Annotated in this window: 55 protein-coding genes (1 of these 55 running past the window's edge); 43 read left to right on the forward strand and 12 right to left on the reverse strand. The window is 71.9% G+C overall.

All coding sequences use genetic code 11. The annotated features are described in order from the left end of the window. Positions 1-29: 29 nt before the first annotated feature. The 16 genes from O9K63_RS01310 (at position 30) to O9K63_RS01385 (ending at position 18,472) form a co-directional block, all read left to right on the forward strand. Positions 30-332 carry an acylphosphatase gene (locus O9K63_RS01310; RefSeq protein ID WP_277239994.1) on the forward strand — a complete coding sequence of 101 codons (303 nt, stop codon included), beginning with the start codon at positions 30-32 and terminating at the stop codon, positions 330-332. 52 nt (positions 333-384) lie between these two features. Beyond that, positions 385-690: a chorismate mutase gene (locus tag O9K63_RS01315; RefSeq protein WP_277239995.1), complete on the forward strand. Its 306-nt coding sequence runs from the start codon at positions 385-387 to the stop codon at positions 688-690. Continuing rightward, a complete protein-coding gene (gene map, locus O9K63_RS01320; RefSeq protein WP_277239996.1) occupies positions 687-1,451 on the forward strand; it encodes a type I methionyl aminopeptidase in 765 nt (254 codons plus the stop codon). The genes O9K63_RS01315 and map overlap by 4 nt, the downstream gene beginning before the upstream one ends. Before the next feature lie 110 nt (positions 1,452-1,561). Further along, on the forward strand, positions 1,562-5,155 hold the full coding sequence (gene smc / locus O9K63_RS01325) for a chromosome segregation protein SMC (protein WP_277239997.1): 3,594 nt from the start codon (positions 1,562-1,564) through the stop codon (positions 5,153-5,155). 66 nt (positions 5,156-5,221) lie between these two features. Beyond that, positions 5,222-5,458: a hypothetical protein gene (locus O9K63_RS01330; RefSeq protein ID WP_277239998.1), complete on the forward strand. Its 237-nt coding sequence runs from the start codon at positions 5,222-5,224 to the stop codon at positions 5,456-5,458. After that, positions 5,455-7,440, forward strand: coding sequence for a M13 family metallopeptidase (locus O9K63_RS01335; protein WP_277239999.1), 1,986 nt, complete (start codon positions 5,455-5,457; stop codon positions 7,438-7,440). The genes O9K63_RS01330 and O9K63_RS01335 overlap by 4 nt, the downstream gene beginning before the upstream one ends. Positions 7,441-7,444: 4 nt before the next feature. Next, positions 7,445-7,903, forward strand: coding sequence for a DUF309 domain-containing protein (locus O9K63_RS01340; RefSeq protein ID WP_277240000.1), 459 nt, complete (start codon positions 7,445-7,447; stop codon positions 7,901-7,903). 38 nt (positions 7,904-7,941) lie between these two features. Beyond that, on the forward strand, positions 7,942-9,387 hold the full coding sequence (gene ftsY / locus O9K63_RS01345) for a signal recognition particle-docking protein FtsY (RefSeq protein ID WP_277240001.1): 1,446 nt from the start codon (positions 7,942-7,944) through the stop codon (positions 9,385-9,387). Between the two features lie 206 nt (positions 9,388-9,593). Continuing rightward, on the forward strand, positions 9,594-10,937 hold the full coding sequence (locus O9K63_RS01350; protein ID WP_277240002.1) for an ammonium transporter: 1,344 nt from the start codon (positions 9,594-9,596) through the stop codon (positions 10,935-10,937). Then, positions 10,934-11,272 (forward strand): P-II family nitrogen regulator, encoded by a 339-nt coding sequence (locus O9K63_RS01355; protein ID WP_277240003.1) that lies wholly within the window; start codon positions 10,934-10,936, stop codon positions 11,270-11,272. The genes O9K63_RS01350 and O9K63_RS01355 overlap by 4 nt, the downstream gene beginning before the upstream one ends. Before the next feature lie 28 nt (positions 11,273-11,300). Beyond that, on the forward strand, positions 11,301-13,643 hold the full coding sequence (locus O9K63_RS01360; protein WP_277240004.1) for a [protein-PII] uridylyltransferase: 2,343 nt from the start codon (positions 11,301-11,303) through the stop codon (positions 13,641-13,643). Positions 13,644-13,682: 39 nt separating this feature from the next. Next, a complete protein-coding gene (ffh, locus tag O9K63_RS01365) occupies positions 13,683-15,308 on the forward strand; it encodes a signal recognition particle protein (RefSeq protein WP_277240005.1) in 1,626 nt (541 codons plus the stop codon). After that, positions 15,308-16,111, forward strand: a complete 804-nt coding sequence (locus O9K63_RS01370) for an alpha/beta fold hydrolase (RefSeq protein ID WP_277240006.1) — start codon at positions 15,308-15,310, stop codon at positions 16,109-16,111. Before ffh ends, O9K63_RS01370 begins: the two co-directional genes overlap by 1 nt. A 64-nt stretch (positions 16,112-16,175) precedes the next feature. Then, entirely contained in the window at positions 16,176-16,823 is a 648-nt protein-coding gene (locus O9K63_RS01375; protein ID WP_277240007.1) for an SDR family oxidoreductase, read from the forward strand. A 31-nt stretch (positions 16,824-16,854) separates the two neighbouring features. After that, positions 16,855-17,943 carry an amidohydrolase family protein gene (locus tag O9K63_RS01380; protein WP_277240008.1) on the forward strand — a complete coding sequence of 363 codons (1,089 nt, stop codon included), beginning with the start codon at positions 16,855-16,857 and terminating at the stop codon, positions 17,941-17,943. 70 nt (positions 17,944-18,013) lie between these two features. After that, positions 18,014-18,472, forward strand: a complete 459-nt coding sequence (locus O9K63_RS01385) for an RrF2 family transcriptional regulator (RefSeq protein WP_277240009.1) — start codon at positions 18,014-18,016, stop codon at positions 18,470-18,472. A gap of 55 nt (positions 18,473-18,527) precedes the next feature. On the opposite strand, the gene O9K63_RS01390 is transcribed toward O9K63_RS01385, so the two are convergent. Next, a complete protein-coding gene (locus O9K63_RS01390) occupies positions 18,528-19,889 on the reverse strand; it encodes a PhoX family protein (RefSeq protein WP_277240010.1) in 1,362 nt (453 codons plus the stop codon). A 289-nt stretch (positions 19,890-20,178) separates the two neighbouring features. Here O9K63_RS01390 and rpsP point away from each other — a divergent pair, with 289 nt between their 5' ends. From rpsP to O9K63_RS01455, 13 genes are all read left to right on the forward strand, one after another. Beyond that, the gene (rpsP, locus tag O9K63_RS01395; RefSeq protein ID WP_277240011.1) at positions 20,179-20,667 is read left to right on the forward strand and encodes a 30S ribosomal protein S16; all 489 of its coding nucleotides are present in this window, start codon (positions 20,179-20,181) and stop codon (positions 20,665-20,667) included. Position 20,668: 1 nt separating this feature from the next. Then, on the forward strand, positions 20,669-20,911 hold the full coding sequence (locus O9K63_RS01400) for an RNA-binding protein (RefSeq protein ID WP_277240012.1): 243 nt from the start codon (positions 20,669-20,671) through the stop codon (positions 20,909-20,911). 94 nt (positions 20,912-21,005) lie between these two features. After that, positions 21,006-21,554 (forward strand): ribosome maturation factor RimM, encoded by a 549-nt coding sequence (rimM, locus tag O9K63_RS01405; RefSeq protein ID WP_277240013.1) that lies wholly within the window; start codon positions 21,006-21,008, stop codon positions 21,552-21,554. A gap of 3 nt (positions 21,555-21,557) precedes the next feature. Further along, positions 21,558-22,757, forward strand: coding sequence for a tRNA (guanosine(37)-N1)-methyltransferase TrmD (gene trmD / locus O9K63_RS01410; protein ID WP_277240014.1), 1,200 nt, complete (start codon positions 21,558-21,560; stop codon positions 22,755-22,757). Between the two features lie 222 nt (positions 22,758-22,979). Continuing rightward, positions 22,980-23,336: a 50S ribosomal protein L19 gene (gene rplS, locus O9K63_RS01415; RefSeq protein ID WP_277240015.1), complete on the forward strand. Its 357-nt coding sequence runs from the start codon at positions 22,980-22,982 to the stop codon at positions 23,334-23,336. A gap of 39 nt (positions 23,337-23,375) precedes the next feature. Next, positions 23,376-24,182, forward strand: coding sequence for a signal peptidase I (gene lepB, locus O9K63_RS01420; RefSeq protein ID WP_277240016.1), 807 nt, complete (start codon positions 23,376-23,378; stop codon positions 24,180-24,182). Continuing rightward, positions 24,166-24,987 carry a signal peptidase I gene (gene lepB, locus O9K63_RS01425; protein ID WP_277240017.1) on the forward strand — a complete coding sequence of 274 codons (822 nt, stop codon included), beginning with the start codon at positions 24,166-24,168 and terminating at the stop codon, positions 24,985-24,987. The genes lepB (O9K63_RS01420) and lepB (O9K63_RS01425) overlap by 17 nt, the downstream gene beginning before the upstream one ends. Next, a complete protein-coding gene (locus tag O9K63_RS01430; RefSeq protein WP_277240018.1) occupies positions 24,984-25,751 on the forward strand; it encodes a ribonuclease HII in 768 nt (255 codons plus the stop codon). Before lepB (O9K63_RS01425) ends, O9K63_RS01430 begins: the two co-directional genes overlap by 4 nt. After that, positions 25,748-26,077, forward strand: a complete 330-nt coding sequence (locus tag O9K63_RS01435) for a DUF2469 domain-containing protein (protein ID WP_277240019.1) — start codon at positions 25,748-25,750, stop codon at positions 26,075-26,077. Before O9K63_RS01430 ends, O9K63_RS01435 begins: the two co-directional genes overlap by 4 nt. Before the next feature lie 104 nt (positions 26,078-26,181). Beyond that, entirely contained in the window at positions 26,182-26,553 is a 372-nt protein-coding gene (locus O9K63_RS01440) for a YraN family protein (protein ID WP_277240020.1), read from the forward strand. After that, entirely contained in the window at positions 26,550-28,088 is a 1,539-nt protein-coding gene (locus O9K63_RS01445) for a YifB family Mg chelatase-like AAA ATPase (RefSeq protein ID WP_277240021.1), read from the forward strand. The genes O9K63_RS01440 and O9K63_RS01445 overlap by 4 nt, the downstream gene beginning before the upstream one ends. Next, positions 28,085-29,275 carry a DNA-processing protein DprA gene (dprA, locus tag O9K63_RS01450; protein ID WP_277240022.1) on the forward strand — a complete coding sequence of 397 codons (1,191 nt, stop codon included), beginning with the start codon at positions 28,085-28,087 and terminating at the stop codon, positions 29,273-29,275. Before O9K63_RS01445 ends, dprA begins: the two co-directional genes overlap by 4 nt. A 41-nt stretch (positions 29,276-29,316) precedes the next feature. Further along, the gene (locus tag O9K63_RS01455) at positions 29,317-30,261 is read left to right on the forward strand and encodes a tyrosine recombinase XerC (protein ID WP_277240023.1); all 945 of its coding nucleotides are present in this window, start codon (positions 29,317-29,319) and stop codon (positions 30,259-30,261) included. A gap of 10 nt (positions 30,262-30,271) precedes the next feature. Here O9K63_RS01455 and O9K63_RS01460 read toward each other — a convergent pair whose 3' ends face one another. The 3 genes from O9K63_RS01460 to O9K63_RS01470 form a co-directional block, all read right to left on the reverse strand. Next, on the reverse strand, positions 30,272-30,763 hold the full coding sequence (locus O9K63_RS01460) for a M23 family metallopeptidase (protein WP_277240024.1): 492 nt from the start codon (positions 30,761-30,763) through the stop codon (positions 30,272-30,274). A 119-nt stretch (positions 30,764-30,882) separates the two neighbouring features. Further along, positions 30,883-32,043, reverse strand: a complete 1,161-nt coding sequence (locus tag O9K63_RS01465) for a pyridoxal phosphate-dependent aminotransferase (RefSeq protein ID WP_277240025.1) — start codon at positions 32,041-32,043, stop codon at positions 30,883-30,885. A 21-nt stretch (positions 32,044-32,064) separates the two neighbouring features. Further along, positions 32,065-33,321 (reverse strand): PucR family transcriptional regulator, encoded by a 1,257-nt coding sequence (locus O9K63_RS01470; RefSeq protein ID WP_277240026.1) that lies wholly within the window; start codon positions 33,319-33,321, stop codon positions 32,065-32,067. A gap of 155 nt (positions 33,322-33,476) precedes the next feature. Between O9K63_RS01470 and O9K63_RS01475 the strand changes: the two genes are divergently transcribed. The 8 genes from O9K63_RS01475 (at position 33,477) to O9K63_RS01510 (ending at position 41,948) form a co-directional block, all read left to right on the forward strand. Beyond that, positions 33,477-34,331 carry an ABC transporter ATP-binding protein gene (locus O9K63_RS01475; protein WP_277240027.1) on the forward strand — a complete coding sequence of 285 codons (855 nt, stop codon included), beginning with the start codon at positions 33,477-33,479 and terminating at the stop codon, positions 34,329-34,331. Next, on the forward strand, positions 34,324-35,028 hold the full coding sequence (locus O9K63_RS01480; RefSeq protein ID WP_277240028.1) for an ABC transporter ATP-binding protein: 705 nt from the start codon (positions 34,324-34,326) through the stop codon (positions 35,026-35,028). Before O9K63_RS01475 ends, O9K63_RS01480 begins: the two co-directional genes overlap by 8 nt. 12 nt (positions 35,029-35,040) lie before the next feature. Continuing rightward, positions 35,041-35,916, forward strand: a complete 876-nt coding sequence (locus tag O9K63_RS01485) for a branched-chain amino acid ABC transporter permease (protein WP_277240029.1) — start codon at positions 35,041-35,043, stop codon at positions 35,914-35,916. Next, on the forward strand, positions 35,916-36,947 hold the full coding sequence (locus O9K63_RS01490) for a branched-chain amino acid ABC transporter permease (RefSeq protein WP_277240030.1): 1,032 nt from the start codon (positions 35,916-35,918) through the stop codon (positions 36,945-36,947). Before O9K63_RS01485 ends, O9K63_RS01490 begins: the two co-directional genes overlap by 1 nt. Positions 36,948-36,974: 27 nt before the next feature. After that, on the forward strand, positions 36,975-38,306 hold the full coding sequence (locus tag O9K63_RS01495; protein WP_277240031.1) for an ABC transporter substrate-binding protein: 1,332 nt from the start codon (positions 36,975-36,977) through the stop codon (positions 38,304-38,306). A 293-nt stretch (positions 38,307-38,599) separates the two neighbouring features. Further along, the gene (rpsB, locus tag O9K63_RS01500) at positions 38,600-39,556 is read left to right on the forward strand and encodes a 30S ribosomal protein S2 (RefSeq protein ID WP_277240032.1); all 957 of its coding nucleotides are present in this window, start codon (positions 38,600-38,602) and stop codon (positions 39,554-39,556) included. Between the two features lie 49 nt (positions 39,557-39,605). Then, positions 39,606-40,433: a translation elongation factor Ts gene (tsf, locus tag O9K63_RS01505; RefSeq protein WP_277240033.1), complete on the forward strand. Its 828-nt coding sequence runs from the start codon at positions 39,606-39,608 to the stop codon at positions 40,431-40,433. A 357-nt stretch (positions 40,434-40,790) separates the two neighbouring features. Next, complete coding sequence (locus tag O9K63_RS01510) at positions 40,791-41,948, forward strand: IS30 family transposase (protein WP_431190398.1); 1,158 nt, start codon at positions 40,791-40,793, stop codon at positions 41,946-41,948. Positions 41,949-42,039: 91 nt separating this feature from the next. Here the strand turns inward: O9K63_RS01510 and O9K63_RS01515 are convergent, their stop codons facing one another. Next, positions 42,040-42,615: a TetR family transcriptional regulator gene (locus O9K63_RS01515; RefSeq protein WP_277240035.1), complete on the reverse strand. Its 576-nt coding sequence runs from the start codon at positions 42,613-42,615 to the stop codon at positions 42,040-42,042. Next, positions 42,612-44,093, reverse strand: a complete 1,482-nt coding sequence (locus O9K63_RS01520) for a fatty acid desaturase (RefSeq protein WP_277240036.1) — start codon at positions 44,091-44,093, stop codon at positions 42,612-42,614. Before O9K63_RS01520 ends, O9K63_RS01515 begins: the two co-directional genes overlap by 4 nt. Positions 44,094-44,258: 165 nt before the next feature. Here O9K63_RS01520 and pyrH point away from each other — a divergent pair, with 165 nt between their 5' ends. The 5 genes from pyrH to purU all read left to right on the forward strand — a co-directional run bounded on the left by pyrH (position 44,259) and on the right by purU (position 48,674). Next, the gene (gene pyrH, locus O9K63_RS01525; protein WP_277240037.1) at positions 44,259-44,987 is read left to right on the forward strand and encodes a UMP kinase; all 729 of its coding nucleotides are present in this window, start codon (positions 44,259-44,261) and stop codon (positions 44,985-44,987) included. Positions 44,988-45,061: 74 nt separating this feature from the next. Next, complete coding sequence (gene frr, locus O9K63_RS01530) at positions 45,062-45,619, forward strand: ribosome recycling factor (RefSeq protein ID WP_277240038.1); 558 nt, start codon at positions 45,062-45,064, stop codon at positions 45,617-45,619. Between the two features lies 1 nt (position 45,620). Next, on the forward strand, positions 45,621-46,499 hold the full coding sequence (locus O9K63_RS01535; protein WP_277240039.1) for a phosphatidate cytidylyltransferase: 879 nt from the start codon (positions 45,621-45,623) through the stop codon (positions 46,497-46,499). Between the two features lie 82 nt (positions 46,500-46,581). Then, positions 46,582-47,802 (forward strand): 23S rRNA (adenine(2503)-C(2))-methyltransferase RlmN, encoded by a 1,221-nt coding sequence (rlmN, locus tag O9K63_RS01540; RefSeq protein ID WP_431190342.1) that lies wholly within the window; start codon positions 46,582-46,584, stop codon positions 47,800-47,802. Continuing rightward, positions 47,799-48,674 carry a formyltetrahydrofolate deformylase gene (gene purU, locus O9K63_RS01545; protein ID WP_277240041.1) on the forward strand — a complete coding sequence of 292 codons (876 nt, stop codon included), beginning with the start codon at positions 47,799-47,801 and terminating at the stop codon, positions 48,672-48,674. The genes rlmN and purU overlap by 4 nt, the downstream gene beginning before the upstream one ends. A 17-nt stretch (positions 48,675-48,691) precedes the next feature. On the opposite strand, the gene O9K63_RS01550 is transcribed toward purU, so the two are convergent. From O9K63_RS01550 to O9K63_RS01560, 3 genes are read right to left on the reverse strand one after another with little or no spacing between them, the layout of a single operon-like run. Beyond that, positions 48,692-49,888, reverse strand: a complete 1,197-nt coding sequence (locus O9K63_RS01550; RefSeq protein ID WP_277240042.1) for an LOG family protein — start codon at positions 49,886-49,888, stop codon at positions 48,692-48,694. Positions 49,889-49,947: 59 nt separating this feature from the next. Beyond that, positions 49,948-51,339, reverse strand: coding sequence for an aspartate aminotransferase family protein (locus O9K63_RS01555; RefSeq protein WP_277240043.1), 1,392 nt, complete (start codon positions 51,337-51,339; stop codon positions 49,948-49,950). Further along, complete coding sequence (locus tag O9K63_RS01560; RefSeq protein WP_277240044.1) at positions 51,336-51,794, reverse strand: Lrp/AsnC family transcriptional regulator; 459 nt, start codon at positions 51,792-51,794, stop codon at positions 51,336-51,338. The genes O9K63_RS01555 and O9K63_RS01560 overlap by 4 nt, the downstream gene beginning before the upstream one ends. Positions 51,795-51,991: 197 nt before the next feature. Here O9K63_RS01560 and O9K63_RS01565 point away from each other — a divergent pair, with 197 nt between their 5' ends. After that, positions 51,992-53,449, forward strand: a complete 1,458-nt coding sequence (locus O9K63_RS01565) for a gamma-aminobutyraldehyde dehydrogenase (protein ID WP_277240045.1) — start codon at positions 51,992-51,994, stop codon at positions 53,447-53,449. Positions 53,450-53,502: 53 nt separating this feature from the next. On the opposite strand, the gene O9K63_RS01570 is transcribed toward O9K63_RS01565, so the two are convergent. The 3 genes from O9K63_RS01570 to O9K63_RS01580 all read right to left on the reverse strand — a co-directional run. Then, positions 53,503-54,411 carry a phosphatase PAP2 family protein gene (locus O9K63_RS01570; protein WP_277240046.1) on the reverse strand — a complete coding sequence of 303 codons (909 nt, stop codon included), beginning with the start codon at positions 54,409-54,411 and terminating at the stop codon, positions 53,503-53,505. Positions 54,412-54,491: 80 nt separating this feature from the next. Next, on the reverse strand, positions 54,492-55,598 hold the full coding sequence (locus tag O9K63_RS01575; protein ID WP_277240047.1) for a threonine aldolase family protein: 1,107 nt from the start codon (positions 55,596-55,598) through the stop codon (positions 54,492-54,494). Further along, a protein-coding gene (locus O9K63_RS01580) for a DUF6421 family protein (protein WP_277240048.1) crosses the window boundary here: on the reverse strand, positions 55,595-57,298 show its 3' portion. 453 nt of this gene lie beyond the right edge of the window; only the last 1,704 of its 2,157 coding nucleotides appear in the window; the start codon falls outside the window, past its right edge; its stop codon occupies positions 55,595-55,597. Before O9K63_RS01580 ends, O9K63_RS01575 begins: the two co-directional genes overlap by 4 nt.

Genomic DNA, 57,298 nt, shown 5'->3' on the forward strand with positions numbered 1-57,298 from the left:
CGCACCGGTCAGAGCGGTAGTTTCGCCCCATGAGTTCCGAGCAGACAGGGACCGTTCGCTCCACGTGGTTCGTCCGCGGTCGCGTGCAAGGAGTCGGCTTCCGGTGGTGGACCCGGGCGCGTGCGCTCGAGATCGGGCTCGTCGGCCATGCCCGCAACATGGACGACGGCCGCGTCGAGGTCGTCGCCGAGGGGACGCCCGAGGAGCTCGACCGGCTCGACGCGCTGCTGCGCGAGGAGCCCTCCGGGACGGCGCGGCCGGGGCGGGTCACCGCCGTCGGCCGGGTCGACCAGGATGCTCGGGGCGACATCCTCGGCTTCGTGGAGAAGTGAGGGCCCCCGGCCGGGCGAGTTCTCTGCGTGAGCGTGGCTTAGCCTTGGCCGGGTGAGTGAGACGCATCCCGATCTGCTGCAGCTGCGGCAGTCCATCGACAACATCGACGCCGCGCTGATCCACCTGCTCGCCGAGCGGTTCAAGGCTACCCAGAGCGTCGGTGAGCTCAAGGCCCGCATTCGGATGCCTCCGGCGGACCCGGCACGTGAGGAGCGCCAGATCACCCGGCTGAGGGACCTCGCCGACGAGTCCGGCCTCGACCCGGTCTTCGCGGAGAAGTTCCTCAACTTCGTCATCGCCGAGGTCATCCACCACCACGAGCGGATCGCCGGCGAGACCACGGGGACCGAGTCATGATCGAGCTGAAGACCCCCGAGGAGATCGAGGCGATGCGGCCCGCGGGTCGGCTCGTGCGCTCCGTGCTCGACGCGCTCGTCGAGGCCGCGGAGGTGGGGACGAACCTCCTCGAGCTCGATGCGCTCGCCCACGACATGATCCGTCGCGCCGGTGGGGTGTCCTGCTACATCGACTACCACCCCTCCTTCGGGGCGATGCCCTTCGGCAAGGTGCTGTGCACCTCGGTCAACGACGCGGTGCTGCACGGCCTGCCGCACGACTACCGCCTGCGCGACGGGGACCTGCTGTCCGTCGACTTCGCCGTCGAGGTCGACGGCTGGGTCGGCGACGCCGCGCGCTCCTTCGTCATCGGCACGCCCGACCCGCAGGACCTGCGTCTCATCGACACCACGGAGCGCGCCCTGGCGGCGGCCATCGACATCGCCCGCCCCGGCAGGAAGCTCGGGGACCTGGGCGCGGCGATCTCCGAGGTCGCCCGCGGCGAGGGCTACACCGTCAACACCCAGTTCGGCGGGCACGGCGTCGGCCGCACGATGCACGGCGACCCGCACGTGCCCAACGCCGGCCGTCCGGGTCGCGGGATGCCCCTCCGACCGGGCCTCGTCATCGCGATCGAGCCGTGGTTCATGGCCGGCACCGACGAGATCCGGACCGACCCCGACGGCTGGACCCTGCGCAGCAAGGACGGCTCGCGCGGCGCCCACAGCGAGCACACGATCGCCATCACCGACGGCGACCCCGTCATCCTCACCGCCGGCTGACCCGGGCCCGTTCCGCGACCGGGGGCGGGCTGACGCAAGGGCTCGAGTCGACGCTCGGGAAGTAGAGTGACCGGGATCGTCGTCCCCCGTCTGCCCGAGGAGTCCCGCTCGTGTACGTCAAGAGCCTCACCCTCAAGGGCTTCAAGTCGTTCGCCTCGTCGACGCACCTGCGCCTCGAGCCGGGCATCACGTGCATCGTCGGCCCCAACGGCTCGGGCAAGTCCAACGTCGTCGACGCGCTCGCGTGGGTGATGGGGGAGCAGGGGGCGAAGTCCCTGCGCGGCGGCAAGATGGAGGACGTCATCTTCGCCGGCACCACCGGTCGCGCGGCACTCGGCCGCGCCGAGGTGACGATGACGATCGACAACACCGACGGGGCGCTGCCGATCGACTACTCCGAGGTGACGATCAGCCGCACGATGTTCCGCAACGGCGGGTCGGAGTACGCCATCAACGGCACCTCCTGCCGACTGCTCGACATCCAGGAGCTGCTCTCCGACTCCGGCATCGGGCGGGAGATGCACGTCATCGTCGGGCAGGGCCAGCTCGACGCCGTCCTGCGGGCGACGGCCGAGGACCGCCGCGGCTTCATCGAGGAGGCCGCAGGCGTCCTCAAGCACCGCAAGCGCAAGGAGAAGGCGCTGCGCAAGCTCGACGGGATGGAGGCCAACCTCTCCCGGGTCGCCGACCTCACCTCCGAGATCCGCCGCCAGCTCGGCCCCCTCGGCCGCCAGGCGGAGACCGCGCGCAAGGCCGCCGTCATCCAGGCCGACGCCCGCGACGCGCGCCACCGTCTCCTGGCCGACGACCTCGTGCGGATGACCTCCGCCCTCGAGCAGGAGGTCGCCGACGAGGAGGCCATGCTCGCCCGTCGCAAGACCCTCGAGGAGGCCGTCGCCGCGGTCCGCGACCGGATCACCGCCCACGAGGAGGCCGGGGCCGCCGCCACCGCGCAGCTCGCCGCCGCCCGGGACCGGGCCGTGCGCCTGGCCTCCCTCACCGACAAGCTCACCGCGACCGCGGAGCTGGCTGCCGAGCGGGTCCGCCTGCTCGGGCAGGACGAGGAGGTCGAGACCACGAGTGGCCGCGACCCCGAGGCGCTCCGGGCGCAGGCCGCCCGGGCCCGCGAGGACGAGGACGCCCTGCGCGCCGAGATCGCGGAGGCCACCGACCAGCTCGCCGAGACCGTCGCCGCCCGGGAGGCCGCGGAGAAGGCCTTCGCCGAGGAGCAGCGGCGCATCACCGCCCTCGCGCAGCGCGCCGCGGACCGGCGGGAGGGCCTGGCCCGCCTCGCGGGGCAGGTGGGCGCCCGTCGCTCCCGGATCGAGGCAGCCGAGGCCGAGGTCGGCCGGCTCCGGGAGAGCGTGTCCACCGCACTGGCCCGAGCCGACGAGGCCGAGCGCGAGTTCACCCGGCTCGAGAGCACGATCGCCGACGAGGAGGGCAGCGAGGAGGGACTCGACGACGCCTACGAGAAGGCCGCCGGAGCCCTCGACGAGGCCGCCGCGCAGGTCGAGAAGATCACCGAGGCGGGACGCACCGCCGAGCGCGACCGCCAGTCGGCCCAGGCCCGGCTGGAGGCCCTCGAGCTCAGCCTGCGCCGCAAGGACGGCGTCGAGGCGCTGAAGGAGGCCTCCGCCGACGAGCACGAGATCCTCGGCTCCGTCGCCGAGCTCGTCGCGGTCAGCGGTGGCCACGAGGCCGCCGTCGCCGCGGCCCTCGACCAGGCCGGCAACGCCCTGGCCGTCGGCAGCGTCGACGCCGCCGCCCGCGCCGTCGAGCGGCTGCGCTCCGAGGACTCCGGCCGCGCGCACCTCGTCGTCGGCGCCACCGCCCGCCCGCGCGGTCGCGACGGGTGGCCGTCCCTCCCTTCGCACGCGGTCTGGGCGCTCGACGTGGTCACCGCGCCCACCGAGGTGCGACCCGCCGTCGAGCAGGTCCTCGAGCGGGTGGCCATCGTCCCGGACACCCCGGACGCCCTCGCGCTGCTCTCGGAGACCGGCGACCTCACGGTCGTCACCGGGGACGGCGACGTCTACGGCCCCGGCTTCGTCCGCGGCGGGTCCAGCGCCGCCCCGAGCCTGCTCGAGCTGCAGGCCGCCGTCGACGAGACCCGCGCCGTGCTCGAGGACGCCACCCGCCGCAGCGAGGAGTCGACCTTCGCCCTGACACGGGCCAGGGAGACCCTCGCCGAGCGCGCCGAGGCGCGCGATGCCGCGATGGAGGCGCTCCACGAGTCGGACGCGCGGATGGCCGCCGTCGCCGAGCAGCTCGGGGCGCTGGGGACGACCGCCCGCACCGCCCGGGCCGAGGCGGAGCGCACCCAGTCCTCCATCGCGCAGGCGACGGACGCGCTCGAGTCCGACCGGGCCGAGCTGGCCGAGCTCGAGCAGCGCCTCGAGGACGCCTCCGCGGAGCCCGCCGAGGACGAGGGCGACGACGCCACGGACGACCGCGACCGCCTCGAGCTCGAGGCGGCCTCGGCCCGCACCGCCGAGACCGAGGTGCGGCTCGCCCTGCGCACCAAGGAGGAGCGGGCCCGCTCGCTGCACGGCCGCGCCGAGTCGCTCGAGGGGGCGGCGCGCAACGAGATCGCCGCCCGGGAGCGACTTCGGGAGCGAAGGGAGCGGCGCCGCCGGGAGGCCGAGGTCGCCGCTGCCGTCGAGACCGCCGCGCGCTGGTCCGCCGGACGCATCGCCGCCGCGGCCGAGACGGCCGGCCGAGAGCGCGACGCGGGCGAGTCGGCGCGTGCCGAGCGCGACGAGGCCCTGCGGGGTCTGCGCACGGAGCTGACCGAGCAGCAGGACGCGCTGCGCGAGCTGACCGACGAGGTGCACCGTGACGAGGTCGCCCGGGCACAGCAGGTCGCCAGGATCGAGCAGCTGCAGACGCGGGCCGTCGAGGAGCTGGGTGTCGACCCGGACGTCCTCATGGAGGAGTTCGGCCCGCACCAGCTCGTGCCGCACGTGCCGGGACCCGACGAGGACCCCGAGTCCGCGGATTTCCCGCCACCGCAGCCCTACGAGCGCGCCGTCCAGGAGAAGCGCCTGCGCGCGGCCGAGCGGGGACTGAAGTCGCTGGGCAAGGTCAACCCGCTCGCGCTGGAGGAGTTCGCGGCGCTCGAGGAGCGGCACACCTTCCTCACCACGCAGCTGGAGGACCTGCGCCGCTCCAAGCAGGACCTGCTCGACATCGTCTCCGAGATCGACGAGCGGGTGGAGCAGGTCTTCGCCGAGGCCTTCGCCGACACGGCCGAGCAGTTCCGGGGCGTCTTCTCCCGGCTCTTCCCGGGGGGAGAGGGCAAGCTCGTCCTCACCGACCCCGGCAACATGCTCACCACGGGCATCGAGGTCGAGGCCCGCCCGCCCGGCAAGAAGGTCAAGCGGTTGTCGCTGCTCTCCGGCGGCGAGCGCTCGCTCGTCGCCGTCGCGCTGCTCGTGGCCATCTTCAAGGCCCGGCCCTCGCCCTTCTACATCATGGACGAGGTCGAGGCCGCCCTCGACGACACCAACCTCGGCCGACTGATCATGCTCTTCGAGGAGCTGCGCGACTCCAGTCAGCTGATCGTCATCACCCACCAGAAGAAGACGATGGAGGTGGCCGACGCGCTCTACGGCGTCTCGATGCGCGGCGACGGCATCACCACCGTCGTCAGCCAGCGGCTGCGGGACGTCGCGCCCGAGGGCGAGCAGCAACCCGCCTGAGGTCACGGCCGCGTCCCAGCGGCCTGTCGAGTTGAGTGGCGGCGGCCGGGAGGAGACTATTGCCCTATGACCGCCGTAATCGTGGGGCTGCTGATCTGCCTCGTCCTCTCCGCCGTGGTGATGGCCCTCGTCGCGATCCCCGCCCGTCGCGACGGGCGCGAGATCCTGACCGCCCGCGGGGAGCGCGTGGTGGTCAAGGTCCGCGAGCGGACGGACAACGCCTCCACCCGCGCCTCCGAGGCCGTCGCCCAGGCCACCCCGACGCGACGGTCGACCCCGCCGAGCAACCGAAAGGCCTCATGACCGACACCCACGCCGCCACCGCACCCGTGGGTTTCCGCGGCCCCGTGGACCCGGGGGTGCGTCCGCAGGACGACCTCTTCGGCCACGTCAACAACCACTGGCTGAAGACCGTCGAGATCCCCGCGGACCGTGGACGCTACGGCGTCTTCGACGTCCTGCGCGAGCGCGCCGAGGACGATGTGCGAGCCCTCATCGAGGAGGTCGGTGCCGACCCCGACAGCCCGAGCGACTCGATCGCGGGCAAGGTCGGGGCCCTCTACCGGTCCTTCCTCGACGAGGAGCGCGCCGACGAGCTCGGCGCCCGCCCGTTGGCCGAGCTGCTCGCCGCCGTGGACGAGGTCGCCTCCGTGGCCGATCTCGTCACGCTCACCGGTCGGCTGGCCCGGGACGGCGTCAGCGGTTTCGTCCAGCCCTTCGTCAACACCGACGACAGGGACTCCTCCCGCTACGTCGTCTACCTGGAGCAGGGCGGCCTCGGGCTGCCCGACGAGTCGTACTACCGCGAGTCCCAGCACGAGGCGACGGTCACCGCCTACCGCGGGCACGTCGCGCGACTGCTCGCCCTGGCGAGCGACATGGACGAGGCCGCCGCGACGGACGCCGCCGAGCGGGTCGTCGACCTGGAGACCCGGCTGGCCGAGGATCACTGGGACCGGGTCGCCAACCGTGACCCGATCCGCACCTACACCCTCATGACCGCCGACGAGCTCGCCGGCCTCACCCCCCAGGTCGACTGGGCCGGGTGGGCCGCGGCGCTCGGGGCGGCCACCCCCTTCGCCGAGGTCGTCGTGCGTCAGCCCGACTACCTGCGCGGGTTGTCCTCCTTGCTCGCCTCGGTCGACCTGGCGACGTGGCGCGACTGGCTGCGCCTGCGCATCGTGCAGTCGCTGGCCGCCTACCTCGACAGCCGCATCGTGGAGGAGGAGTTCGACTTCGTCGGCCGCACCCTCTCCGGCATCCCCGAGCAGCGGGCCCGCTGGAAGCGCGGCGTCTCGCTCGTCGACGCCTCCCTCGGCGAGGCTGTCGGCAAGCTCTACGTCGAGCGGCACTTCCCGCCGGCCGCCCGTGAGCGGATGGTCGCGCTCGTCGACAACCTCGTCGAGGCCTTCCGCCGCTCCTTCGCCACGTCGACGTGGATGGGGGAGGAGACCAAGCAGGAGGCCCTGCGCAAGCTCGAGGCCTTCACCCCGAAGATCGGCCACCCCGTCCGGTGGCGCGACTACTCCGCCCTCGAGATCGTCGAGGGCGACCTCGTCGGCAACGTGCGCCGGGTCGCCGCCTTCGAGGTCGACCGCGCCCTGGCCAAGCTCGGTGGGCCGGTCGACCGGGACGAGTGGTTCCTCACCCCGCAGACCGTCAACGCCTACTACAACCCCGGTCTGAACGAGATCGTCTTCCCCGCCGCCATCCTCCAGCCGCCCTTCTTCGACGCCGAGGGCGACGACGCGGACAACTACGGCGGCATCGGTGCGGTCATCGGCCACGAGATCGGGCACGGCTTCGACGACGCCGGCTCGACCTTCGACGGGCAGGGCAACCTGCGCGACTGGTGGACCGAGTCCGACCGCGAGGCCTTCGAGGAGCGGCGCGATGCCCTCATCGAGCAGTTCGACGCCTACGAGACGCGCCACGCGCCGGGCCACACCATCAACGGCGCCCTGACGGTCGGGGAGAACATCGGCGACATCGGTGGTCTGGCCATCGGCCACGCCGCCTACCGGATCGCCGTGGGCGAGCGGGCCTCGCAGACCGACGACTCCGGGCTGACCGGGGACCAGCGGTTCTTCCACAACTGGGCCCGGGTCTGGTGTGGTGACGCCCGGACCGAGGAGGCGATCCGGCTGCTGTCGATCGACCCGCACAGTCCCCAGGACGTGCGCGGCAACGCCGTGCGCAACATCGACGCCTTCCACGAGGCCTTCGGCACCCGCGAGGGTGACGGGATGTGGCTCGACCCGGCAGAGCGCGTCAGCCTCTTCTGACGCCGTGCCCTCCCGCGACCGCAATGCCGCCGGCCGGGCGGAGAACGCCCGGCCGCGCGACGGGCTCGGCCGTCCGCTGCCGCACGGCAGCACCGGGGTCGAGCGCGTCGAGGAGGGTGAGCGCACCCCGCGCGAGGCGCTGGCCCGGGCCCAGGACTACCTCGACCAGGAGATGCCCTTCCACGCCCACGAGGTCCTCGAGGAGCAGTGGAAGACCCTGCCCCGGGAGGCGCCCGAGCGCGCCCTGTGGCAGGGCCTGGCCCAGCTCGCCGTCGGGCTGACCCACCAGCGCCGGGGCAACCTGCGCGGAGCGCGCACGGTGACCGCTCGCGGGGGCGAGGCGATCGCCCCCTTCGCCGCCGACCCGCCCCACGGCATCGACGTGAGCGGTCTCGTGGCCTGGGCGACGGCGCTCGTGGACGACCCCGCGGCCGACGCACCGGTGCCACACCTGATGGCCTGACCGAGGCACTCGCAGACCCTGCGAAGATGGTGCCCGTGATGGGTATCGACACGCTGACCGAGTACATCCTCGTGGCCCTCGGGCTGCTGCTCCTCCTCGGGGGGATGGCCGTCGGGCTGCTGCGCGGCCGGGGCGGGAAGTCCAAGGAGCTCCCCCCGGAGCACCGCCCGCCGGAGCGGCCGAAGGGCACCACCGACCACCGCAGCGGCACGATCGTCCTCGACCGGCCGAGCGACCACGCCAAGCCGCAGGCGCCACCCGAGGAGGCGAAGGGGGACCAGCCCCCGGCTCCCGAGGCGCCCGCCGAGAAGCCGGCCGAGCCGACGACCCCCACGCAGGAACCGGTTGACGAGGAGCCTGCAGCGGCCCCGACCGAGGCCCCGGTGGAGGAGCCGGCCGCCCGGGAGACCACCGACGAGGACTTCACCCCCGTCCGGCCCGACGCCGACGAGCGCGCCCGCACCGCCGCCACCGCCCCGCCCGCGGAGCCGACGAGCGAGCCGGAGGTCCTGCCCGAGGCCGCACCCGAGGCTGTACCCGAGCCGGAGCTGGACACCCCGGCCCCGACACGGGACCGGATGCGCTCGCTGCGCTCCCGCCTGGCGCGCTCCAACGGCGCGATCGGCAAGGGTCTGCTCGCGCTCCTCTCCCAGGGCTCGTTGTCCGAGGAGGACTGGGAGGACGTCGAGGACACCCTCCTGGCAGCCGACCTGGGCATGGAGCCGACCACCGAGCTCGTCGACTCCCTGCGCGAGCGCGTGTCCGTGGACGGCACCACCGACCCCGAGGTCGCCAAGGACTGGCTCTACCACGACCTGCTGCGCCTGGTGGATCCGAGCATGGACCGTGGTCTCGCGGCCAGCCGCGTCGACGGCCGACCGGCGTGCATCCTCGTCGTCGGTGTCAACGGCACCGGCAAGACGACGACCGTGGGCAAGCTCGCCCGCGTCCTCGTCGCCAACGACCGCGACGTCGTGCTCGGCGCGGCCGACACCTTCCGTGCCGCCGCGGCGGACCAGCTCGAGACCTGGGGCGCGCGCGTCGGTGTGCCGACCATCCGCAGCGACCGCGACGGGGCCGACCCGGCGTCCGTGGCCTTCGACGCGGTCCGGGCGGGCCACGAGATGGAGTCCGACGTGGTGATCATCGACACCGCGGGTCGCCTGCACAACAAGGTCGGGCTCATGGACGAGCTGGCCAAGGTCAAGCGCGTCATCGAGAAGCAGAACCCGATCGACGAGGTGCTCCTCGTCCTCGACGCGACGACCGGTCAGAACGGCCTGGCCCAGGCGAAGGTCTTCGCCGAGGCGGTCAACATCACCGGCGTCGTGCTGACCAAGCTCGACGGCACCGCGAAGGGCGGCATCGTCGTCGCGGTCCAGCGCACCCTCGGCGTGCCGGTCAAGCTGGTCGGGCTCGGAGAGGGCCGGGACGACCTGGCGCCCTTCGTCCCGGAGGCCTTCGTCGACGCGATCGTCGGCTGACGCGACCGCCGTGAGCGAGGTGTGGTGACGCCCCGACGAAGGGGAGATGCGGCGGCCCTTGGCCCTCGTTCCTCGGGCCTTGAGTCGGGCCACCACACCTCCCTTCGCCGCGGCTGACTCCCGAAGTTCACACAGCGGGCGCCCACGAAACATCGCCGTAACGCCGGCGAACCGGGAGCGCAACCACACCGTCGGATGCTGCCGGTATGGAAACGACACTCGACACCGGCCTCACCGCCTGGATGCTCGTCAGCGCATCGCTCGTGCTGCTGATGACGCCGGGCCTCGCCCTGTTCTACGGCGGCATGGTCCGCCGGACGTCCGTGCTGAACATGATGATGATGTCGTACGGCGCCATGGCCGTCGTGGGCGTCGTCTACGTCCTGTGGGGGTGGTCGATGTCCTACGGCAGCGCCTCCGTCGCCGGGCTGTTCGCCAACCCCTTCACCCACTTCGGTCTCGACGGAACGATCACCGACGCCACGGGCGAGTTCGTCCTCGACGGCGGCCTGCCGGTCGTGGTGGACGTGGGCTTCCAGGCGACCTTCGCGATCATCACCGTGGCGCTGATCAGCGGTGCCATCGCCGACCGCGCGCGCTTCGGTACCTGGCTCGTCTTCGCCGCGGCGTGGGTGACGCTGGCCTACTTCCCGATGGCCCACATGGTGTGGGGCGGCGGGCTGCTCAGCGGTGAGGGCCCCTTCGCCTCCATCGCCGAGCCGATCGACTTCGCCGGCGGCACCGTCGTGCACATCAACGCCGGTGCCGCGGCGCTGGTCCTGGCGATCGTCGTGGGACGGCGACAGGGGTTCGGCACCGTCGCGATGCGCCCGCACAACCTCCCGCTCGTCATGCTCGGGGCGGCCCTGCTGTGGTTCGGGTGGTTCGGCTTCAACGCGGGGTCCGCGTACGGCGCGGACGGTGTCGCCGGTCTGGCCTGGGTCAACACCACGACCGCCACGTGCGCGGCGATCCTCGGGTGGTTGCTCGTCGAGCGCGTCCGGGACGGGCACGCGACCTCGCTCGGCGCGGCCTCGGGCGTCGTCGCCGGTCTGGTCGCGATCACCCCGGCCGCCGGGTCTGTCTCCCCGGTCGGTTCGATCGCCCTCGGCGCCGTGGCCGGAGGCCTCTGCGCGGTGGCCGTCGGCCTGAAGTTCCGACTCGGTCTCGATGACAGCCTCGACGTCGTCGGCGTCCACCTCGTCGCCGGCCTCTGGGGCACCGTCGCCATCGGACTCCTCGGCACGGAGACCGGCCTCTTCTACGGCGGCGGCCTCTCCCAGCTCGCCGTCCAGATCATCATCGCCCTCGTCGCGGTGGCCATCTCCGTCGTCGTCACCACCATCATCGCCCTGGCCCTGAAGTACACGATGGGGTGGAGGGTCAGCGAGGACGAGGAGTCCAGTGGCATCGACTCCTCGGCGCACGCAGAGTCCGGCTACGACTTCGGGGGGCTGGGTGCTCCGCGCTCGACCGCGTTCCAGGGGCCCTTCAGCCCGATTCCCACCCCGGCCGCCCCGGCCGAGAGCACCTCGGAGGTCCGCTCATGAAGCTCATCACGGCAATCCTCAAGCCGCACCGCATCGATGACGTGAAGGAGGCACTGGAGACCTTCGGGATCACGGGCATGACCGTCAGCGAGGCGAGCGGATTCGGTCGCCAGCGCGGTCACAGCGAGGTCTACCGCGGCGCCGAGTACGTCGTCGACTTCGTGCCGAAGATCCGCGTGGAGGTGCTCGTCGAGGACGTCGACGCCGGCCCCGTCGTCGACGCGATCGTCACCGCGGCCCACACCGGACGCATCGGCGACGGCAAGGTGTGGGTGAGCCCCGTCGACGAGGTCGTCCGCGTGCGCACGGGGCAGAGGGGGGAGGAGGCACTATGAGCCTCCGTCGCCGATGAGGAGCGACGGCGTGGGGATCAGGGCCGCGCGACTCGATCTGGCCGGTACCCGGGACTTCGCCACCCCGGGTGCCGGCCCGGCACGTCGGGCCGCGATCGCCGGCGTGACCCGTGACTGGCTCACCGGTTTGTACGCCGATGCGGTGGGGGAGCGTGAGGGAGTGGCGCTGGCCGCCGTCGGCTCCCTGGCCCGGGGGTGGTCGGGTCCGCTGAGCGACCTCGACCTCATCCTCCTCCACGACGGCCGCAGCATCCCCGCCGCCGAGCTGGGTGCGGCCGCGGAGCGGCTCTGGTACCCCGTGTGGGACTCGGGGCTCTCCTTGGACCACTCGGTGCGCTCGGTCGCCCAGTGCCGGTCGGTGGCCGGAGCGGACCTGTCGGCCGCCACCGGCCTGCTCGACCTGTCCCCGGTCGCCGGCGACCCCGGTCTGGTGGAGGCGGTCCGCGCCGGCGTCGGACGCGACTGGCGCGCCGGGGCGCGCACGCGGCTGCCGGCCTTCGCCGAGGCCGTGCGCGAGCGGCACCGCCGGCACGGTGAGCTGGCCCAGCAGGTGCAACCCGACCTGAAGGAGGCGGTCGGGGGACTGCGGGACGTCACGGTCCTGGGGGCGCTGACCCGCGCCTGGCTGGCCGACCAGCCGCACGGTCGCGTCGAGCCCGCCTTGGCGCAGCTGCTGGACGTGCGGGACGCGCTGCACGTCGTCACCGGTCGTGGTCGGGACCGGTTGGTCGCCGAGGAGCACGACGCCGTCACCGCCCTCCTCGGCCTCACCGACCCCGACGACATGCTCGTCCGCGTCGCCACGGCCGCGCGGACCATCGCCTGGGCACTGGAGGCGACGATGCGCCGGGCGGAGCAGAGCCAGCGGGCCCGCACCCTGCGCGTGGGGCCACGGCGGCCCCGGCTGGCCCCGCTCGGTCACGGCCTGCACGCCCACGACGGCGAGGTGGTCCTCGGGGACCCCCGGCGCGCCCGGACCGAGGCGACCCTCCCCCTTCGCGCCGCAGCCGTCGCCGCCCGCCACCGGCTCGCCCTGGCCCCGGCGACGGTCGCCAACCTCTCGCGGGCGCCGCGCCTGCCGACCCCGTGGCCGGCCGACGTGCTCGCACTCCTCACCGACCTGCTCTCGACCGGGAGCGGTCTGACCCCGGTGTGGGAGGCGCTGGACCAGGTGGGGATCGTCGAGCTGTGGCTGCCCGAGTGGGCCGGGGTGCGCTGCCGGCCCCAGCACAACCCCGTGCACCGGCACACGGTCGATCGGCACCTGCTGCAGACGGTCGAGCAGGCCTGCGCGCTCTCCCGGGACGTCGCCCGGCCCGACCTGTTGCTGCTGGCCGCGCTGCTGCACGACATCGGCAAGGTCGCCGGGTCCCGTGACCACTCCGGGACCGGTGCCGGGCTGGCCGACATGGTCCTGCGCAGGTGGGGCCTGCCCCCTGCCGAGCGTGAGCTGGTCGTGCTCCTCGTGCGCGAGCACCTCACGCTCGTGCAGCTCGCCACCCGCCGCGACCTGGCCGACCCGGCGACGGCGGGCGCGGTCTGCGACCTCGTCGGCGGTGAGATCGAGACCTTCGAGCTGTTGCGCGCGCTGACCATCGCGGATGCCCGCGCAGCAGGGCCCGCCGCGTGGACCGACTGGCGGGCCACCCTCGTGGACACCCTCACCGGGCAGGTCCGCGCCCGGCTGACCGGCCGGGTCCCCAGCGCCGCGCTGCCGGTGGTGGCCGACCCCGTCGCCGACGACGAGGGGCGCCGTGCCGTGAGCGAGGGGCGGACGCACGTGCGGGTGGAGGACGCTGGCTGCGGCTGGGCCGTGACCGTCCAGGCCCGGGACCGCCGAGGCCTGTTCGCCGACACCGCCGGGCTGCTCGCCGCGCAGGGACTCCGGGTGCGCCGCGCCAAGCTGGTCACCCTCGACGACCACGCGGTGGACGAATGGGTCGTGGAGTCACCCGGCCCGGACGCCCCGGACGCAGGACGCATCGCCGCGGGGCTGCACCGTCTCGCGGCGGGGGACCGGTCCGTGCTGGCCGGGCTGAAGCGTGCCCGGCGGCCCGGCACGGGGGAGAGCGGGGCGCCGGGCCCGTCGACGCCGGGGGCGCGGGCCTTCGTCGTGCCGGGCACGCAGGCAGCGACGCTGATCGAGGTGCGGGCGGGGGACCGCCCCGGGCTCCTCCATGACATCGGGTGCGCGCTGGGCTCGACCGACGTCGTCGTGCGCTCGGCGCACATCGCCACCGTCGCGGACCAGACCCTGGACACGTTCTGCCTGACGGACCCGGAGGGGGCGCCCCTGCCTCCTGCCGCCGTCGCGCGAGCGATCTCGGCGATCCTCGGTGCCTGCGACGGGTAGGGGACGAAGGGGGTCGCGCGGGAAGATAGCCTAGGTCGGGTGTTCACCAGCCTGTCCGACCGCCTGACCGCGACGTTCAAGAACCTTCGCGGCAAGGGGCGGCTGTCCGAGTCCGATGTCAACAAGACCGTCCGGGACATCCGGATGGCCCTGATCGACGCCGATGTGGCGCTGCCCGTGGTCAAGGACTTCACCCGCGCGGTGCGCGAGCGGGCCACCGGGGCCGAGGTCAGCGGGGCGCTCAACCCGGCGCAGCAGGTCATCAAGATCGTCAACGAGGAGCTCGTGACGATCCTCGGTGGCAACACCCGCTCGATCGAGTTCGCCAAGCGACCGCCGACGGTGATCATGCTCGCCGGCCTGCAGGGCTCCGGCAAGACGACCTTCGCCGGCAAGCTCGGTGCCTGGCTCAAGGAGCAGGGCCACACGCCCATCCTCGTCGCGGCCGACCTGCAGCGCCCCAATGCCGTCACCCAGCTCGAGGTGACCGGTGAGCGGGCCGGGGTCCCCGTCTTCGCGCCCGAGCGCGGCAACCTGGGCGGGCACGACGCTGTCCTCGACTCCGGGGAGGGCACCCGGTCCTTCGGTGACCCGGTCGCCGTCGGCCGCGCCGGGGTCGCGCACGCCGAGGCGCAGCACCACGACGTGGTCATCGTCGACACCGCCGGGCGGCTGGCGGTCGACGAGGCGCTGATGCAGCAGGCGGCCGACATCCGCGAGGCGGTCCGCCCCGACGAGGTCCTCTTCGTCATCGACGCGATGATCGGCCAGGCGGCGGTCGAGACGGCCCAGGCCTTCGCCGAGGGCGTCGACTTCACCGGTGTCGTCCTGTCGAAGCTCGACGGCGACGCCCGCGGTGGTGCCGCGCTGTCCGTCGCCGGGACCACCGGCCGACCGATCATGTTCGCCTCCGTGGGGGAGCAGACCCGCGACATCGAGGTCTTCCACCCCGACCGGATGGCCAGCCGCATCCTCGACATGGGTGACGTCCTCACCCTCATCGAGCAGGCCGAGCGTGCCTTCGAGCGCGGCCAGGCCGAGGAGATGCAGCGCAAGTTCCTCGCCGAGGAGGACTTCACCTTCGACGACTTCCTCCAGCAGATGTCGGCCATCAAGAAGATGGGCTCGCTGAAGTCGATGCTCAAGATGATGCCGGGCATGGGCCAGATGTCCGCGCAGCTGGACAACCTCGACGAGCGGGAGTTCGACCGCATCGAGGCGATGGTGCGCTCGATGACGCAGTTCGAGCGCACCCACCCCAAGCAGATCAACGGGTCGCGCCGCTCGCGCATCGCCAAGGGCTCCGGCGTCAGCGTCTCGGAGGTCAACCAGCTTCTCGAACGCTTCGGCCAGGCGCAGAAGATGATGAAGCAGATGGCCCGTGGCGGCGGCATCCCGGGGATGCCCGGTGCTCCCGGGGGCGGTGGCGGTGCCGCCAACCGCAAGAAGGGCAAGCAGCAGCAGCGCAAGAAGGGCAAGTCGGGCAACCCGGCCAAGCGTGCCCAGCAGGAGCGGGAGGCGGCCGAGAAGGCAGCCGGGCGCACCAGCGCTCCCGGCTCGGCCTTCGGTGGTGCGGCCGCGGGGGAGGGCTCCGACCAGCCCGGGCCCGCCGACCTCGACCCGAGCCAGCTGCCCAAGGGCTTCGAGAAGTTCCTGGGTCGGTAGTGGGCGAGCCGGCGCTGCACACGGTCAGCTCGGGGGAGTCGGGGCCCCGGGTCGCCTTCTGCCACGGACTGCTGGGCCAGGGGCGCAACTGGAACCAGATCGCCAAGGGTCTCGCCGACATCAGTCGACCCACCCTGGTCGACATGCCCGACCACGGGCACTCCCCGTGGTCGGAGCGCATCGACTACTTCGACGCGGCCGCGGTGCTCGCCGACACCCTGCGGGCCATCGATCCCGAGGAGCCCTGGACGGTCGTCGGGCACTCGATGGGCGGCAAGACCGCCATGGTGCTGGCGCTGACCGAGCCGGAGCTCGTCGAGCGGCTCGCGGTCGTGGACATCTCGCCGGCGCCCACCGCCTCGTTCACCCAGTTCGAGACCTTCCTCGCCGGGATGCGCGGGGTGGACCTCGACGCGGTGAGCAGCCGCGCGGACGCCGACGAGGCGATGCGGGAGGCGGCCCCCGACCCGGCGATCCGCGGATTCCTCCTGCAGAACCTCCGGCGTGACGGCGACGGGTGGCGCTGGCTGCCCAACCTGGCGCTGCTCGAGCGCGACATCGCCGCCATCGGCGGGTGGCCGGAGGAGCGCATCGCCGAGCTTCCCCCCTTCGACGGGCCGGTGCTGTGGCTCTCCGGCGCGAACTCCCCGTACGTCTCGCAGGAGAACGACGCCGAGATGCGGCGGCTCTTCCCCCGGGTGCGCCAGGTGACGGTCAAGGAGGCCGGCCACTGGGTCCACTCCGAGCAGCCGGAGGTGACCACGGCGGCCCTGCGCGCGCTGATCACCGGCGAGCGCGGCTGAGCAGACGTGTGATGGGGTGGAGGGGGTGCCCGTCCTTGGGCACTCCCGAGCAGAAGGAGACGTCATGTCGCGCATCGCCATCATCGGTGGCCACGGAAAGGTCGCCCTCGAGCTCACGCCCCTCCTCTCCGAGGAGGACCACACGGTGACCTCCGTGATCCGCAACCGTGACCACGTCCGTGACGTCGAGGCCGCCGGCGGCACCCCGGTGCTCGCCGACGTCGCGGAGCTCGACGCGGACGGCATCGCCGAGGTCGTGGCCGACCACGACGTCGTCGTCTGGTCCGCCGGCGCCGGCGGCGGCAACCCGGACCGCACCTACGCGGTCGACCGTGACGCCGCGATCCGCTCGATGGACGCCGCCGCCCGGGCGGGCGTGCGGCGCTACGTCATGGTCAGCTACTGCGGGGCCGGTCCCGACCACGGGGTCGAGCCGGACAACCCCTTCTTCCCCTACGCCGAGGCCAAGGCGGCAGCCGACGAGTACCTGCGCACCACCGACCTCGACTGGACCATCCTGGGCCCGAGCGCGCTCACCGACGGCCCGGCCACCGGCACCATCGACGTGGCCTCGCGGGCGGAGGGCAGCGGTGAGGTCTCCCGGGGGAACGTCGCCCGGGTCATCGCCGAGACGCTCGAGTCCAACGGCACCGTCCGGCGCACCATCGAGTTCCACGACGGGTCCACGCCAATCACCGACGCGCTGCGCTGACCCAGCACGCCTCGGAGGATAGCCTCGGGCCATGACCGATGTGCTGCACGTCACGGGAGAGGTGCTCGTCTCCGAGCACGAGAGCGTCCCCGAGCTGTGGGTCGTCGACGGGAGGATCTCCTTCACGCCGCCCACGAGCGGCGACGTGGAGACCGTCCGGGGATTCGTCCTGCCGGGCTTCGTCGACGCCCACTGCCACGTCGGGCTCGATGCCCACGGCGCGGTGGACGACGCGACCAGCGAGCAGCAGGCGCTCACGGACCGGGATGCCGGGACGCTGCTGATCCGCGATGCCGGGTCACCCGCGGACACCCGGTGGGTCGACGAGCGCGACGACCTGCCCAAGATCATCCGCGCCGGCCGGCACATCGCGCGCACGCGCCGCTACATCCGCAACTTCGCGCACGAGATCGAGCCGGAGCAGCTCGTCTCCCGGGTGCGCGCCGAGGCGCGTGCCGGGGACGGCTGGGTCAAGCTCGTCGGCGACTGGATCGACCGTGCAGCCGGTGACCTCACCCCGTGCTGGCCGCGAGAAGTGCTCACCGAGGCGATCGCCGCCGCCCACGAGGAGGGTGCGCGGGTGACCGCGCACTGCTTCGGCGAGGAGTCGCTCGCCGACTTCGCCGCCGCGGGGACGGACTGCATCGAGCACGCCACCGGGCTGGTGCCGGAGACCATCGACGCCTTCGCCCGGCAGGGCATCGCCATCGTCCCCACCCTGGTCAACATCGAGACCTTCCCGCAGATCGCGGCCCCAGCGGCCGAGAAGTTCCCCGACTACCACCGCCACATGCTCCAGCTGCACGAGCGGCGCTTCGAGACCATCGCCGCGGCCCGGGACGCGGGCATCGACGTCTACGTGGGGACCGACGCCGGCGGTTCGCTGCCCCACGGCCTGGTCGCACAGGAGATGGAGCTGCTCACCCGCGCCGGCTTCTCGCAGACCGAGGCCCTTGCCGCCGGGACCTGGCGCTCGCGCGAGTGGCTGGGCCGACCCGCGATCGCCGAGGGCGAGGACGCCGACCTCGTCGTCGTGGCCGAGGACCCCCGCGAGGACGTGCGCACCTGCGGCACGCCCGAGCACGTGATCCTGCGCGGCCGGCGGGTCGCCGGGCGCTGACCATTTCCGTCCCGGCCCGGGCCCCGGCCGTGGCCGTCGACGACGCCGCGGCTGCGGGGATACTGGGGGCATGCACATCTCCGCCCGGGCCGACTACGCAGTGCGTGCGATGCTCACGCTCGCCGACGCAGGCGACGGGGCGCCGGTCTCCGTCCAGCGGCTGGCCGAGGAGCAGGACCTGCCCCGCAAGTTCCTCGAGGCCATCCTCGGGGACCTGCGTCGGGCCTCGCTGGTGACCAGTCGCATGGGTGCCATGGGCGGTTACGTGCTCGCCCGGCCCGCCGCGGACATCTGCGTCGGTGAGGTCATCCGCGCGGTCGACGGTCCGCTGGCGGAGGTGCGCGGCGAGCGGCCGCAGGCCACGAGCTACGAGGGGGCCGCGGCGAACCTGCGCACCCTGTGGGTGGCCGTGCGCGCCAGCGTGCGCTCGGTCCTCGACGAGACGACCCTGGCCGACGTGGTCTCCGGGGACCTGCCGCAGAGCGTCCGGCAGGCGCTCGAGCTGCCGGGGGCGTGGGAGAACCGCTGACCGATGACGAAAGGGGCGGGAGCGACGGCTCCCACCCCCTTCGTCCTCTCGTGGCTCAGAGGGCGCCCTTGCGCCACGGACCCGTGATCGCGAACGTGATGCCCGGGCTCTGCGCGTTGGCGAAGAGCCAGTTGCCGTTCTTCGGCTCGAAGGTCGACCCGCACCACTCCGACCCGGTGTAGGTGCCGGCGGCGACGGTGCTGCCGGCGATGCCGCTCTCGGGCAGCACGACGGTGTTCTGGGCGAAGGGGAAGATCTCGCCCGTGGCGGTCAGGCCGTGGAGGAACTCGCTGCCGCTGCCGTCCTCGCACAGCACGATGCCGCCGCGCGGGGAGACGCAGATGTTGTCGGGGTTGTTCAGCGTCGCGGCGTCGGGCGAGGCGATGAGCACGGTCATCGTCTCCGTCCGCGGGTCGTACTCGAAGACCTGGCCCTGACCGGCCGGGCCGCCGCTCGTGGACACGATGTACGCGCGGTCGTTGCCCCACCACGCGCCCTCGAGGCGGGCGAACTGGGCACCCCCCTTCGCGATGCCCTGCTGCACGACGCTCGTCTCGCCCGCTCCGGGGTCGGGCTGGTCGATCGTCACCCACGTCAGGTTGCGGTAGGTCGTGCCGGTACCGGCACCGTAGGTCTGGTGGGACGTGCTGCCGATGGCGAGCATCTGCAGCTCGCCACCGTCGGCGAGGCGCCCCGGCGTCCTGGGGACGTAGCGGTAGAGGCCCGACGGGGTCGCGTCCTCGGTGAGGTAGGTGATGCCGGTCGAGGGGTCGGTGCACGTGGCCTCGTGGACGAAGCGACCCATCTGTCGGATCGGCTCGGCGTTGCTCTTGCCCGTGGGCGGCACCTCGAAGACGTAACCGTGGCGGGTGCCGTCGGCAGAGATGTGCGTCGTCTCCTCGCAGGAGAGCCAGGTGCCCCACGGGGTCGGCCCGCCGGCGCAGTTGCGCACGGTGCCCGAGAGGGAGGCGTAGGACTCGAGGAACTGTCCCGCGTCCGGGTCGAAGACGACCGTCGTCGTGCCGCCGGCGCCCTCGCGGGCGTCGTAGGCCGTGCTGTCGTAAGCGGGGCCCGTGCCGTTCTCGTGGTTGCGCACCAGGCGGACGAGGTCGCCGTCGCGGAAGGCGGCCATGCCGTCGTGCATGGCGGGGGTGCGCAGGCCGTCGGACATCATCGAGCCGGTCCAGCCGTAGGTGAGGTACTCGAAGCCCTTCGGGAGCGAGATGAGCTCGAGCCCGGTGGTCTGGTCCTTCACCGGGTGGAGCGGGCCGTAGTCGGGGCCGAAGGGGCGGCGGCTCATCGGGGCGGCCCCGGCGGTGCGGGCGCCGAGTGCTCCCAGCGGGCCGAGTGCGGCGAGGGAGGCGGCGCCCTGGATGAGGGTACGGCGCTGGACGAAGGGGGACTGCTCGGTGGTCATGCGGCTCTCTCCTGCGATGTCGGTGACGGCCGCGCCGGTCGGCGTGCCCGTGGGACACGGCAATCCAAGGCCGGGCGTGAGAACACGGCGTGACGCACGGGCGAACTCCGGGTATGGGGAGGGTGGCCGTTGACCGGCTGCTTTTGGCCGGGCGCCACCGGTCGTGGAAGAATCCGGGCTGTACCCGTCCGCGCTGTCCGCGCGCCGGATGCCTACACCCCGAGCAGCGGTACCCCGTGCGACAGGCGCACGGTCTGGCCGTGCTCATGACATGAAGGAGACCACGCCAGTGGCCGTCAAGATTCGTCTCAAGCGCATGGGCAAGATCCGCGCCCCGTTCTACCGCGTCGTCGTCATGGACGCCCGTGCCAAGCGGGACGGCCGGGCGATCGAGGAGATCGGCCTGTACCACCCCACCGAGGAGCCCTCGGTCATCGACATCAACAGCGAGCGTGCGCAGTACTGGCTCTCCGAGGGCGCCCAGCCCACCGAGGCCGTCGCCGCACTGCTCAAGGTCACCGGTGACTGGCAGAAGTTCAAGGGCGAGCCCGGCGCCGAGGGCACCCTGAGGTCCAAGGAGCCGCGGACCTCGAAGAAGGAGCTCTACGAGGCCGCCCTCGCCTCCTCCGACAAGGAGGCCAGCGAGCACGAGGCGATCACGTCCAAGAAGAAGGCCGACAGGGAGGCAGCCAAGGCGCAGGCCGCCTCCGAGCCGACCGCCAAGGACGACGCCCCGAGCGCCCCCGCCGAGTCCCCCGCCGAGACCCCCGAGGCCTGAGATGCTCGACGAGGCGCTCGAGCACCTGGTCATCGGCATCGTCGACCACAAGGACGACGTCGTCGTGCGGAGCAAGAACCTGCGTCGCGGGCAGATCCTCGAGGTGCGCGTGCACCCCGACGACCTCGGCCGCGTCATCGGTCGCTCCGGCCGCACCGCCTCGGCGCTGCGCACCGTCCTCGGTGCGCTCTCCGGTGGTGAGAACGTCCGGATCGACATCGTCGACACCGACCGCGAGCGCTGAGCCGCCCGCGGGAGACGAGGGGCCGCCATCCATCACGGATGGCGGCCCCTCGTCGTGTCACACGTGGTCTGCCGGGGCACGTATCTTGGCCCGCATGGATGCTTCCGAGGGTCACGTCGTCGCCCGCATCGGCAAACCCCACGCCCTGCGCGGTGAGGTGACGGTCCAGCTGCACACGGACGACCCCGAGTCCCGTTTCGTGCCCGGGGTCGTCTTCGACACCCGCGCGGAGGCCGGATCGGGCGTCCCGCGCCAGCTGACCCTGGCGACGAGCCGGGTCCACCGGGGCATCTGGCTGCTGGGCTTCGAGGGGATCCCCGACCGCACCGGCGCGGAGTCGCTGCGCGGCACCCGCCTGCTCCTGGCCGACCCGGAGGCGATGGACGAGGCGGACGACGAGGGCTGGTACGAGGAGGACCTCGTCGGCCTGACGGCGCGCACCCCCGCCGGGGAGGTCATCGGCGAGGTGACCGCGCTCGAGATCGGTGGCGCGCAGGACCGCCTCGTGCTGCGCCGACCCGATGGCGAGGAGGCGCTCGTCCCCTTCGTCGAGGCGATCGTCACCGAGGTGGACCCGTCGGTCGGCCGGCTCGTCGTCGACCCGCCACCCGGCCTGCTCGACCTCGACGCGAAGGGGGAGTGAGCCGTGCGCATCGACGCCATCTCGATCTTCCCGGACTACCTGGCGCCCCTGGACCTCTCGCTCATCGGGAAGGCGCGTCGCGAGCAGATCCTCGACGTGCGGGTGCACGACCTGCGCGACTTCACCCACGACCGCCACCGGACGGTGGACGACACGCCGTACGGGGGCGGGGCGGGGATGGTGATGAAGCCCCAGCCGTGGAGCGAGGCCCTCACCCACGTCCTGGACTCCGCCGACGAGGCGACGGGCCCGGCCCCCCTTCTCATCGTGCCCGGCCCCGGTGGCGAGCGCTTCACCCAGGCGATGGCGCACGAGCTCGCCGCGGCCCCCTGGCTGGCCTTCGCGTGCGGCCGCTACGAGGGGATCGACGAGCGCACCTACGAGTGGGCCGCCGAACGCATGGAGGTCCGGGTCGTCTCCCTGGGTGACTACGTGCTCAACGGCGGCGAGGTCGCGGTGCTCGCGATGGTCGAGGCGATCGGACGCCTCCTGCCGGGGGTCGTCGGCAACGCGGAGTCGCTCGTCGAGGAGTCGCACGAAGGGGGGCTGCTCGAGTACCCGATCTACACCAAGCCCGCGGTGTGGGACGGCGGCGACGGCGTCGAGCGCACCGTGCCGGCCGTGCTGCTCGGCGGCAACCATGCCGCCATCTCCCGGTGGCGCCATGAGCAGCGCCTCGCGCGCACGGCAGCCCGACGCCCCGACCTGCTGCACACGGCGGCGACGACGGCGGACCTCGCCGACCTGGAGCACGCCGTCGCCTCACCTGCGGACGCCCCCGAGCTGGCCGTGCTGCAGAAGGCCTGCTGGATCGAGCTGGTCGCCCAGCCGCAGCACTGGTGGGGCGCGCCGGCCGAGGACGCGGGCACGGTCGCCGAGAACCTCGGGCAGTGGACGACGCACCTCTTCCGCTCCGAGGGCCGCCTGGTCATGTCCGTGCGCGTGCGACGCGACCCGCACCAGCCGACGACCTGGCAGATCGGTCGGATCATGGTCGCGCCGGACCTGCAGCGGCAGGGACTCGGACGCGCGCTGCTCGCCCATGCCGAGGCGCTGGCTCCCGCCGACATCACGACGTTCTGGCTCAACACCGGCGCCGACCAGCCGCGCCTGCTGAAGATCTGCAAGAAGGCCGGGTACCGCGTCGTCGGCCCCGGGGTCGGGCCGGGCACCGTCGACCTCGTCCGTCGTGCCGACCGCTGACGCCGACCGGTGATCACCGGGAGCCCGGCCGCTCGATTTCTGGTCACGCCCGTCCTCTGGCAGAATTGGCCATCGCGCTCATGACACCGCCCCTGCCACAGGGGGAGTGACGGGCCCGTAGCGACCCTCGGGTGGCCACGACCTGCACGCGGCGGTGAGCGCGACCTCCACTCCACTGACGAGGGCGGACGACCTGTGGCGTCCGCAGGAAGCGACAACGCCATGCAGCGTTTCGACGAGATCGACAAGGCCTCCATGCGGGACGACGTCCCCGAGTTCCGCGCCGGTGACACCGTCAAGGTGCACGTGAAGGTCATCGAGGGCAGCCGCTCCCGTATCCAGGTCTTCCAGGGCGTCGTGATCCGTCGCCACGGCGGCGGCGTCGGCGAGACCTTCACCGTCCGCAAGTCCTCCTTCGGCGTCGGCGTGGAGCGCACCTTCCCGGTGCACGCGCCGGTCATCGAGAAGATCGAGGTCGCCACCCGTGGTGACGTCCGTCGCGCGAAGCTCTACTACCTGCGTGACCGCAAGGGCAAGGCCGCTCGCATCCGCGAGAAGCGCGAGACCCCCTCGAACTGACGCATCCGCCCCTGCCGGCGGGACGTAGGCTGACGCCCGATGTCGACCGACCCCGCCCAGGACGCGAACGCATCGACCCCCGCCGGTGACCCGGCGGGGGTCGACGCGCGTCCGGCCCGACGTCTGCTGCTCGAGCTCGGTGTGGGCGTCCTGCTCCTCCTCCTGCTGCGGGCCTTCGTCATCCAGTCCTTCCACGTCCCGAGCGGCTCGATGGAGCCGACGATCCGGCCGGGGGACCGGGTCGTGGTGACGAAGATCGGTGCGGGGACCGTCGAGCGCGGCGACGTGATCGTCTTCGACGGCACGACGACGTTCGCGTCCGAGGGCGACACCGCGCCGACGGTCGACGGTCGCCTCGGTCGGGCGCTCGCGGCCACGGCCTCGACCTTCTCGATCGACCTGGGGGAGCGGGACTACCTCAAGCGGGTGGCCGGGGTCGGCGGCGACACCATCTCGTGCACGCCAGACGAGGGGCTGGTCGTGGACGGCGCGCCGGTCACCGAGCCGTGGCTCCCGCCCGAGGAGGCGCCGTGCGAGCACCCCTTCACCGTGGCCGTGCCGCCCGAGAAGCTCTTCGTCCTGGGCGACAACCGCTCGGAGTCGGCGGACTCGCGCAGCCACCTGGGCGACCCGGGGGGCGGGATGGTCCCGCTCGACGACGTCATCGGGCACGTCGCGTGGCGGTACTGGCCCCTCGACCGCCTCGGTGGGCTCGGGGAGCGGGCCGACCGACACGACGACATGGGCTCCGGTGCACACGTGCGCCGCACGAGCAGCGATACTGGACGGGACCGTACCCGGGACCCGGGGGCACTAGAGGAAGAGACCAGTGGCACACGACCCTGACTCGGCACGCGCGGAGGCCGAAGACGCACGACGGGAGCGGGCCCGTGCCGAACGCACGCACCGCGATCGCGGCTTCGGCGCCAGACTCGGGTCCGCGGTGAAGGAGGTCTTCGTCGTCCTCGCGATGGCGCTGGTGCTCTCCTTCATCGTCAAGACCTTCCTCATCCAGGCCTTCTTCATCCCGAGCGAGTCGATGGAGGACACCCTGCTCGTCGGCGACCGCGTCGTCGTCTCGAAGCTCTCCCCGACGCTCGTGGACATCGACCGCGGCGACGTCATCGTCTTCGACGACCCCGGTGACTGGCTCGACCCGGCACCCGCGGCCGATCGCGGCGCGGCGCTGAACGCCCTGCGTGACGGCCTGATGTTCGTCGGTCTGCTGCCCGACACCTCCGAGGGGCACCTGATCAAGCGCGTCATCGGTCTGCCGGGCGACACGGTGCAGTGCTGCGACGCCGAGGGCCGCCTGCTCGTCAACGGCACGGCGATCGACGAGCGGGCCTACCTCAAGCCCGGTCAGGGTGAGGACACCCAGGAGTTCAACATCACCGTCCCCGAGGGGCGACTGTGGGTCATGGGTGACAACCGTGGCGACTCCTCCGACTCCCGCTTCCACGACCCGGGCGGGACCGGCGCCGAGGGGGCCGTGCCCATCGACCTCGTCGTCGGCAAGGCCGTCCTCAAGGTGTGGCCCCTAGACCGGGTGGGCCGGCTCTCCGACCACGACGACGTCTTCGCCGACGTGCCGGACCCGGGCAACCGGGCCTTCGGCCTGGCCGTCCGCGAGACCCCCGCGACACGATGACCCGCCCCGGTACCCCACGGTCCTCCCGCCCCAGCCTGCGCGTCGAGCGCGAGCTGCAGCGGGCCGGGCACCGGGTGCTCGCCGGCATGGACGAGGTCGGCCGGGGGGCGCTCGCCGGCCCGGTGAGCGTCGGGGTCGTCGTCATCGACGAGACGTGCCCGAGTGCGCCCACCGGTGTGAAGGACTCCAAGCTGCTGACGCCCGCCGCCCGCGAGGCGATGGTCCCGCGGCTGACCCGCTGGGCCCGCGGCCACGCCGTCGGTCACGCGATGCCCGCCGAGATCGACGAGGTCGGGATCATCGGGGCCCTTCGCCTGGCGGGGACGCGCGCGCTGGCCGCCCTGGACGTCGTACCGGACCTCGTGCTCCTGGACGGCAACCACGACTGGCTCACCGACCCCGAGCAGGTCGGTCTTCTCGCCGAGCTGGCGGGGACCTCCACCCCACCGGTGCGCACGCTGATCAAGGGCGACATGCGGTGCAGCTCGGTGGCTGCCGCGAGCGTGCTGGCCAAGGTGGAGCGCGACGGCATGATGGCCGAGCTCGACCACGAGTACCCGCACTACGGCTGGGCCGACAACAAGGGCTACTCGGCGAGCGTGCACATGGATGCCCTGGCCGCCCACGGTCCCTGTGACCACCACCGCCGCTCCTGGTCCCTGCCCGGGGTGAGCTCCAATGTGCCGGTGGTCGTCGTGGATGATGGTGGGGACGTCGTCGCCCGACCCCTCGACGACATGGTGAGCGAAGGGAGGCCGCAGTGAGCTCGGAGGACCTGGAGAGGTACGAGACCGAGATGGAGCTGGCGCTCTACCGGGAGTACCGGGACGTGGTCCACCTCTTCAGCCACGTCGTCGAGACCGAGCGGCGCTTCTACCTCGCCAACAGCGTCGACGTGAAGGTCCGTGGCGAGGGCGCCGAGGTCTACTTCGAGGTGACGATGGAGGACGCGTGGGTGTGGGACATCTACCGTCCCGCGCGCTTCGCCCGCCAGGTGCGGGTGGTCACCTTCAAGGACGTCAACGTCGAGGAGCTGGCCAAGCACGAGCTCGAGGTCCCCGAGACCGGCTTCCGTCCCGGCGGTCGCTAGACCGTCCACAAGCTCCTGACGGGTGGCGACCGGATCCACAGCGCCCCCCGGTGACCTCGCGGTCACGCCCCGACCGCCGTTGACTGGCGGCGGAGGTGGTCGAGATGACCGAGCAAGCATCCGCACGATCCGCTCTCGGGGTGGCCGGCGAGGACATGGCGCAGCAGTACCTCACCGACCGGGGGATGGTCCTGCTGGACCGCAACTGGCGCTGCCGAGAGGGCGAGATCGACCTCGTCCTGCGCGACGGCGGCACGGTGGTCGTGTGCGAGGTGAAGACCCGCCGCACGACGACCTTCGGCGAGCCGATCCAGGCGATCACCCGGGCGAAGCTGGCCCGGCTGCGTCGCCTCGCCGGCTGCTGGCTCGCCGACCACCCGGTGCCCGCGCGCGGCGTGCGCCTGGACGTCGTCGCCCTGCTGCAGCACCCCGACGGCAGCTTCTCGGTCGACCACCGTCCCGGGGTGGGGCAGTGAGCATCGGGGTCACCCGCGGGGTGGCCCTGCGCGGGATCACCGGCCGGGTCGTGGACGTCGAGTGCCACAGCGGGCAGGGGTTGCCCTCCTTCGAGATCGGTGGGTTGCCGGACACCGCGCTGCGCCAGGCACCCCAACGGGTCCGTGCGGCGGCCATCGCCGCCGGGTACTCCCTGAACCAGCGGCAGCTGACGATCAACCTCTCACCGGCGTCGATCCCGAAGCACGGGACGTCCTTCGACCTGGGGATCGCCGTGGCCGCCCTGACCGCCTGCGAGGTCCTGCCGGCGGCGACGGTGCGACCCATCGTCCACCTGGCGGAGCTCGGGCTCGACGGTCGCCTCCGCCACGTCGCCGGCATCCTCCCGGCCGTGCTCGCCGCCCAGGCAGCCGGCTGCACGCACGTCGTCGTCGCCCCGAGCGACGTCGCGGAGGCGGGCCTCGTCGAGGGAGTCACCGTCTCGACCGCGACCACGCTCAGGGACCTCGTCGACGGCTACCGGTCCTTGGCGAAGGGGGAGCCCCCGCCCCCGGCCCCGGCCCCGACCGCGCAGGTGGCGGCGCCCCACGGCCGCAGCCTCGACCTCGCCGACGTCTCGGGGCAGCACGAGGCCAGGTCCGCACTGACCCTCGCCGCCGCCGGCGGGCACCACCTGCTGCTCAACGGGCCCCCGGGGTCGGGCAAGACCATGCTGGCCGAGCGGTTGGTGACGATCCTGCCGTCCCTGACCCGCGAGCAGGCCCTGGAGAGCCTTGCGGTGCGCTCCGTGCTCGGCGCGGTCCCCGCCACGGGGATCGACCTCGTGCCGCCCTTCGTCGCACCGCACCACTCGGCCAGCGTGCCCTCGCTCGTCGGCGGCGGGACCGCAGCGGTGCTGCCCGGCGCGATCTCCCAGGCCCACCACGGCGTCCTCTTCCTGGACGAGGCGGCGGAGTTCGCCGGGTCCTCCCTGCAGGCCCTGCGCCAACCGCTGGAGTCGGGGGAGGTCGTCATCGCCCGGGCCCGCGAGCGGGTCTCCTACCCGGCCCGGGTGCAGCTCGTCCTCGCCACGAACCCCTGCCCCTGCGGCGAGGGCCACGGCAAGGGGCTGAGCTGCCGGTGCCGACCGACGGAGCGGCGGGCCTATGCCGCACGCCTGAGCGGGCCGCTGATGGACCGGATGGACATCCAGGTGCAGGTGCCCAAGGTCAGCCTCGCCGACCTCAGCGAGGACCCCCCGGACTCCAGCGCCGCGGTCGGGGCGAGGGTGCTGGAGGCGCGCCACGCGCAGGCGCGGCGATGGCCCGCCGAGCGCTGGCAGCTCAACAGCCAGGTGCCCGGCCCCGTGCTGCGACGGGCCCCGTGGCGTCTGCCGTCGGCGACGACCCGGGTGCTCGACCGGGCCCTCGAGCTCGGGCAGGTGACCCTGCGCGGCTACGACCGGGTCCTCCGGCTGGCGTGGTCGAGCGCCGACCTGCACGGCCGCACGACCCCGAGCGTCGACGACGTCGGTCTGGCGCTGATGTACCGCACCCAGGGCGCGGTGGCCGCATGAGCGCCGGTGGTCCGCGGGTCCCCACCCGGGCCGAGGTGGCCCGCGCCCACGCGGAGATCGGTTCCGACGAGCGCCGCGCCCGGATCGCGTGGTCACGCCTGCTGGAGCCGCAGCGTGAACGGGTCAGCGACAAGCCCTCCGCGCTGCACGAGCACATCGCGGCACTCGGTCACGTCGATGCCTGGCACCGGTTGGTCGACGACGACCTCCCGCGGTGCGAGAGCGCCCGCGCCCGGGTCCCTGACGTCGACGTCGACGGGGAGCTGGCCCGGGCCACGCGATCGGGTGCACGAGTGGTCATCCCCGGGGACGCCGACTGGCCCGCGGCCTTCGACCACCCGCTCATCGCGCCGCACCTGGTGCACGTGCGTGGGCAGGGGTGTCTCGGTGACCTCGCCGCGAGGGCGGTGGCCATCGTCGGGTCCCGGGCGAGCAGTGGCTACGGCGAGGCCATCGCGCGCGAGATGGGGGCCGGTGTCGCCCGGCACGGGTGGAGCGTCGTCTCCGGGGCGGCCTACGGCATCGATGCGGCGGCCCACCAGGGGGCGCTCGCGGTCGACGGCCCGGCGATCGCGGTGCTGCCCTGCGGTCCGGACCGCGTGTACCCGCGGGGGCACGAGCGACTCATCCACGCCGTCGCCGAGGCCGGCGTCGTCATCACCGAGCTCGCCACCGGCACGACGGCGCGACGACACCGATTCCTCGCACGCAACCGACTCATCGCCGCCCTGGGCGGTGCCTGCGTCGTCGTCGAGGCCGGCCTGCGATCGGGATCGCTGAACACCGCGGGCTGGGCCGACGCGCTGCACCGACCCGTCGGCGCCGTGCCCGGCCCCGTCACGCAGATGTCCTCGGCGGGCTGTCACGAGTGGATCCGTCGCGGCCAGGCCACTCTCGTCACCGACGCCGACGAGGTCCTGGGGCTCGCGGCCCCCGTCGGGCAGGCCCCGGCAGAGGCGGTCGAGCTCCTGGGCCCGAGCCGCGCCCCCGACGTCATGCCCAGCGACCAGCGCCGCGTCCACGACCTGCTGGACGTGCGACGGGGCAGGGACGTCGGTGCCCTGGCGACCGACCTGGTCGTGCCGGTCGAGGAGGTCATCGGCCAGCTGGCCATGATGCAGCTGGAGGGGTGGGCCCACCAGGCCGAGGACGGTCGGTGGCACCGTGGTGGCGGCCCGACACGGTGAGCATCCACCGCCTCCGGTACCGCCCGTGGCACGGTGGAGGCGTGAGCGCTGCATCCACGCAGGAGCCGCCACCCGTGCCGGAGTGGGTGGTGCAGTCCGTCGACGCCTTCGCCGACCACCTCGTGCGTGAGCGGGACCGCTCCGAGCACACCGTCCGTGCCTACGCCGGCGACGTGCGCGCGTGCCTGACGTGGTGCGCGGGCGAGGGCAGCACCTCGCTCGCCGACATCGACCTGTCGGCGCTGCGTGCCTGGCTCGGCACCCTCGCGAGCGGGGGAGCGGCCCGGTCGACGTTGTCCCGACGGTCCGCGGCGGTACGCACCTTCTTCGCCTGGGCGCGGCGCACCGGACGGGTCGAGACGGACCCCGCGCTGCGCCTGGCCTCGCCCCGGCGCCAGCGCACCCTGCCCGACGTCCTCACCACGGACGGCGCCACCGCCGTGCTCGACGTCGCCGCGGTTGCCGCCGACGACGAGGACCCCATCCACCTGCGTAACCGCGCCGTCCTCGAGCTGCTCTACGCCACCGGTATCCGGGTCGGGGAGCTCACCGGCCTGGACGTCGACGACGTCGACCGCCACCGCAGGGTCGTGCGCGTGCTCGGCAAGGGCCGCAAGGAGCGGATGGTCCCCTTCGGGCAGCCGGCCGACGCCGCGCTCGCCGAGTGGCTCGAGCGGGGGCGCCCGCTCGTCGCGAGGGCCGACTCGGGTCCCGCGCTCTTCCTCGGCCGGAGGGGGCGACGGGTCGACCCGCGCCAGGTGCGCGAGGTCGTGCACAGCCTGCTGGCTCACGTCCCGAACGCCCCGGACCTCGGCCCGCACGGGCTGCGGCACTCCGCCGCGACGCACCTGCTCGAGGGAGGGGCCGACCTGCGGATGGTCCAGGAGCTGCTCGGTCACTCGTCGCTGGCCACCACCCAGATCTACACGCACGTCTCGCTCGACCGCCTCCGCGACAGCTATCGCCAGGCCCACCCGCGCGCCTGATCAGAGCGGATCACGGCACCGGCAGCAGGATCACCCGCCGCGCCCCGAAGAAGGGCATCGGGTCGAGGTAGTCCTCGGCGCGCTTCGCTCCCAGGTGCAGGCAGGTGAGTGGCGCGCAGTGGTTCACCCCGGCCCCGATCCTCCCCACGCGCTGGCCACGCCGGACCCGGTCGCCGACGGTGAGGTCGCTGGCCACCGGCTCGTAGGTGCTGCGGACCCCGGAGTCGTGCGTGATGCTCACCGTCCCGCGACCGGCGATCGCCGCGCGGTGGGTGACGACGCCGTCCGCGACCGCGGTGACCCGTGCCCCCTTCGTCGTGCGCAGGTCGATCCCACGGTGCCCGGGACCCCACCGCCCGTCCGGCGCGTCGAAGGAGGCCGCCACCGCAGGCCGCGCCCCGTCGCCGACGGGCCACAGCCACGTCGGGCCCGTGGGGGGAGGGGGAGGGAGCCCGACGAGCGCGCCGGCGAGGGCGAGGGCGACGGGTGCGGTGGCGGCCATGTTGACCAGCCTCGCCGGGCAGGGCCTCGTCGGGTGCGGTCCGGCGGCCGGCGTGGACGAGGGGCCGGCGGCGAAGGGGGTTGTGGACGACCGCGTGGTCCACCACCGCGGGGCGTCGGTCAGCCCATGGCGGCGAGACGCCGGCAGGCCTCGCGCAGCTTGTCCTCCTGCTTGCAGAACGCGAAGCGCACCAGGCTCGCCGTCGTCTCGTCGGGGGAGGAGCAGAAGACCGACACCGGCACCCCGACGACACCCACCTTCTCGGGCAGCTGCAGGCACCACTGCACCGCGTCGGTGACCCCGAGCGGCGCGGCGTCGGCGACGACGAAGTACGTGCCCTGCGGCACCGCGACCTCGAAGCCGGCCGCGGTGAGGCCCTCGACGAGCAGGTCCCGACGCGCGGCCAGCGACGCGGCCATCTCCTCGAGGACCCCCGGCCCCAGCCGCAGCGCCTCGGCGACGGCGTGCTGCAACGGAGAGGCCGTGGTGAAGGTCAGGTACTGCTTGACGGTCGTCACCGCCGTGACGAGGGGCTCCGGGCCGCTGATCCAGCCGACCTTCCACCCGGTGACGGAGAAGGCCTTGCCCGCCGACCCGATCGTCAGCGTCCGCTCGGCCATGCCCGGCAGCGTCGCGATCGGCACGTGCACCGCGCCGTCGTAGGTCATGTGCTCGTAGACCTCGTCGCTGACCACCCACGCGTCGTGCTCGCGGGCGAGGTCGGCGATGACGGTGAGCTCCTCCCGGGTGAAGACCTTGCCGAGCGGGTTGTGCGGGGTGTTGATCAGGACGACCTTGGTGCGCTCGGAGAAGGCAGCGGCCAGGCGCTCGCGGTCGAAGCCGAGCTCCGGGAAGGTCAGCGGCACGGAGCGCTGCACGCCACCGGCGAGCGAGATCCCGGCGGCATAGCTGTCGTAGTACGGCTCGAAGGTCACGACCTCGTCGCCCCTCTCGACGAGGGCCAGCAGTGCGCTCGCGATCGCCTCGGTGGCCCCCGAGGTCACGAGCACCTGCGACCCCGGGTCGAGGTCGATGCCGTACCGCTCGCGCTGGTGGTCGGCGATGGCGGAGCGGAGGGTGGGGACGCCCTGGGCGGGTGGGTACTGGTTGTGCCCGGCGGTGATGGCCCGACGTGCGGCCTCGAGCACCTCGTCGGGGCCGTCGGTGTCCGGGAATCCCTGACCGAGGTTCACCGCGTCGTGCTGACGGGCCAGCGCCGACATCTTCGAGAAGACGGTCTGGCCGTAGGGGCGCATGCGGGTCACGAGGGGGTCGCTCATGGGCACGACCCTACGGAGACATCAGCCGTCTCTCGACCCCACGTCCTGACGGATCACGATGGTCGCCAGCGACAGGAGCAAGCGGTCGCGGGGGTCCTCGAGGGACCGGCCGGTGAGCTTCTCGATGCGCTTGATCCGGTAGACGACGGTGTTTCGGTGGCACACGAGGTCCTCGGCGGCAGCGGTGGGCGACCCCCCGTGCCGTACGGCCGCGACGAGGGTCTCGAGCAGGGCCTCTCGCGTCACCCCCTCAAGGTGCAGCAGCGGCCGGATCGTCTCGTCGACGAGCAGCGCGGTCAGCTCGGGGCTGCCGGCGATGAGCGCCTCCGGCAGGCGCTCGCTGATGTCGGCGACCGCGTCGGTGCCCTCGGGCAGGGAGGTTGCGGCTGCGTGCGCGTGGTGGTGGGCGGCGACGACCCCCGCCAGCCCGTCGCGACACGTCGCGGTGCCGACCCGACCCTTGAGCGAGCGGGACAGTGCCCGATGCAGCGCTGGTCTCTGGTCGGGCGTCGCGGCGACGAGCCCCACCCCGTAGTCGCCGTGCAGCCGCCACGGGCCCCGGAAGCCCGCGTCCTGCAGACCCTCGTGCGCGACGGCGACCGAGGGCACCGACTGCTCGGTCAGCCACACGAGACACACCAGCTCCGTGGTGACGGTCAGGTCCAGGATGCCTCGCGCCTCACTGGCGAACCGCGGGTCCGAGCCGCGGCCCCGGAGCAGCCCGTCGAGCACCGCAGCCGCCTGCGCCGGGTTCCTGCTCTGGAGCGCCAGCTCCTCCCGGCGGTAGCTCTCACGCAGGATCTGGCACTGCACGTCCAGCTGGCCCCAGAGGGTCTGGCCGGCCTCCAGCAGGACCTCGGCCGGTACGCCCATGCCCTGCCCCGCCTCGAGGAGCTCCTCCCACAGCCGTCGTGAGCCCAGGGTGTAGGCGGAGATGACGGCGGCGACGGGGATGCCCTGCTGGGCCCGCCGCCGTCCGGTGTCGCGCCACACGTCAACGGCTCGGGGGCCCGCATCGGGGTGGCCGGCCAGCCGCTCGATGGCGGTGCGGATGTGTCGTCGCGTGCTCGCCCGCAACTCCGCGCGGATCTCGGGTGAGGCCTCGCCGTACCAGGCCTGCTCGGCATCCAGCACCTGCACGCTGATGCTGTCGGCGATCTCGGCCGACCGGGGCAGCAGGGCGGCGAAGGCCGCCCTGATCGAGGGGGTCGCGGCCGGGCTCTCGTCGAGATCGGGGCCGTGATCGCCCGGGCGCTGTCCGGTGGGCGGGTGTGGCATCGGACCTCGCTCTGCGGACGGAAGTGGGTGACAAGTGTCGTCGTGCACAGGAGATCTTGTGCACTGCGTCCATGGTGTGACACGGACCCTATCGGCCAGTCTCGAGCCAGAGCCGCACGAGGACGTGCGGCGACCCTTTCGAGGAAGGAGACCGTGTGGCGTCCCGACCCACGTCCCAGCCCGTGCTCACGATGGACGGCATCGTCGTCCGCTTCGGTGGCGTCGTGGCCCTCGACGGAGTCGACCTGGACGTCGGTCCCGGTGAGGTCCTCGGGGTGATCGGCCCCAACGGGGCGGGCAAGACGACCCTCTTCAACGTCGCCTGCGGGTTCGTCGCCCCGACGAAGGGCCGGATCCACTTCGAGGGCAAGGACGTGACCGGGTGGCGACCTCACGACCTGGTTCATCACGGCGTCGCGCGTTCCTTGCAGGGGCTCGGTCTCTTCAACCGGCTCAGCGTCCTGGACAACGTGCTCATCGGGGCGGAGCGCCACGCACGCGCGGGCTTCTTCTCCTCACTGCTGGCGATGCCCGGGGCGGTCAAGGACGAGGCAGCCCTGCGGGACCGGGCGATGGCGGTCCTCGACCGCCTGGACATCAAGGGGAGAGCGGGGGAGACGGTGGGCAGCCTGCCCTACCCCCTTCGCAAGCGGGTGGCGCTGGCCCGGGCCCTCGTGGCGCAGCCCCGGCTGCTCCTGCTCGACGAGCCCGCCGCCGGTCTCTCCGAGACCGAGATGAGCGAGCTCGGGGACATCATCCTCGACCTCGCCCAGGAGGTCTCGGTGATGCTCGTCGAGCACCACATGGACCTCGTGATGCGCGTCTGCGACCGGCTCACGGTCCTCGACTTCGGGCGGGTCATCGCCGCCGGGACCCCGGACGAGGTCCGCAACGACCCCGTCGTCCTCGATGCCTACCTGGGGGCCTCGGTCGAGGACCCCTCCGGGGAGGACGCGGCGACCTCGGTCTCCGGAGATGCCGCGACGACGAAGGGAGCGACCAGTGCTTGAGCTGCGCGGGGTGACGAGCAGGTACGGGCCGATCACTGCCCTGCACGACGTCGACCTCGTGGCCGAGGAGGGTCGGGTCACCTCGGTCCTGGGCTCGAACGGCGCCGGCAAGACGACCCTGCTGCGCACCATCTCGGGGCTGCACCCCGCACAGTCCGGGACCGTGCACTTCGACGGGCAGGACATCACCGGGTTGTCGGCGGACAAGATGGCCCGGGCCGGACTGGCCCACGTGCCGGAGGGGCGCGGGGTGATCACCGAGCTGACCGTGCGGGAGAACCTGCGGCTCGGGGCGCTGGGCCGATCGACGCACCGTGAGGCCGTCGCCATCGACGAGGTCTTCGACCTCTTCCCCATCCTTGCGGACCGATCCCACGCGGTGGCGCACACCCTCTCCGGTGGTGAGCGCCAGATGCTCGTCATCGCCCGCGCCCTGCTCGCGACGCCGAAGATGCTCCTGCTCGACGAGCCCAGCCTGGGTCTCGCACCCCGGATCAGCGCCCAGATCTTCGGCGTGATCCGAACGCTGGTCGACGAGCACGGACTGACGGTCCTGCTCGTGGAGCAGAACGCCCGCAGTGCGCTGTCCATCGCCGACACCGGTGTCGTCCTCGGACTCGGCAGGGTGGTCGCCTGCGACAGCGCCGAGGTCCTGAGCGCTGACGAGAACCTGCGTCATGCCTACCTGGGTTACTGACAAGGAGTCCCCGTGCAACTGATCAACACCCTCCTCGGTGGGCTGTCGCTGGGCATGATCTACGCCGCCTTCGCGCTGGCGCTCGTGCTCATCTGGCAGTCCACCCGGGTCGTCAACTTCGCGCAGGCGCCGATGGCCATGGTCACGACCTTCATCGCCCTGGAGATCATCGACGCCGGGTACGGCTACTGGGTCGGTTTCGCGGTGGCACTGCTGTGCGGCCTCGTGCTCGGCGCGGTGGTCGAGCGAGTGGTCATCCGCTACGTCGACCACGACAACCACATCAATCCGGTGATCCTCACCCTGGGACTCTTCATCGTCCTGCACGCGCTCGCTGCGATCGTCTTCGGGAGCAACTTCCAGTCCTTCCCCGCGGCATTCAGCCTCCGGGGTGTCGAGCTGGGAGGCAGGACCCTGGCCCTGACCCCCTTCAGCATGTTCACGATCCTCGTCGTCGTCCTGGTGATGGCCCTGCTCCGCCTGCTCTTCATCAAGACCGACCTCGGTCTGACCATGCGCGCCGCGGCCTTCAACCAGGAGGTCGCCCGCATCCTCGGGGTGCGGGTGAACCGGGCACTCACCCTCGGCTGGGCACTGGCGGCGGTCGTCGGCTCCCTCTCCGGCCTGCTCATCGCCGGTGGTGGTCTCGTCCACCCCGGCTACATGGACGGGGTCGTCGTGTACGGCTTCGTCGCAGCAGTTCTCGGCGGGCTCGACAGCCCCGCCGGGGCCGTCGTCGGCGGGCTGACGATGGGGATCGTCCTCTCGCTCGTCAGCGGGTACATCGGCTCCGGCCTCGTCCCGCTCGCCGCCCTGGTCGTGCTCGTCGTCGTCCTGCTCGTCCGGCCCGGCGGGCTGTTCTCCACCACGAATGAAAGGACGGTCTGATGGCGCGACTCACCGGCTCGACCGCGCTGCGCAGGGCGCTCATCGCCATCGCAGTGTTCATCGCCGCGATCTTCGTCATCGATCTGCTGTCCGACTTCCGACAGAGTCAGGCCGCCTCGGTCGCGTCCCTGGCGATCGCCGCCGGGGGACTGACGGTGCTGACGGGACTCAACGGCCAGCTCTCGCTCGGACACGGCGCGTTCATGGCCATCGGTGCCTACACGACCGCCAAGCTGCTCCAGGACGGACGTGAGGTCCCGCTGCTGGTACTCCTCGTCGCCTCCCTGCTGGTGACCCTCGCGGTCGGAGCCGTCGTGGGTGTCGCCGCAGCCCGGCTCCAGGGGCCCTACGTCGCCGGTGCCACCTTGGCGCTGGCCGTCGCGGTGCCCTCACTGGCCGTCCACTTCCGTGAGACGTTCGGCGGGGAGCCGGGGCTGCGCGTGTCCACGCCTGACCTGCCGCCCATCGCCGATGATGCGCTCTTCTTCCTCACGGGCACGGAGGTCGGGACGACGCAGTGGCTCGCCACCGTATCCGTGGCGTGCCTCGTCCTGACCTACTTCCTGCTGCGCAACCTCTCCACCTCTCGCGTGGGTCGGCAGTGGCGTGCAGTGCGCGATGACCCGGTGGCGGCCCAGCTCGCGGGCATCAACCTGGGACGCAACCGCGTCGTCTGCTTCGTGGTGAGCACCGCCTGCGCGGGTCTGGCGGGTGCGCTCATGGCTCTGGCCACCCGGGTGGCCGCGCCGAGTGGCTTCCACCTGGTCCTGTCCCTGACCCTGCTCATGGCTGTCGTCCTGGGCGGGATGGGAGCCCTCAGCGGTGCTCTGGTCGGGGCCGCGCTGCTGACGCTGCTGCCCACCTACGTGACGAATGTCGGCTCGAGCTTCGGGCTGTCCGACCTGCAGTCCGCCGAGCTCGCCCCCTTGGTGCTGGGCCTGACGACGATGCTCGTCATCCTCCTGGCGCCGGGAGGTCTCGTCGGTTCGTTGGCACCACTCATCCGTCGAGCGCGAACCTCGCGTTCCTGACCACGCCCCAACACCAGGAGGAATCACATGACCACAATCCGATGGAGGTCAGCGCTCGCCGCCGGCACGGCTGCTGTCGTGCTCGCCGGCTGCGGAGCCGGCGGACGCGAGTCGGGCGGCGGCGAGAGTGCGGAGGGCGACACCACCGGCGTCACCGACAGCACCATCAGCTTCGGTACGCACCAGCCGCTGACGGGGGTGGCGGCGCCGGGCTACTCCGAGATCAACACGGGGATGAAGGCCTACTTCGACTACGTGAACGAGGCCGGGGGCATCCACGGCCGGGAGATCGAGCTGACCGTCAAGGACGACGGCTACAACCCGACCAACACCTCCAAGGTCGTCGACGAGCTCGTCCTGCAGGACGAGGTCTTCGGGATCGTCGGCGGGCTGGGGACGCCGACGCACACGGCCGTCGTCGACTTCCTCAACCAGGAGGAGGTCCCAGACCTCTTCGTCTCCTCCGGTGCCCAGCTGTGGGGCAACGACCCGCAGGAGCGTCCGTGGACCTTCGGCTGGCAGCCCGACTACGAGATCGAGGGCAAGATCATGGGCCAGTGGATCAAGGAGAACGAGCCGGACGCCAAGGTGGGACTCTTCCTGCAGGGTGACGAGCTCGGTGGGGACGGCGAGAAGGGCCTGCGGCAGTACATCGACGACCAGATCGTCGAGCGGGTGGAGTACGCCTCGGGCAACACCGACGTGGGGCCCCAGATCTCGAAGCTCAAGGCCTCCGGCGCGGACCTGGTCGTGGGCTTCAACACCCCGAGCTACACGGCGCTGAGCCAGCTCACCGCTCGGACGCTGGGGTACGACCCGACGTGGATGTACACCAACGTCGGCTCCGACCCCAAACTCGTGGGCAGCCTGCTCTCGAAGTTCTCCGAGGGCAAGGTCGAGGGCGGCGGCGCCCTGGACGGCGCCATGACGACCGAGTACATCCCCGGTGTCGGCGAGGACAGCCCGTGGGTCGACCTGTGGGAGAAGGTCTGGAAGGAGCAGGGCGGCAAGGGCGAGCTGACGAACTACCGGGTCTACGGCATGTCGATGGCCTACCTGACCGCCTCGGCGCTGCAGGCATCGGGTGAGGACCTCACCCGTGAGCGCATCGTCGAGGTGATCGAGCAGGATGCCCAGAACTGGCCCGGGCCGCACCTGGCTCCCTTCCGCTACTCCGAGGACAGCCACCTGGGGATCTCCGGTGTGCGCATGTCGGAGATCAAGGGCCAGTCGACCACGCCCCTGACCGAGGTGCTCGTGACCGACATCGGCGACGCCGAGATCACCGCGGACCCGGATGACGTGGCCGCGACGGAGCCGCCGGAGGACGGCCTGCCGGATGTCGAGGTGACCGAGTGATCGTCTCCGGCTGAGCGGACCGATGTCGACGGTGGGGCTGCGGCCCCACCGTCGACGTGTGTCCGCTCTCCTGCCGTGCCGCAGGCGAAGGGAGGATTTCCCCTGTCGTCCCGCGTGCCCGTAAGATGGCAAGCACATCCAGTGTGTCTGGATGAATTCGCGTGTCCCACTTCCGGGTGACGAGGTATCCCTCCGAATCCGGGGCACACCACGGCAGTCCCGGTCGAGCGGCCGGGTGGGGTGGGTCGGGGCACCAGGAGACAACTGACAACCCACGACGAGAGGACTTCGGCATGGCCGTCGTCACCATGCGCCAGCTCCTGGAGAGCGGCGTCCACTTCGGGCACCAGACCCGCCGGTGGAACCCCAAGATGAAGCGCTTCATCATGACCGAGCGCAACGGCATCTACATCATCGACCTGCAGCAGTCGCTGACCTACATCAACGACGCCTACGAGTTCGTCAAGCAGACGGTCGCCCACGGTGGCACCATCCTGTTCGTCGGCACGAAGAAGCAGGCCCAGGAGCCGATCGCCGAGCAGGCGACGCGCGTCGGGATGCCCTACGTCAACCACCGCTGGCTCGGTGGCATGCTCACCAACTTCCAGACGATCTCCAAGCGCCTCACGCGCCTGAAGGAGCTCGAGGAGATCGACTTCGACACGGTTGCCGGCTCCGGCTACACCAAGAAGGAGCTGCTCATCCTTCGCCGTGAGAAGGACAAGCTGGAGAAGACCCTCGGCGGTATCCGTGACATGACCAAGGTCCCCTCCGCGGTCTGGATCGTCGACACCAAGAAGGAGCACCTGGCGGTCGACGAGGCCCAGAAGCTCGGCCTCCCGGTCATCGCCATCCTCGACACCAACTGCGACCCGGACGAGGTCCAGTACAAGATCCCCGGCAACGACGACGCGATCCGCTCGGTCACCCTGCTGACCCGGGTCGTGGCCGACGCGGTCGCCGACGGCCTCATGTCCCGTGGTGGTGGCGGCGCCGCCGCCCAGGGCGAGGCCGCGGCCGAGCCGATGGCCGAGTGGGAGCGCGAGCTCCTCGCCGGTGACGGTGCGAGCGAGGCCCCCGCCACGGGCGCCACCGAGGCCGCGATCGAGCAGGCCCCGGCCGAGACGGACAAGCAGGGTGTGGACGCCCCCGCGGCTACCCAGGCCCCGGCCGTCGACACGTCCGCCGCCGCCGAGACGGTGGCCGAGGGTGCGGACGCTCCGGCGGCCGACTCCACCCCCGAGGCCTGAGCCACCACTCACCACTCGTCACTTCCCCCAGAAGGAGAACGGCACACACATGGCGAACTACACCGCCGCTGACATCAAGGAGCTGCGCGAGCGCACCGGCGCCGGCATGCTCGACGTGAAGAAGGCGCTCGACGAGGCCGAGGGCGACAAGTCCAAGGCGATCGAGGGCCTGCGGATCAAGGGTCTGAAGGGCGTCACCAAGCGCGAGGGCCGCACCACCTCCAACGGGCTCGTGGTCGCCAAGGCCGAGGCCGGCGTGGGCACCCTCGTCGAGGTCCTCTGCGAGACCGACTTCGTTGCCAAGAGCGAGCCCTTCGGCGCGCTCGCGGACTCGGTCCTCGCCGCAGCCGTCGAGGCCAGGGCCACGGACGCCGAGAGCCTGCTCGCGGCCCCCGCGGACGGCAAGACGGTCCAGGAGCTCCTCGACGACGCCAACGCCACCATCGGCGAGAAGATCGAGGTCAAGCGGATCGCCCGCATCGAGGCCCCGGTTGTCTCGGCGTACCTGCACAAGACCAGCCCCGACCTGCCGGCGCAGATCGGTGTCCTCCTGGGCACCGAGGGCGGCGACGAGCAGGTCGGCCGCGACGTCGCGATGCACATCGCCGCGTTCAGCCCGAACGTCCTCACCCGTGACGAGATCGCCGAGGAGACCGTCGCCAACGAGCGCCGGATCGCCGAGGAGACCGCCAAGGAGGAGGGCAAGCCGGAGGCCGCGATGCCCAAGATCATCGAGGGTCGCGTGAACGGCTTCTTCAAGGAGAACGTGCTGCTCGACCAGCCGTTCGCCAAGGACGCCAAGAAGTCGGTCGGCAAGGTCCTCGAGGAGGCCGGTGCGAGCGCGACGCAGTTCGCCCGCTTCCGCGTCGGTTCCTGATCGGATCGAAGGCGCTGTCCTGAGGTGTGAGGAGCGCTAGCGACGAGCCTCGAAGGGGGGTCGCCACCATCCTTCGGTTCACATGGTCCTCGCAACACCTCGACTTGAGGAGTTGCGAGGACCATGGTCGTTTCACAGGGAAGACGGCAGCGGGTTGAGGTCACGCCGGGCCTGATCAGCCAGTTGGTGGGTGTCTTCGAGCAGACGGCTTCGATCGGTGCCGCAGCGCGTGCGGTGGGATGTGCTCACTCGACCGCGCGGCGGCACTTGGTGCGAGCCGGGCTCGTGCCGGCTGAGCCGTTGCCGTTGGGCAAGCCCGAGGCTCGAGCGCAGTTCGACGCGTTGATCGCTGAGGGTGTGCACCACGCGGTCGCGGCTCGTCGTGTCGGGGTCAGCCCGGCCACCGGCCGGTACTGGAAGCGGGGGATTCGGCGTAGTCATGGCCGCCGGATCTATCCCGATGGGCGCGTCACCGGCCCGCCGGCCCAGCGGACGGGTAGGAACAGGCCCATGGACCAGGTCGTGGGCACCGGCAGGCTGTTGTCACTGCAAGAGCGGCTGGTCATCGCTGACGGGCTGCGGGCCGGGGACTCGATGCGCTCGATCGCCACCGAGCTGGGCCGCGCGCCCTCGACGATCACCCGGGAGGTCGCCGCCCACCGTGATGGTCAGGGCCGCTACCGCCCCCATGTGGCGCACCGGCAGGCTGGGATCGGTCGGGCCCGGCCGAAGGAGTCGAAGCTGGCCCCGCCGGGGCCGCTGCGCGCCTACGTCATCGACGCGTTGGCGCGGAAGTTGTCCCCGGAGCAGATCAGCAACAGGCTCAAGGTCGACCATCCCGACGACGAGAGCATGCGCGTGAGCCACGAGACGATCTACCAAGCCCTGTACTTCCAGGCCCGCGGCGGCCTCAAACGCGAGGTCCAGACCGCGCTGCGCACCGGCCGCGCGGTACGCAAGCCCCAAGCCCGTGGGGTGCGCCGGCCCCGGTTCGCCGATCCGATGATCATGATCAGCGACCGCCCGGCGTGCATCGCCGACCGGGCCGTACCCGGCCACTGGGAAGGCGATCTGATCATCGGCAAGAACAGCGGCTCGGCGATCGGGACACTGGTCGAACGCACCACCCGGTACGTGATGCTGCTGCACCTGCCCGACACCCACGACGCGGTCACGGTGCGCGACCAGCTCGTGAGGGCCATGAACACCCTGCCGCAGCACCTGCGCGGATCCTTGACCTGGGACCAGGGCGCCGAGCTGGCCGCGCACGCCTCGTTCACGATGGCCACCGACATGCCCGTCTACTTCTGCGACCCGGCCTCCCCGTGGCAGCGCGGCTCCAACGAGAACACCAACGGACTGCTGCGCCAGTACTTCCCCAAAGGCACCGACCTGAGCGTCCACGGCCCCGCAGAACTCGAATACGTCGCCCACGAACTCAACGCCAGACCACGAAAGACGCTCGACTGGGCAACCCCAGCCGAGCGTCTTCGTGATCTACTTCAGGACACCTGACCACCTAGACGAAACACACGGTGTTGCGAGCACCCCGTGAAACCGCCCATCACGGTGGCGGCCCCCTTCGTCGTGTGCGGGTGGGGGGAGGTCAGTCGGTGGGCAGCGAGTCCAGGGCCGAGCGCACCAGCCACGCGAGGTGCTCGGCGACCTCCCCGGGTGCGCCGGTCGGGTGCATCACCTGCGAGAGGGTGACCCGCACGATCACCTCGATCGTCGCGTCGATCCGCGCCTGCGGCAGCGGGAGGGCGAAGGGGGCGACGAGCCCGGAGACGGCAGCGCTCGCCAGCTGCAGCAGGTGACCGGGACGGGTCGTCAGCAGCGGCAGCAGCTCGGTGTCGGCGCCGTGGGAGCTGCTGACGACGGCCCGCACGAGCGGGCTCTGCTGCGAGCGCGTGAGCACCCGGGTGATGGACCGCTCGATGGCCTCGGGGACGTCGGCGGCCCCCTCGAAGCCGGCGCCCACCTCGGCCAGGAAGGCCTCGACCTCACGGATGACGAGGGCCTCGGCGAGCTCGACCTTCGTCCCGACCTCGGTGTGCACGGTCTGGCGGCTCACGCCGACCGCCGCGGCCACCCTGCCCATGGACACGCTCGCCCAGCCACCCTCGATCGTGAGGGCGGCCGTGGCGTCGAGGATCCGCTCGAGCAGGGGTGCCTCCGTCACGGGGTGGGTTCGAGGACGAAGTCGAGCTTGTCACGGACCCCGCAGTCGGGGCAGGTCCAGTCGGTGGGGACCTGCGACCAGGGGGTCCCCGCGGCGAAACCCTCGTGCTCGTCGCCCGCGGCGACCTCGTAGCGGTAGCCGCAGCCCGGGCACGTCGCCGCGGTCACCAGGTCCTCGGGCGTCGGGTCCGGTCCCTCCGCGACGAGGACCGCGGTCCCGGACCCGTCGACGGTGGCCGCGTGCGCGGCCAGGAGGCGTTCGCGCCGGCGCGGGTCGATGTTGGCCCGGGTGACGTCCCCGTCGAAGTGCGCGAGGACCTTCGGGTCCATCACCCGCCGCCACAGGGGCGGCAGGAGGGCCAGCACGATCATCCCGGCGTAGCCGGTGGGCAGCACCGGGGCCTCGTCGAAGCTGCGCAGCGCCTGGTAGCGCCGGGTGGGGTTGGCGTGGTGGTCGCTGTGCCGTTGCAGGTGGTACAGGAAGACGTTCGTCGCGATGTTGTTCGAGTTCCACGAGTGGCTCTGCAGCACGCGCTCGTACCGCTCGACCTCGCCGTGGTGGACCTTCTCGCGGAGCATCCCGTAGTGCTCGAGGTAGTTGACGACCTCGAGCAGGCTCAGGCCGATGAATCCCTGCAGCAGCAGGTAGGGGAGGATGCCGGGCCCGAGCCAGAGCGTCACCGTGGCCCACAGCACGAGGGTCATCAGCCAGGCGTTGAGGACGTCGTTGTCGAGGTGGAAGGGGTGGCGGCCGCGGCGGGCGAGCCGCTTGGCCTCCAGCCGCCAGGCGTTGCGCAGGGAGCCGAGGACCGTGCGCGGCCAGAAGGCGTAGAAGCTCTCGCCGAGCCGGGAGCTCGCCGGGTCCTCGGGAGTGGCGACGCGGACGTGGTGGCCACGGTTGTGCTCGATGAAGAAGTGCCCGTAGCCGCTCTGCGCCAGGGCGACCTTGGACAGCCAGCGCTCGTGCCTGGGGCGCTTGTGCCCGAGCTCGTGGGCGGTGTTGATGGCGATCCCGCCGACGCAACCGATCGAGATGGTCGCCCCGATCTTCTCCACCGTGGTCAGCTCGAAGGGGACACCGAGCCGGCCGGGCAGCAGCCCGGCCCAGCCGTCGAGGCCGAGTGCCGCGAGCATCCCGGGGAGGGGGTTGCCCCGGGCGACGAGGTACATCGCGGCGGCGAAACCGAGGTACTGGATGGGGATGTATGCGTAGACGATCCAGCGGTAGTAGGGATCGGCCTCGAGGGCCTTGACCGCCTCCTCCGGGGGGTTGTTGCGGTCCCGCCCGACGAGGAGGTCGATCGCCGGGATGACTCCGAGGATGATGATCGGACCGAGCCAGAGCCAGAAGGGCCATCCGGTGATGCCGTGCCCCAGGAAGGCGACGAAGGCCAGGGACGGCACCACCAGACCGATGAGCCACAGGTACCTCTTGCCGTCGCGCCAGGGTGCGGGGGCCGTGGGGCTGGCCGTCGCCATGCCGATCTCCTCGTCGTCGAGTGCTCGTGCGGAGACCGTAGTGACTCACGAGTCACTTGACAACCGGAGAGCAGATGTCAAGCGAAGGGGGGAGGTCCCGTGACCGCCCGCACCTGTGGAAGGATCGGGCACACCCCGTATGCCCGATCTCCAGGGAGTGTCCACGTGACAGACCAGACCCCACACACGCCCTACCGCAGGGTCCTGCTCAAGCTCTCCGGCGAGGCCTTCGGCGGCGGCAAGGTCGGCGTCGCCCCAGATGTCGTACGCGGCATCGCCGAGCAGATCGCCACCGCCGTCAACAGGGGCGTCGAGGTGGCCATCGTCGTCGGTGGCGGCAACTTCTTCCGCGGCAAGCAGCTGCAGGAGCAGGGCATGGACCGCACGCGGGCGGACTACATGGGGATGCTCGGCACCGTCATGAACTGCCTGGCACTGCAGGACTTCCTCGAGGAGGCGGGGATCAACACCCGCGTGCAGACCGCCATCACCATGGGGCAGGTCGCCGAGGCATACATCCCGCGTCGGGCGATCCGACACCTGGAGAAGGGACGCGTCGTCATCTTCGGTGCCGGCGCCGGCATGCCCTTCTTCTCCACCGACACGGTCAGCGCCCAGCGGGCCCTGGAGATCAAGTGCGACATCGTCCTGATGTCCAAGCACGGGGTCGACGGCGTCTACGACTCGGACCCGCGCAGCAACCCCGATGCCCGCAAGCTGCACCGGATCACCTACGAGCAGGCGCTGCAGGAGGACCTCAAGGTCGTCGACGCCGCCGCCTTCAGCCTCTGCCGGGAGAACCACCTGCCGATGCTCGTCTTCGGGATGGACGGCGAGCGCAACATCACCCGTGCCCTGCTCGGCGAGCCGATCGGCACGCTCGTCACCTCCTGAGTGAGACACTGACCCCCAGACGACCACAGCCCCCGCGCGCCGTCGTGGCGGCTGACGAGAAGGAGCCGAGAGACATGATCGAGGAAGCCCTGCTGGAAGCAGAGGAGAAGATGGACAAGGCCGTGGAGGTCGCGAAGGAGAACTTCAGCGGCATCCGCACCGGGCGGGTCAACCCCGGCCTGTTCAACAAGGTGATGGTCGACTACTACGGCGCGCCGACCCCCTTGCAGCAGCTCGCGTCCTTCGCCAGCCCGGAGGCGCGCACCCTGCTCATCACGCCCTACGACCAGTCCTCGCTGAAGGCGATCGAGACCGCGCTGCGGGACTCCGACATGGGCGCGAATCCGAGCAACGACGGCTCGGTCATCCGCATCACGATGCCGGAGCTGACCGCCGAGCGGCGCAAGGAGTACATCAAGCTCGCCCATGGGCAGGCCGAGGACGCCAAGGTCTCCATCCGCCACATCCGCAGGCACGCCAAGGACACCATGGACAAGGCCGTCAAGGACGGCGATGTCGGTGAGGACGAGGGCAACCGGGGGGAGAAGGAGCTCGACGTGCTGACGAAGAAGTACACCGACAGCGTCGACGCCCTGCTGAAGTCCAAGGAAGCCGAGCTGTCCGAGGTCTGATGTGACCCCACCCGAGAACGCCACCCGTCGCTCCGTGCGGGCGCAGGCGGGGGCGGCCGGCGGCTCCACGAGCCGGGCGGGGCGCAACCTGCCCGTGGCCATCGGCACCGGGGTCGCCCTCGGCGTCGTGGCGGCCGGGTCGCTGATCATCCACCCGGTGGCCTTCCTGGCCGTCGTGTGCGTGGCCGCGGTCGTCGCCGTGTGGGAGATGCGCCAGGCCCTGTCCGAAGGGGGACTGTTCGCCCCCTTCGTCCCCGTCGCCGTGGGCGCGGTGAGCCTGGTCGTCGCCGGCTACCTGCGCGGGGCCGAGGCGATGGTCTTCGCCGCGACGCTGACGGTCCTGGCGATCATCATCTGGCGGGTCGCCGACGGTCTGACCGGGGCGCTGCGCGACATCGGCGCGGGAGCGCTGGTGCTGCTCTACCCGTGCTTCCTCATCGGCTTCGCGGCGTTGATGCTCTCCGAGCCGGAGGGCCGCTGGCGGATCTTCGTCTTCATCCTCATCACCGTCTTCTCCGACATCGGCGGCTATGCCGTGGGCGTGCTCTTCGGCAAGCACCCGATGGCGCCGCGCCTCTCCCCGAAGAAGTCCTGGGAGGGCATGGCCGGCTCCGCCGCCACCTGTGCGCTCGTCGGCGGCATCGCGGTGCCGCTGTGCCTCGATGCCGGCCAGTGGTGGCAGGGTGCGCTGCTCGGTGCGCTCACCGCCCCCGTGGCGACGATCGGTGACCTCATCGAGTCCAGCCTCAAGCGCAACCTCGGGATCAAGGACATGTCCAACATCCTCCCCGGCCACGGCGGCCTCATGGACCGGCTGGACTCACTCGTCCTCGTCGTGCCGCTGGCCTGGTTCGCGCTGCGCCTCATCGCCCCGTACTGACGCCTCCCGCACTCCCCCGGGGAGATGCGGCTCCGGGCCGTCCGTGTCGGGCTCCCGGCCCGATGCTGAGACAATGGTCCCGATGACCGATCTGCCCACACCCTCGACGACGCGCCCGGCGCCCGGCCAGCTGACCTTCACCGCACCCCGGCGCGGCAAACCGCCGCGCCATCTCGCCGACCTCGACCTCGCCGGTCGGGTCGAGCTGGCCAAGGAGCTCGGCCTGCCGGGCTTCCGCGCCAAGCAGCTGTCGACCCACTACTTCACGCACCACACGGACGACCCGGCGCAGATGAGCGACCTGCCCAAGAAGGGCCGCGAGGAGCTCGTCTCCGGGCTGCTCCCGCGGCTGCTGACGCCCGTGCACACGATCTCCGCGGACCAGGGCGCGACCCTGAAGACGCTGTGGCGCCTGCACGACGGCGCGACCGTGGAGTCGGTGCTCATGCGCTACCGCCGCCGGGCGACGATCTGCATCTCCAGCCAGGCCGGCTGCGGCATGAACTGCCCCTTCTGCGCCACGGGCCAGGCCGGTCTCACCCGCAACATGTCGACCGCCGAGATCGTCGACCAGGTCGTCGCGGCCAACCGCATGCTCGCCGAGGCCGGTGACCTCACCGCCCCCGCCGACGAGGGCGCCGAGCTCGGCGACGAGGCCGACGAGGAGCAGGGCGAAGGGGGGAGCCCCCCTTCGCGTGGCGGTCACCGGGTGACCAACGTGGTCTTCATGGGCATGGGGGAGGCGCTGGCCAACTACAAGGCCGCCATCGGCGCCATCCGCCGGATGGTCGACCCCTCGCCCGAGGGGCTGGGCATGAGCGCCCGCGGGATCACGATGTCCTCGGTCGGCCTCGTCACCGGCATCGACAGGCTCACGCAGGAGGGCATCCCGGTGACGCTCGCGCTGTCGCTGCACGCCCCGGACGACGAGCTGCGCGACGAGCTGGTGCCGATCAACACCCGCTTCAAGGTGGACGAGGCGATCGACTCCGCCCACCGGTACTACCTCGCCACCGGCCGACGGGTGAGCATCGAGTACGCGATGATCCGCGACATCAACGACCAGGCGTGGCGGGCGGACCTGCTCGCCAAGAAGCTGCTCGCCCGCGGGAAGGGCTGGGTGCACATCAACCCCATCCCGCTCAACCCGACGCCGGGCTCGAAGTGGACCGCCTCCCGCCCCGGCGTGGAGCAGCAGTTTGTCGAGCGGCTGCGGGCCAACGGCATCCCGACCACGGTCCGGGACACGCGGGGCAGCGACATCGACGGGGCCTGCGGGCAGCTCGCGGCGACGAGCGCATGAGCGCGCCCGTCCCCAGCGGCCTCGGCCGCGAGGTCGTCCTGACCTTGTCCGGGCCGGACCGACGCGGCATCGTCCACGCGGTCACCGGCGAGATGGTCGGTCTCGACCTCAACATCATCGACAGCCAGCAGTTCGGCGACCCGTCGACGGGGGAGTTCCACCTGCGGATGCACCTCGGCGGGGACGAGCCGATCGACCCCGAGGCGCTCGAGGCCGCCCGCACCCGCCTGCTCGAGCAGCTCGGTGCCGACGTGGACGTCCACGACCCGCACGAGCCGCACCGCCTGCTGATCATGGTCTCCAGGCAGGGGCACGTGCTCAACGACCTGCTCTTCCGGGTGCGCACCGGTCAGCTCAACGTCGTCGTCCCGGCGGTCGTGTCCAACCACGAGGACTTCCGCGAGGAGGTCGAGTGGCACGGCATCCCCTTCCACCACGTCCCGGTGACGCCGGCGACCAAGCCGCAGGCCGAGGAGCGGCTGCGCGAGATCATCGCCGCCGAGGACGTCGAGACGGTGGCCCTCGCGCGGTACATGCAGGTGCTCTCCGAGGACATGTGCGCGGACTTCCCCGGGCGGGTCATCAACATCCACCACTCGCTGCTGCCCTCCTTCAAGGGCGCGCGCCCGTACCGGCAGGCGCACGACCGCGGGGTGAAGGTCATCGGCGCGACCGCGCACTACGTGACGGCCGACCTCGACGAGGGGCCGATCATCGAGCAGGACTTCCGCCGCGTCGACCACCGGATGAGCCCGGAGCAGCTCGCGCGCACGGGTCAGGAGCTCGAGGCGATGGCCTTCGCCCGCGCACTGCGCTGGCACGTCGAGCGCCGTGTCGTCCTGCGTGGGCGACGCACCATCGTCTTCGACTGACGCCGGCGGGGTGAACGTCAGCTCGCCGACGAATCGGCGGCGTGTTCACCTCCACCCGCGCCGCGCAGCACGATCTCGGCGGCCTCGGCAGGGGTGTCCACGAGGTGGATGACCTCGCCCAGGGGCTGCCCGACCCCCAGGGCGCGCAGGGCCGGCCACACCGGCAGCGTCTCCGTCCAGTGCCTGCGGCCGACGAGGACCAGCGGCGGGAGCGCCTCGTCCTCGTCCGCGTAGTACAGCGGGGTGCCGGCCTGGAAGATCTCCTGGACGGTCCCCGCCGCTCCGGGAAGGACGACGAGGCCTGCGCTGCTCTGCGAGAGCAGCACGTCCTCACGCAGGGCGTTGGAGAAGTACTTGGCGATCCCGGTGCTGAAGACGTTGGGCGGCTCGTGGCCGTAGAACCACGTCGGGATGCCGATGCTGCGGACCCGGCTGTCGTCCACGCCGAGCTGCTCACGCACCTTCAGCGCGAGCAGCGCCCACTCGTCGATGGACGGGACGAAGCCCGGGACGGCTGCGAGATCGGTCAGGGCCGTCGCCAGCGCATCGGGCGACGGGGCGAGCGCGCCGAGGTTGGCGGCCTCCATCGCCCCGGGTCCTCCGCCGGTGAGCACGACACGTCCCGCGTCGGCGATGGTGTGGCCGAGGGCAGCTGCGTCGGCGTAGTCGGCCGTGCCACGGGCCAGGGCGTGCCCGCCCATCACCCCGACGACGTCGTGACCGTGGAGCACCTCGATGATCGCGTCCTGCATGGCGTCGTCGTGCAGGGCCCGCAGCAGGGTGGCGTAGGCATCGTGCTGGGTGCGCTGCTCCCGGCTCCACGCGTAGGCCAGCGCGTCGGTGGTGGCGGCGTAGCCGGACCCGCTGAGCCCGCGGTAGAGCTCGAAGGGGGAGTACAGCCGCGCCCGGAAGGGGTCGACGGGGCAGGCCGGGTCGTGCGGGATGAGCACCGCGCCCCGCGCGACGAGGCTGCGGGAGAGGTCCTCGGGGACCTCACCGCCGAGGACGACCAGCCCACGCACGTCGGCGCGCCAGAGGTAGCCGGCGTAGGGCGTGAGGTCCAGGCCCTGCAGGCGCCAGCCGCCCAGCGGGATCTCCCGCTCGACCAGCGCCCGCAACGTCTCGGTGTCGTGGACCTCCCGGAAGGCGGGGTGCCCGCGACCGGGATGGGCCGGGTCGTGCAGGGGATGGGCGCGCGCCTCCCGGTAGCTCATTCGCTCAACCTAGCCGCACGCTCGGGGACTCGCGGTCGCGGGGCGAGCCCCCCTTCGCCTCAGATGTGCTGACCGGCCTCCGTGAGCACCGAGCGCAGCCGCTGCTCGATGTCGTCGAACTCGGCCTGGCCGATGGTCAGCGGCGGGGCCAGCTGGATGACCGGGTCCCCGCGGTCGTCGGCGCGGCAGTACAGTCCCGCGTCGAAGAGCCCCTTGTCGATGTGGCCGCGCAGCAGCGTCTCGGCCTCCTCGTCGGTGAAGGTCTCCCGGGTGGCCTTGTCCTTGACCAGCTCGATCCCGTAGAAGTAGCCCTCACCGCGCACGTCGCCGACGATGGGCAGATCGAGCAGCTTCTCCAGGGTGCTGCGGAAGGCCGGCGCATTGATCTTGACGTGCTCGTTGAGGCCCTCGCGCTCGAAGATGTCCAGGTTGGCCAGGCCGACCGCGGCACTGACCGGGTGGCCACCGAAGGTGTAGCCGTGCAGGAAGGTGTTGTTGCCCTTCTTGTAGGGCTCGAAGAGCCGGTCGCTGGCGATCATCGCGCCGAGCGGCGAGTAGCCGGAGGTCATCCCCTTCGCGCAGGTGATGATGTCCGGGGTGTAGCCGAAGTCCGTGGAGGCGAACATCGAGCCGATGCGGCCGAAGGCGCAGATGACCTCGTCGGAGACGAGCAGCACGTCGTACTCGTCGCAGATCTCACGCACCCGCTCGAAGTACCCGGGGGGTGGCGGGAAGCAGCCGCCGGCGTTCTGCACCGGCTCGAGGAAGACCGCGGCGACGGTCTCGGGACCCTCGAACTCGATGGCCTCGGCGATGCGGTCGGCGGCCCAGCGGCCGAAGGCCTTGGGGTCCTCGCGCAGCTCCTCGGCGGCCCGGTAGATGTTGGTGTTGGGGACCTTGTGCGCGCCGGGCACGAGCGGCTCGAAGTCGGCCTTCAGCGGCGGCAGGCCCGTGATCGACAGCGCGCCCTGCGGGGTGCCGTGGTAGGCGACCGCCCGGGAGATGACCTTGTGCTTGTGCGGCTTGCCGGTGAGCTTGAAGTACTGCTTGGCCAGCTTCCACGCCGACTCCACGGCCTCGCCGCCACCGCTGGTGAAGAAGACGCGGTTGAGGTCACCGGGGGCGCCGAGGGCCAGGCGCTCGGCCAGCTCGATGGCGGTCGGGTGCGCGAAGGACCACAGCGGGAAGAAGGCGAGCTGCTCGGCCTGCTTGGCGGCGGCCTCGGCCAGCTCCTGGCGGCCGTGGCCGACCTGGACGACGAAGAGCCCGGAGAGGCCGTCGATGTACTCCTTGCCGGTGTCGTCCCAGATCGTGTGGCCCTGCCCGCGCACGATGGTCGGGATGTGGCTCCCGTCCTCGAAGTCGCCGTGGCGGGTGAAGTGCATCCACAGGTGGTCGCGGGCGGCGTCCTGCAGGCTCGTGCCGCGGGAGGTCGTGTGTCGGTCGCTCATCTGGTCCCCCAGTTGTAGTGCTGCTTGTTGAGTTTGAGATAGACGAAGGTCTCGGTGGAGCGCACGCCCGGCAGGCGGCGGATCGTCTCGGTCAGCAGGGTCAGCAGGTGCTCGTCGTCCTCGCAGACGACCTCGGCGAGCAGGTCGAAGCTGCCGGCCGTCGTGACGACGTAGGAGACCTCGTCCACGGCGGCGAGGGCCTCGCCGACGGGGGAGATGTCGCCCTCGACGGACAGCCCGATCATCGCCTGCCGGGTGAAGCCCACCTGGAGTGGGTCGGTGACCGCGACGATCTGCATGAAGCCGGTGTCGATGAGGCGCTGCACCCGCTGGCGCACCGCCGCCTCGGACAGGTCGACGGCCCGGGCGATCTCCGCGTAGGAGCGGCGACCGTCCTGCTGCAGGTGCTCGATGATCTGCTTGCTCACCTCGTCGAGCTTCACACGGCTGGGCATGGCGCCCATCTTCCTCTTCGGTACCCGTCGATTGCAACCCGAGCACCTACGGTATCCGTCGAAACGGCTGGTATTCGGGTGGGTGATCCGTCGAAGACAGCCCGTCCGGCACGTGACACGAGCCGTCCTGCGGGGATATGGTGCGAGTCACACGATCGACGTGCCCGCCCGGCCCCAACCCACAAGGAGTGGCCCCCGTGACCGACACCACCCAGGACATCCGCACCCTGCGCAACTTCGTCGGAGGTGACTACGTCGAGTCGCTCGGGGACGAGCACTTCGAGCTCGTCGACCCCTCGACGGGCAAGGTCGTCTCCTCCTCCCCGGCCAGCACCGCCGGTGACGTCGACCGCGCCTATGCCGCGGCCTCGACGGCGTTCGGGACCTGGGGGTCCACGACCCCGGCGGAGCGGCAGAGGGCCCTGCTGAAGTTCGCGGACGCGCTCGAGGCCCGCTCGGAGGAGCTGGCCCGCATCGAGGCGAAGAACACCGGCAAGCCGATCGCGCTGACCCTGAGCGAGGACATCCCGATGATGCTCGACCATCTCCGGTTCTTCGCCGGGGCGGCGCGGGTGCTGGAGGGCAAGTCCGCCGGCGAGTACATGAAGGGCTTCGAGAGCTGGGTCCGGCGGGAGCCGATCGGCGTCGTCGGCCAGGTCACGCCGTGGAACTACCCGATGATGATGGCCATCTGGAAGATCGCCCCGGCGCTCGCCGCCGGCAACACGGTCGTCCTCAAGCCGAGCGACACCACCCCCGAGGCGACCCTGCTCATGGCCGAGATCGCCAGCGAGTTCCTCCCCGAGGGCACCTTCAACGTCGTCGCCGGCAACCGCGACACCGGCCGCCTGGTCGTCGAGCACGCGAGCCCGCAGCTCGTGGCGATCACCGGGTCCGTCCGGGCCGGGATCGAGGTCGCCGCCTCCGCGGCGAAGGACCTCAAGCGGGCCCACCTCGAGCTCGGTGGCAAGGCGCCGGTCGTGGTCTTCGACGACGCCGACATCGAGGCCGCCGTCGCCGGGATCGGCGAGGCGGGCTACTTCAACGCCGGTCAGGACTGCACCTCGGCCACCCGGGTGCTGGCCGGACCGGGCATCCACGACGACTTCGTGGCAGCGCTGTCCGAGTACGCGAGGACCGAGGCGAAGGTCGGTTACCCGGACGACGAGGACGCCCTCATGGGTCCGGTGAACAACAAGAACCAGCTGGCGACCGTCACCGGCTTCCTCGAGCGCCTCCCGGACCACGCGAACCTGGCCGTCGGTGGCACCCGGATGGAGCAGATGGGGGAGGGGTTCTACCTCTCACCCGCGGTCGTCTCCGGCCTGCACCAGGACGACGAGGCGATCCAGAAGGAGATCTTCGGCCCGGTCATCACGGTGCAGAAGTTCTCCGACGAGGACCAGGCCGCAGCCTGGGCCAACGGCGTCGAGTACGGCCTCGCCTCCAGCGTCTGGACGAAGGACTTCGGCCGGGCGATGCGGATGAGCCGCCGTCTCGACTTCGGCTGCGTGTGGATCAACTGCCACATCCCGCTCGTCGCCGAGATGCCGCACGGTGGGTTCAAGAAGTCCGGCCACGGCAAGGACCTGTCGATGTACGGCTTCGAGGAGTACACGCGCATCAAGCACGTCATGGCCAACCTCGACTCCTGAGGTCCCGGGCTCCACGTCGCCGAGCCCCGTTCCCGGTCTCCCGGGGGCGGGGCTCAGCCCTTGCCGGTGGTCTGCAGCTCGCGGGACCGGGCGGGGTGCCCGGGCTCGCGCCGGGCGAAGGGGGCCGGGCCGGGCCACGCCGTCGCCGAGTCGGGTCGAGCCGTCATCGGCCGCACCGTCACCGGGCGCATCGGGGGCAGGTCATTGGCGCTCTGGGTCACCGGGGGGACGGCTGTGCGGGTCGCGACGCGGGAGGGTCGTGCCGGTGCCGCGGTGCGCACGGTCGGTGGTTGCCATCCGAGGACCGGCCTGCCGGCCGCGATCCGGCGATCGATGTCGACGATGATCCGCAGCATGAGGGCGCCGGCGAGCATGCCGCCGAGCAGATCGGTGGGCCAGTGGAAGCCGAGGTAGAACGAGACGAGGACCGCGTTGGCGGTGATCAGGCCGACGAGGGCGTTCAGTCGCTTGCGGATGCGCACGTCGGGGGCGGCGTAGGTGCGCAGCAGGTAGGCGGCGGCGCCGTAGAAGAGGATGGCCTCGGCTGCATGGCCCGAGGGGTAGGCGATGCCGTACCAGCCGTGCTCGAGCACCCCGCCCTCCCAGAACCGGCCGCTGCCGGCGGCGGGGGAGGTGCGGCCCAGCAGGATCTTCATCCCGCCGACTCCGGCGTAGAAGGCCACCTCGGCCGCGACGACGATGGCGAGCGGGTGCCAGGTGCGGTGCCTGCGCGCCAGCACGACCGCGACGAGGAGGAGCACGGGCAGGCAGACGGCCTGACCGGCGACCGCGTTGGGGACCGTGTCGAGGAAGCCGAACCAGTTGGGCGTGTACCTCTTGGCCCAGTACCCCTGCAGGGCCGCGTCGAGGGAGCGCAGCGGGCCAGCCGCGAGAAGGGTGACGACGACCAGCGCACCGGCCAGGGCCGGGGCGCTCGTCCACCGAGACGACTTCGAGGTCACCCTTCAAGTCTAGTGGATATTCCTGACAACTTCCTGTGCAACACGCCTTCGGTGAGTGAGTTCACAGTCCGTTCACCCTGTCACCGCGGTGGGGCGAGCTCCTCACGGACGGCCTGTGCGAAGGCGTCCACGTCGGACTCGGTGGTGTCCCAGGCGCACATCCAGCGCACCTGGCCGGTCGTCTCGTCCCAGAAGTAGAAGCGGAAGCGCTCCATCAGCCGCTCGCTCGCCAGGCGCGGGAGGATCGGGAAGACCGCGTTGGCCTCCACCCTCGTCACCAGCCGCACCCCGTCGATGTCGGCGACCGCCTCGGACAGGCGGCGGGCCATGGCGTTGGCGTGCTCGGCGTTGCGGCGCCACAGGTCCCCCTCGAAGAGGGCGAGCAGCTGTGCCGAGACGAAACGCATCTTGCTGGCCAGCTGCATCGACTGCTTCCGCAGGTAGGTCAGGCCGGCGACGCGCTCGGGGGAGAGGACGACGACGGCCTCGGCGATCATCGCCCCGCCCTTGGTGCCGCCGAGGGAGAGGATGTCGACGCCCGCCTCGCTCGTCAGCTGCGCCAGCCCCGTCCCGAGCGCGGCGGCGGCGTTGACCAGGCGTGACCCGTCGAGGTGCAGCACCCAGCCGCGGGCGTGGACGAGGTCGGCGATGGCACGGATCTCCTCGGGCGAGTAGACCGTGCCGACCTCGGTGGAGTTGGTGATCGACACGACCCCGATCTGCGCGAAGTGCTCGTCCCCCTGCCGGGCCGGGTAGGCCTCGATGAGCTCCGGGGTGAGCTTGCCGTCGGGCGTGTCGATGACGTTGACCTTCAGCCCGCCGACCCGCTCCGGGGCCGCGGCCTCGTCGGCGTGGATGTGCGCGCTGCTCGTCGTCAGGACCGAGGCCCAGCGCGGCGTCGCCGCCTGCAGGGCGAGGACGTTGGCGCCCGTGCCGTTGAAGACCGGGAAGACCTCGACCGGGCGGGCGAAGACGTCGGAGAGCACCTCGGTCAGGCGCGCGGTGTACACGTCCTCGCCGTAGGCGACCTGGTGGCCGCCGTTGGCGGCGACGATGGCCGCGAGCACCTCCGGGTGCACCCCGGCGTAGTTGTCGCTGGCGAAGCCGCGCTCGCCCGGGTCGTGGAGCGGGGCGAAGGGGGCGTCCCCGCCGGTCGTCGTGCTCTCGGTCTCGTGCTGGATGGTCACGCCGACATCCTGACATCCGCGGCGCCCACGGGGTCGCCCTCCCCGACGTCGCTCGCTCCGGTGATCCCGCGCGTGGAGTCGATGACCGGGCCGAGCTTCTTGCGCAGCGCCTCGAAGAAGACGTTGAGCGGGAACTCGTCCGGCAGCACGGCGTCGTTGAGGCCCTTGCGGGGACCGTCGAGCGGCAGGCCCGCCGCCCCCTTCGCCCAGACGGAGGCCGGGTGCGGCGCGACGTACTCGGAGATGAACTCGTGGGCCGCCAACCAGTGGCCGACCTTGGACCGGTCGATCCCGTCGCGGTAGAGCGCCTCGATCGCGTCCGACAGGGCGACCACGGTCTCCGGCACCCGCCGCCAGTCGAAGGAGAGGCGGTTGTCCGTCCAGCGCAGCGCGTCGTGCTTGTGCAGCCACGCGAAGAGCAGCTGGCCGCCCAGGCCGTCGTAGTTGCGGTGGCGGTCACCGGTCACGGGGAAGCGGAAGCCGCGGTCGAAGACGACCGCCAGCTGCACGGCCCGGGCGAAGGGGTGTCCCTCCTGCGCGAGGTCGACGCACTGGCGGAAGGTGTTGAGGTCGCAGCGCAGCTCCTCGAGCGCGTACATCCAGTACGGCATCCGCTGCTTGATCATGAAGGGGTCGAAGGGCAGGTCGCCGTGGCTGTGGGTGCGGTCGTGCATGAGGTCCCACATGGCGAAGACCGACTGGGCCATCTCCTGCGAGGCGACGAGCCGCTCGCCCTCCGGCGGCAGGTCGAGGGAGAGGGTCTCGGCGGCCGCCTCGGTGATCCGGCGGAAGCGCGCGGCCTCGCGGTCGGAGAAGATCGCCCCCCAGCTGAAGGTCGGCACCTCCCGCACGGAGACCGTCTCGGGGAAGAGCACGGCGGAGTTCGTGTCGTAGCCGGGGGTGTGGTCGAGGAACTGCACCGAGAGGAACATCGGGTTGTCGAAGGTGGCCTCGACGTCGGCGAGCCAGTCCGGCCAGAAGACGCTGATCAGCAGGGCCTCGAAGACGCGGTCGGGGTTGCCGTTCTGCGTGTACATCGGGAAGAGGACCAGGTGCTCGGCCCCGTCGACACGGTGCTGCTCGGGACGGAAGGCCATGAGGCTGTCCAGGAAGTCCGGCACGCCGAAGCCGTCGTCGACCCAGCGGCGCAGGTCGGTCGGCAGGGCGGCGAGGTACTCGGCGTCGTGCGGGAAGCGCGGGGCGAGCTCCTCGACCCGGGCGATCATCTGCGTCACGAGCCCGGTGGCGCGCTCGCGGTCGGCCCCCGGCGTCAGCGAGCCGTCACCGGCCTGCATCGTGCGCAGCTCCTCGACGGCCGCCTTGAGGGCCAGCCAGGCCTCCGACGTCACGGTGGTCGAGGCGGAGAGGCCCCCCGGGGCCGAACCCTCGAAACCACCATTGCCCGCCCACGTGACGAGGTTGATCCAGAACTCCTCGTGGTCGAGCTCGCCGATCGAGTCGTCGCCGACGAGGTCGGAGTCGGCCAGGACGACGACGCGTCCCCGGCCGTGCTCCAAAGTCACCGCGAGGGGCGCACCGGACGGGTGCGCGGTCCCCGAGGTGCGGGCCAGGACGTCGGCGCCGTCGGCGCCGGACACGTCGAGGGTCCCGGAGCGGTAGAAGCACAGGTCGGCGATGCCCGCGAGGACGCCCTGGCCGGGGCTCTGCGCGGTCTCCGGGCGCACCCAGGTGGCGTTGCC

This window comes from Janibacter cremeus, from assembly GCF_029395675.1.
Classification (GTDB): domain Bacteria; phylum Actinomycetota; class Actinomycetes; order Actinomycetales; family Dermatophilaceae; genus Janibacter; species Janibacter cremeus_A.

Excerpts from the sequence above, each read along its gene's own strand:
- O9K63_RS01310 (WP_277239994.1), top strand. The coding sequence starts at position 30 with ATGAGTTCCGAGCAGACAGGGACCGTTCGCTCCACGTGGTTCGTCCGC.
- map (WP_277239996.1), top strand. The coding sequence starts at position 687 with ATGATCGAGCTGAAGACCCCCGAGGAGATCGAGGCGATGCGGCCCGCG.
- O9K63_RS01330 (WP_277239998.1), top strand. The coding sequence starts at position 5,222 with ATGACCGCCGTAATCGTGGGGCTGCTGATCTGCCTCGTCCTCTCCGCC.
- O9K63_RS01335 (WP_277239999.1), top strand. The coding sequence starts at position 5,455 with ATGACCGACACCCACGCCGCCACCGCACCCGTGGGTTTCCGCGGCCCC.
- ftsY (WP_277240001.1), top strand. The coding sequence starts at position 7,942 with ATGGGTATCGACACGCTGACCGAGTACATCCTCGTGGCCCTCGGGCTG.
- O9K63_RS01350 (WP_277240002.1), top strand. The coding sequence starts at position 9,594 with ATGGAAACGACACTCGACACCGGCCTCACCGCCTGGATGCTCGTCAGC.
- O9K63_RS01355 (WP_277240003.1), top strand. The coding sequence starts at position 10,934 with ATGAAGCTCATCACGGCAATCCTCAAGCCGCACCGCATCGATGACGTG.
- O9K63_RS01375 (WP_277240007.1), top strand. The coding sequence starts at position 16,176 with ATGTCGCGCATCGCCATCATCGGTGGCCACGGAAAGGTCGCCCTCGAG.
- O9K63_RS01380 (WP_277240008.1), top strand. The coding sequence starts at position 16,855 with ATGACCGATGTGCTGCACGTCACGGGAGAGGTGCTCGTCTCCGAGCAC.
- O9K63_RS01385 (WP_277240009.1), top strand. The coding sequence starts at position 18,014 with ATGCACATCTCCGCCCGGGCCGACTACGCAGTGCGTGCGATGCTCACG.
- O9K63_RS01390 (WP_277240010.1), bottom strand. The coding sequence starts at position 19,889 with ATGACCACCGAGCAGTCCCCCTTCGTCCAGCGCCGTACCCTCATCCAG.
- O9K63_RS01400 (WP_277240012.1), top strand. The coding sequence starts at position 20,669 with ATGCTCGACGAGGCGCTCGAGCACCTGGTCATCGGCATCGTCGACCAC.
- rimM (WP_277240013.1), top strand. The coding sequence starts at position 21,006 with ATGGATGCTTCCGAGGGTCACGTCGTCGCCCGCATCGGCAAACCCCAC.
- rplS (WP_277240015.1), top strand. The coding sequence starts at position 22,980 with ATGCAGCGTTTCGACGAGATCGACAAGGCCTCCATGCGGGACGACGTC.
- lepB (WP_277240016.1), top strand. The coding sequence starts at position 23,376 with ATGTCGACCGACCCCGCCCAGGACGCGAACGCATCGACCCCCGCCGGT.
- O9K63_RS01430 (WP_277240018.1), top strand. The coding sequence starts at position 24,984 with ATGACCCGCCCCGGTACCCCACGGTCCTCCCGCCCCAGCCTGCGCGTC.
- O9K63_RS01440 (WP_277240020.1), top strand. The coding sequence starts at position 26,182 with ATGACCGAGCAAGCATCCGCACGATCCGCTCTCGGGGTGGCCGGCGAG.
- dprA (WP_277240022.1), top strand. The coding sequence starts at position 28,085 with ATGAGCGCCGGTGGTCCGCGGGTCCCCACCCGGGCCGAGGTGGCCCGC.
- O9K63_RS01460 (WP_277240024.1), bottom strand. The coding sequence starts at position 30,763 with ATGGCCGCCACCGCACCCGTCGCCCTCGCCCTCGCCGGCGCGCTCGTC.
- O9K63_RS01465 (WP_277240025.1), bottom strand. The coding sequence starts at position 32,043 with ATGAGCGACCCCCTCGTGACCCGCATGCGCCCCTACGGCCAGACCGTC.
- O9K63_RS01470 (WP_277240026.1), bottom strand. The coding sequence starts at position 33,321 with ATGCCACACCCGCCCACCGGACAGCGCCCGGGCGATCACGGCCCCGAT.
- O9K63_RS01490 (WP_277240030.1), top strand. The coding sequence starts at position 35,916 with ATGGCGCGACTCACCGGCTCGACCGCGCTGCGCAGGGCGCTCATCGCC.
- O9K63_RS01495 (WP_277240031.1), top strand. The coding sequence starts at position 36,975 with ATGACCACAATCCGATGGAGGTCAGCGCTCGCCGCCGGCACGGCTGCT.
- rpsB (WP_277240032.1), top strand. The coding sequence starts at position 38,600 with ATGGCCGTCGTCACCATGCGCCAGCTCCTGGAGAGCGGCGTCCACTTC.
- tsf (WP_277240033.1), top strand. The coding sequence starts at position 39,606 with ATGGCGAACTACACCGCCGCTGACATCAAGGAGCTGCGCGAGCGCACC.
- O9K63_RS01520 (WP_277240036.1), bottom strand. The coding sequence starts at position 44,093 with ATGGCGACGGCCAGCCCCACGGCCCCCGCACCCTGGCGCGACGGCAAG.
- frr (WP_277240038.1), top strand. The coding sequence starts at position 45,062 with ATGATCGAGGAAGCCCTGCTGGAAGCAGAGGAGAAGATGGACAAGGCC.
- rlmN (WP_431190342.1), top strand. The coding sequence starts at position 46,582 with ATGACCGATCTGCCCACACCCTCGACGACGCGCCCGGCGCCCGGCCAG.
- purU (WP_277240041.1), top strand. The coding sequence starts at position 47,799 with ATGAGCGCGCCCGTCCCCAGCGGCCTCGGCCGCGAGGTCGTCCTGACC.
- O9K63_RS01550 (WP_277240042.1), bottom strand. The coding sequence starts at position 49,888 with ATGAGCTACCGGGAGGCGCGCGCCCATCCCCTGCACGACCCGGCCCAT.
- O9K63_RS01555 (WP_277240043.1), bottom strand. The coding sequence starts at position 51,339 with ATGAGCGACCGACACACGACCTCCCGCGGCACGAGCCTGCAGGACGCC.
- O9K63_RS01560 (WP_277240044.1), bottom strand. The coding sequence starts at position 51,794 with ATGCCCAGCCGTGTGAAGCTCGACGAGGTGAGCAAGCAGATCATCGAG.